The organism is Paenibacillus vietnamensis, assembly GCF_020169515.1.
Classification (GTDB): domain Bacteria; phylum Bacillota; class Bacilli; order Paenibacillales; family Paenibacillaceae; genus Pristimantibacillus; species Pristimantibacillus vietnamensis.
This window is the reverse complement of record NZ_JAHMHW010000014.1, coordinates 57672-115342: the sequence shown is the minus strand read 5'-3', so window position 1 is coordinate 115342 and position 57671 is coordinate 57672. Positions and strand designations below refer to the sequence as shown.

The 57671-nt window shown below is 52.9% G+C and carries 47 protein-coding genes and 1 riboswitch (2 of these 48 cut by a window edge); of the genes, 3 read left to right on the top strand and 44 right to left on the bottom strand.

Features of this window, described 5'->3' with window-relative positions; genetic code table 11:
* The 7 genes from uvrA to ftsE form a co-directional block, all read right to left on the bottom strand.
* A protein-coding gene (uvrA, locus tag KP806_RS21340; protein WP_224725770.1) for an excinuclease ABC subunit UvrA crosses the window boundary here: on the bottom strand, window positions 1–2012 show its 5' portion. 883 nt of this gene lie to the left of the window's left edge; the window shows 2012 of its 2895 coding nt (coding positions 1–2012); its start codon is at window positions 2010–2012; the stop codon falls past the left edge of the window.
* 16 nt (window positions 2013–2028) lie between these two features.
* Entirely contained in the window at window positions 2029–4029 is a 2001-nt protein-coding gene (uvrB, locus tag KP806_RS21335) for an excinuclease ABC subunit UvrB (protein WP_224725769.1), read from the bottom strand.
* Window positions 4030–4247: 218 nt separating this feature from the next.
* A complete protein-coding gene (locus KP806_RS21330) occupies window positions 4248–5543 on the bottom strand; it encodes a PDZ domain-containing protein (RefSeq protein WP_224725768.1) in 1296 nt (431 codons plus the stop codon).
* Window positions 5544–5750: 207 nt separating this feature from the next.
* Window positions 5751–7211 (bottom strand): S41 family peptidase, encoded by a 1461-nt coding sequence (locus KP806_RS21325; RefSeq protein ID WP_224725767.1) that lies wholly within the window; start codon window positions 7209–7211, stop codon window positions 5751–5753.
* Window positions 7212–7395: 184 nt separating this feature from the next.
* Window positions 7396–8655, bottom strand: coding sequence for a murein hydrolase activator EnvC family protein (locus tag KP806_RS21320; protein ID WP_224725766.1), 1260 nt, complete (start codon window positions 8653–8655; stop codon window positions 7396–7398).
* A gap of 12 nt (window positions 8656–8667) precedes the next feature.
* Entirely contained in the window at window positions 8668–9585 is a 918-nt protein-coding gene (gene ftsX / locus KP806_RS21315) for a permease-like cell division protein FtsX (RefSeq protein WP_224725765.1), read from the bottom strand.
* Window positions 9575–10261, bottom strand: a complete 687-nt coding sequence (gene ftsE / locus KP806_RS21310; RefSeq protein ID WP_224725764.1) for a cell division ATP-binding protein FtsE — start codon at window positions 10259–10261, stop codon at window positions 9575–9577. The genes ftsX and ftsE overlap by 11 nt, the downstream gene beginning before the upstream one ends.
* 295 nt (window positions 10262–10556) lie before the next feature.
* On the opposite strand from ftsE, the gene KP806_RS21305 reads away from it, so the two are divergent.
* Window positions 10557–11996, top strand: a complete 1440-nt coding sequence (locus KP806_RS21305) for a VanW family protein (protein WP_224725763.1) — start codon at window positions 10557–10559, stop codon at window positions 11994–11996.
* A gap of 416 nt (window positions 11997–12412) precedes the next feature.
* Here the strand turns inward: KP806_RS21305 and argH are convergent, their stop codons facing one another.
* Genes argH through argC form a run of 7 tightly spaced genes read right to left on the bottom strand, consistent with a single transcriptional unit; the run spans window position 12413 to window position 20497 of the window.
* Complete coding sequence (argH, locus tag KP806_RS21300) at window positions 12413–13828, bottom strand: argininosuccinate lyase (protein ID WP_224725762.1); 1416 nt, start codon at window positions 13826–13828, stop codon at window positions 12413–12415.
* 24 nt (window positions 13829–13852) lie between these two features.
* Window positions 13853–15082, bottom strand: coding sequence for an argininosuccinate synthase (locus tag KP806_RS21295; RefSeq protein WP_224725761.1), 1230 nt, complete (start codon window positions 15080–15082; stop codon window positions 13853–13855).
* 54 nt (window positions 15083–15136) lie between these two features.
* The gene (argF, locus tag KP806_RS21290) at window positions 15137–16096 is read right to left on the bottom strand and encodes an ornithine carbamoyltransferase (RefSeq protein ID WP_224725760.1); all 960 of its coding nucleotides are present in this window, start codon (window positions 16094–16096) and stop codon (window positions 15137–15139) included.
* Between the two features lie 33 nt (window positions 16097–16129).
* Window positions 16130–17329 (bottom strand): acetylornithine transaminase, encoded by a 1200-nt coding sequence (locus tag KP806_RS21285; RefSeq protein ID WP_224725759.1) that lies wholly within the window; start codon window positions 17327–17329, stop codon window positions 16130–16132.
* A gap of 5 nt (window positions 17330–17334) precedes the next feature.
* Window positions 17335–18120 carry an acetylglutamate kinase gene (gene argB / locus KP806_RS21280; RefSeq protein WP_224725780.1) on the bottom strand — a complete coding sequence of 262 codons (786 nt, stop codon included), beginning with the start codon at window positions 18118–18120 and terminating at the stop codon, window positions 17335–17337.
* 42 nt (window positions 18121–18162) lie between these two features.
* Window positions 18163–19404, bottom strand: a complete 1242-nt coding sequence (gene argJ / locus KP806_RS21275) for a bifunctional ornithine acetyltransferase/N-acetylglutamate synthase (RefSeq protein ID WP_224725758.1) — start codon at window positions 19402–19404, stop codon at window positions 18163–18165.
* 43 nt (window positions 19405–19447) lie between these two features.
* Window positions 19448–20497: an N-acetyl-gamma-glutamyl-phosphate reductase gene (argC, locus tag KP806_RS21270; protein WP_224725757.1), complete on the bottom strand. Its 1050-nt coding sequence runs from the start codon at window positions 20495–20497 to the stop codon at window positions 19448–19450.
* 475 nt (window positions 20498–20972) lie between these two features.
* Between argC and KP806_RS21265 the strand changes: the two genes are divergently transcribed.
* A complete protein-coding gene (locus tag KP806_RS21265) occupies window positions 20973–21878 on the top strand; it encodes an Rpn family recombination-promoting nuclease/putative transposase (protein ID WP_224725756.1) in 906 nt (301 codons plus the stop codon).
* Window positions 21879–21945: 67 nt separating this feature from the next.
* Here the strand turns inward: KP806_RS21265 and KP806_RS21260 are convergent, their stop codons facing one another.
* The 22 genes from KP806_RS21260 to KP806_RS21155 form a co-directional block, all read right to left on the bottom strand.
* Window positions 21946–22842 (bottom strand): YitT family protein, encoded by an 897-nt coding sequence (locus KP806_RS21260; RefSeq protein WP_224725755.1) that lies wholly within the window; start codon window positions 22840–22842, stop codon window positions 21946–21948.
* 106 nt (window positions 22843–22948) lie between these two features.
* Window positions 22949–24056 (bottom strand): peptide chain release factor 2 gene (gene prfB / locus KP806_RS21255; RefSeq protein ID WP_224725754.1). Its coding sequence is split into 2 segments (ribosomal slippage): window positions 22949–23983 and window positions 23985–24056, totalling 1107 coding nucleotides; the frame shifts between segments, so codons are not numbered across the junction.
* 122 nt (window positions 24057–24178) lie between these two features.
* A complete protein-coding gene (gene secA / locus KP806_RS21250; protein WP_224725753.1) occupies window positions 24179–26689 on the bottom strand; it encodes a preprotein translocase subunit SecA in 2511 nt (836 codons plus the stop codon).
* A gap of 143 nt (window positions 26690–26832) precedes the next feature.
* Window positions 26833–27381 carry a ribosome hibernation-promoting factor, HPF/YfiA family gene (gene hpf, locus KP806_RS21245; RefSeq protein ID WP_224725752.1) on the bottom strand — a complete coding sequence of 183 codons (549 nt, stop codon included), beginning with the start codon at window positions 27379–27381 and terminating at the stop codon, window positions 26833–26835.
* A 238-nt stretch (window positions 27382–27619) separates the two neighbouring features.
* Window positions 27620–27817 (bottom strand): cold-shock protein, encoded by a 198-nt coding sequence (locus KP806_RS21240; protein ID WP_028608231.1) that lies wholly within the window; start codon window positions 27815–27817, stop codon window positions 27620–27622.
* 248 nt (window positions 27818–28065) lie between these two features.
* Entirely contained in the window at window positions 28066–28404 is a 339-nt protein-coding gene (locus KP806_RS21235) for a hypothetical protein (protein WP_224725751.1), read from the bottom strand.
* Window positions 28364–28792 carry a flagellar export chaperone FliS gene (gene fliS, locus KP806_RS21230; protein ID WP_224725750.1) on the bottom strand — a complete coding sequence of 143 codons (429 nt, stop codon included), beginning with the start codon at window positions 28790–28792 and terminating at the stop codon, window positions 28364–28366. The genes KP806_RS21235 and fliS overlap by 41 nt, the downstream gene beginning before the upstream one ends.
* 11 nt (window positions 28793–28803) lie before the next feature.
* Window positions 28804–30615 (bottom strand): flagellar filament capping protein FliD, encoded by a 1812-nt coding sequence (fliD, locus tag KP806_RS21225; RefSeq protein ID WP_224725749.1) that lies wholly within the window; start codon window positions 30613–30615, stop codon window positions 28804–28806.
* Between the two features lie 27 nt (window positions 30616–30642).
* Window positions 30643–31056: a flagellar protein FlaG gene (locus KP806_RS21220; protein WP_224725748.1), complete on the bottom strand. Its 414-nt coding sequence runs from the start codon at window positions 31054–31056 to the stop codon at window positions 30643–30645.
* Between the two features lie 141 nt (window positions 31057–31197).
* Entirely contained in the window at window positions 31198–36834 is a 5637-nt protein-coding gene (locus tag KP806_RS21215; protein WP_224725747.1) for a fibronectin type III domain-containing protein, read from the bottom strand.
* Window positions 36835–36925: 91 nt separating this feature from the next.
* A riboswitch (cyclic di-GMP riboswitch) is annotated at window positions 36926–37019 on the bottom strand.
* A gap of 109 nt (window positions 37020–37128) precedes the next feature.
* Entirely contained in the window at window positions 37129–38262 is a 1134-nt protein-coding gene (locus KP806_RS21210) for a flagellin N-terminal helical domain-containing protein (RefSeq protein ID WP_224725746.1), read from the bottom strand.
* Between the two features lie 139 nt (window positions 38263–38401).
* Window positions 38402–38626 (bottom strand): carbon storage regulator CsrA, encoded by a 225-nt coding sequence (gene csrA / locus KP806_RS21205; RefSeq protein WP_224725745.1) that lies wholly within the window; start codon window positions 38624–38626, stop codon window positions 38402–38404.
* A 12-nt stretch (window positions 38627–38638) separates the two neighbouring features.
* Entirely contained in the window at window positions 38639–39028 is a 390-nt protein-coding gene (fliW, locus tag KP806_RS21200) for a flagellar assembly protein FliW (protein ID WP_224725744.1), read from the bottom strand.
* A 96-nt stretch (window positions 39029–39124) separates the two neighbouring features.
* Entirely contained in the window at window positions 39125–39691 is a 567-nt protein-coding gene (locus KP806_RS21195) for a DUF6470 family protein (RefSeq protein WP_224725743.1), read from the bottom strand.
* A gap of 11 nt (window positions 39692–39702) precedes the next feature.
* Complete coding sequence (gene flgL, locus KP806_RS21190) at window positions 39703–40662, bottom strand: flagellar hook-associated protein FlgL (RefSeq protein WP_224725742.1); 960 nt, start codon at window positions 40660–40662, stop codon at window positions 39703–39705.
* A gap of 25 nt (window positions 40663–40687) precedes the next feature.
* Window positions 40688–42247, bottom strand: coding sequence for a flagellar hook-associated protein FlgK (gene flgK, locus KP806_RS21185; RefSeq protein ID WP_224725741.1), 1560 nt, complete (start codon window positions 42245–42247; stop codon window positions 40688–40690).
* A 19-nt stretch (window positions 42248–42266) separates the two neighbouring features.
* On the bottom strand, window positions 42267–42773 hold the full coding sequence (locus KP806_RS21180) for a flagellar protein FlgN (protein WP_224725740.1): 507 nt from the start codon (window positions 42771–42773) through the stop codon (window positions 42267–42269).
* A gap of 7 nt (window positions 42774–42780) precedes the next feature.
* The gene (flgM, locus tag KP806_RS21175; RefSeq protein ID WP_224725739.1) at window positions 42781–43047 is read right to left on the bottom strand and encodes a flagellar biosynthesis anti-sigma factor FlgM; all 267 of its coding nucleotides are present in this window, start codon (window positions 43045–43047) and stop codon (window positions 42781–42783) included.
* Between the two features lie 112 nt (window positions 43048–43159).
* Window positions 43160–43576, bottom strand: coding sequence for a TIGR03826 family flagellar region protein (locus tag KP806_RS21170; RefSeq protein ID WP_224725738.1), 417 nt, complete (start codon window positions 43574–43576; stop codon window positions 43160–43162).
* Window positions 43577–43678: 102 nt separating this feature from the next.
* Entirely contained in the window at window positions 43679–44545 is an 867-nt protein-coding gene (locus KP806_RS21165; protein ID WP_224725737.1) for a ComF family protein, read from the bottom strand.
* A complete protein-coding gene (locus KP806_RS21160) occupies window positions 44542–46878 on the bottom strand; it encodes a DEAD/DEAH box helicase (RefSeq protein ID WP_224725736.1) in 2337 nt (778 codons plus the stop codon). Before KP806_RS21160 ends, KP806_RS21165 begins: the two co-directional genes overlap by 4 nt.
* 225 nt (window positions 46879–47103) lie before the next feature.
* Complete coding sequence (locus KP806_RS21155) at window positions 47104–47565, bottom strand: hypothetical protein (protein ID WP_224725735.1); 462 nt, start codon at window positions 47563–47565, stop codon at window positions 47104–47106.
* A gap of 432 nt (window positions 47566–47997) precedes the next feature.
* Between KP806_RS21155 and KP806_RS21150 the strand changes: the two genes are divergently transcribed.
* A complete protein-coding gene (locus KP806_RS21150) occupies window positions 47998–48957 on the top strand; it encodes an LPXTG cell wall anchor domain-containing protein (RefSeq protein WP_224725734.1) in 960 nt (319 codons plus the stop codon).
* Between the two features lie 467 nt (window positions 48958–49424).
* Here KP806_RS21150 and KP806_RS21145 read toward each other — a convergent pair whose 3' ends face one another.
* The 8 genes in view from KP806_RS21145 to KP806_RS21110 are tightly spaced (at most 27 nt apart) and all read right to left on the bottom strand, a layout consistent with a single transcriptional unit that may run on beyond the window.
* Entirely contained in the window at window positions 49425–50282 is an 858-nt protein-coding gene (locus KP806_RS21145; RefSeq protein ID WP_224725733.1) for a sugar phosphate isomerase/epimerase family protein, read from the bottom strand.
* Window positions 50275–51276 (bottom strand): DUF6005 family protein, encoded by a 1002-nt coding sequence (locus KP806_RS21140; RefSeq protein WP_224725732.1) that lies wholly within the window; start codon window positions 51274–51276, stop codon window positions 50275–50277. The genes KP806_RS21145 and KP806_RS21140 overlap by 8 nt, the downstream gene beginning before the upstream one ends.
* Before the next feature lie 27 nt (window positions 51277–51303).
* Complete coding sequence (locus tag KP806_RS21135; protein ID WP_224725731.1) at window positions 51304–51567, bottom strand: phosphopantetheine-binding protein; 264 nt, start codon at window positions 51565–51567, stop codon at window positions 51304–51306.
* Window positions 51564–52832 (bottom strand): AMP-binding protein, encoded by a 1269-nt coding sequence (locus KP806_RS21130; RefSeq protein ID WP_224725730.1) that lies wholly within the window; start codon window positions 52830–52832, stop codon window positions 51564–51566. The genes KP806_RS21135 and KP806_RS21130 overlap by 4 nt, the downstream gene beginning before the upstream one ends.
* Window positions 52829–54769 carry an IucA/IucC family protein gene (locus KP806_RS21125; protein ID WP_224725729.1) on the bottom strand — a complete coding sequence of 647 codons (1941 nt, stop codon included), beginning with the start codon at window positions 54767–54769 and terminating at the stop codon, window positions 52829–52831. The genes KP806_RS21130 and KP806_RS21125 overlap by 4 nt, the downstream gene beginning before the upstream one ends.
* Complete coding sequence (locus tag KP806_RS21120) at window positions 54742–55980, bottom strand: MFS transporter (protein WP_224725728.1); 1239 nt, start codon at window positions 55978–55980, stop codon at window positions 54742–54744. The genes KP806_RS21125 and KP806_RS21120 overlap by 28 nt, the downstream gene beginning before the upstream one ends.
* The gene (locus KP806_RS21115; RefSeq protein WP_224725727.1) at window positions 55977–57320 is read right to left on the bottom strand and encodes a lysine N(6)-hydroxylase/L-ornithine N(5)-oxygenase family protein; all 1344 of its coding nucleotides are present in this window, start codon (window positions 57318–57320) and stop codon (window positions 55977–55979) included. The genes KP806_RS21120 and KP806_RS21115 overlap by 4 nt, the downstream gene beginning before the upstream one ends.
* Window positions 57307–57671, bottom strand: partial view of a GNAT family N-acetyltransferase gene (locus KP806_RS21110; protein WP_318153748.1) — the 3' portion only. It continues 190 nt past the right edge of the window; the window shows 365 of its 555 coding nt (coding positions 191–555); its start codon lies off the right edge, out of view; the stop codon is at window positions 57307–57309. The genes KP806_RS21115 and KP806_RS21110 overlap by 14 nt, the downstream gene beginning before the upstream one ends.

The following is a 57671-nucleotide window of genomic DNA, read 5'->3' as shown; positions in this document are numbered from 1 at the left end:
TACTGCCCGGGACGTGTCTTCGCTTTGTTTAAATCTCTAGCCAGCGTCTTATATAAAATCTCGTTCACGAACGTAGATTTGCCGGAGCCCGAAACGCCCGTTACGGCAGTGAATACGCCTAACGGAATTTTGACGTTAACGTTTCTGAGGTTATTCTCTTTCGCACCGCGCACCTCGAGCCACTTCTCATTCGTCGCACGGCGCTCCAGCGGCACCTCGATAAACTTGCGACCGCTTAAATATTGGCCGGTCAACGATTTCTCGTCGGCCATCACTTCCTTAGGCGTACCTTGGGAAATGACCGTCCCGCCGTGAATGCCCGCGCCCGGACCGATATCGATAATATAATCGGCGGCCAGCATCGTATCCTCGTCATGCTCGACGACGATCAGCGTGTTGCCCAAATTACGCATATGCTCCAGCGTCTGGATCAAGCGGTCGTTATCCCGCTGATGCAGCCCGATGCTTGGCTCGTCCAAAATATATAATACTCCCATCAGGCTGGATCCGATTTGAGTCGCGAGCCGGATCCGCTGCGCCTCGCCGCCGGACAACGTACCCGCTGCACGACTTAAGGTCAGGTATTCCAAACCTACGTTCACCAGAAAGCCAAGCCGGCTGTTAATTTCCTTCATGACCAGATTGGCGATCTTCATTTCTTTCTCGCTAAGATGAAGCGAATCAAAATACCGCTTCGCGTCACCGATCGAAAAGGACGTTACCTGCGCGATATTATGCGAGCCGATCGTTACCGCAAGGCTCTCCTTGCGCAGACGCTGTCCCTTGCAGCCTCCGCACGGCTTGGCGCTCATGTAATTCTCAATATGCTCGCGCATCATATCCGAAGCCGTCTCCCTGTAGCGGCGTTCCAGATTGTGAACGATGCCTTCAAACGGCACATACGCTTCCTTGCGGTGACCGAAGTCGTTCTCGTACAGGAAACGGACCCGTTCGCCGCCCGTTCCGTAAAGCAGCTTCTTCATCTGCTCCGCAGACAGCTCCGATACAGGCACGTTCTTAGGGATGTCGTAATGGTCGCAAACCGCGCCCAAAAATTGCGGATAATAATTCGAGGTGCTGCCCGCCCAAGCGAGAAAAGCACCGTCCTGAATCGATACGTTCGCATCCGGCACAAGCAGGTCCGGGTCAACGATCATCTTCATGCCGAGCCCGTCGCAATCCGGGCAGGCGCCGTATGGGCTGTTAAACGAGAACATCCGCGGCGCCAGCTCTTCAATGCTGAAGCCGCATTCCGGACACGCCAGGTTGGAGCTGAACAGCAGCTCCTCCTGCCCCATCACATCGACAAGCACTCGCCCTTCGGCAAGGTTCAGCGCCGTTTCCAGCGAATCGGCCAGCCTGCTGTGCACATCCGATTTGACGACAATCCGGTCGACAACAACTTCGATGCTGTGCTTCTTATTCTTCTCCAGCTCGATCTTCTCGCTGAGCTCTCTAAGCTCCCCGTTCACGCGAACGCGCACGAAGCCCTGCTTCTGGATATCGGCAAGCAGCTTCGTATGCTCGCCCTTGCGTCCTGAAATAATCGGCGCCAATATTTGCAGCTTGGTTTTCTCCGGATATTCCATTATGCGGTCGACCATCTGCTCGACCGTTTGTGACGAAATCTCGATGCCGTGCTCCGGACAATGCGGCTTGCCGATGCGCGCGAACAAAAGCCGCAAATAGTCGTAAATCTCGGTTACCGTACCTACCGTCGAGCGCGGGTTACGGCTTGTCGTTTTCTGGTCAATGGAAATAGCCGGAGAAAGACCGTCGATCGAATCGACATCCGGCTTCTCCATTTGGCCGAGAAACTGTCGGGCGTAGGCGGACAAAGATTCGACATATCTCCGCTGCCCTTCCGCATAGATGGTATCGAAGGCGAGCGAGGATTTGCCCGATCCGCTCAGCCCCGTAAGCACGACAAACTTATCGCGCGGAATCGTGACGTCTATATTTTTGAGATTATGGGCTCTCGCGCCCTTAATGACGATTTTGTCGCTACCCAATCCGTTCTCCTCCTACTTATCCCAACTCGGCGCGAAGCTCAAGCAATGCATCGCGAAGCTCCGCGGCCCTCTCGAATTGCAGGCTCTTCGCCGCTTCCTTCATTTCGGCTTCCAGCCTTTCGACTAATGCAAGCCGATCCTTCTTGGACATCTTCTCGGCACCCGCACCCGTCAGGTAATCCGCCTTCTGCTCCGCTACCTTGGTTGCCTCTATAACATCGTGAACCTTCTTGCGGATCGTTTGCGGAGTGACGCCGTGTTTCTCGTTATAAGAAATCTGGATCGAACGCCGGCGCTCGGTTTCCTTCATCGCCCTGTCCATGGAATCCGTTACTTTATCGCCGTACATGATGACGCGGCCTTCGCTGTTGCGGGCCGCACGGCCGATCGTCTGGATAAGAGAGCGGTCGGAGCGGAGGAAACCTTCCTTGTCCGCATCGAGTATCGCCACCAAAGACACCTCGGGCAGATCCAGTCCTTCCCGGAGCAGGTTGATGCCGACCAGGACATGGAATACGCCAAGCCGCAAATCCCGCAAAATCGCGAGCCGCTCCAGCGTTTTAATATCGGAATGGAGATATCTGACCTTAATGCCGATTTCCTTCATGTAATCGGTCAGATCCTCCGACATCTTCTTCGTTAATGTCGTCACGAGCACACGTTCGTCTTTGGCGATCCGGTCACGGATTTCATTCAGCAAATCGTCGATCTGGCCTTTTGTCGGCCGCAGGTCGATAATCGGATCGAGCAAGCCGGTCGGCCGGATAATCTGCTCTGTCATTGTATCGCAATGCTCCAGCTCGTAAGGTCCAGGAGTCGCCGAAACGTAAATAAGCTGCTTCGCTTTCTCCTCGAACTCCTCAAAGCGCAGCGGGCGGTTATCCATCGCAGATGGAAGACGGAAGCCGTGATTGACGAGCATTTCCTTCCGCGCGCGGTCGCCGTTGAACATGGCCCTGATTTGCGGCAGGGAAACGTGGGATTCGTCGATCACGATCAGCATATCGTCCGGGAAATAATCGAGCAGCGTATAAGGGGTAGCTCCCCTCTCCCTGAAGGTTAGCGGACCCGAATAGTTCTCGATGCCCGAGCAGAAGCCCATTTCCGCCATCATCTCCAGGTCGTAGCGCGTCCTCTGCTCCAGGCGCTGCGCCTCCAGCAGCTTCCCTACGCCGCGGAGCTCGGCAAGCCTCTCTTCAAGCTCGCGTTCGATATTGACCAGGGCGAGCTTCATCGTGTCCTCATGGGTAACGAAGTGAGAAGCCGGGAAAATGGCGATATGCTCGCGTTCGCCCATAATTTCGCCGGTGAGAACGTCGATTTCGGTAATGCGTTCGATCTCGTCGCCGAACAGCTCGACACGGATTGCCCGCTCGTTGTTCGCGACGGGGAAAATTTCGACAATGTCGCCGCGTACCCGGAACGTACCACGCGTAAAGCTAATATCGTTGCGCTGGTATTGGATGTCGACGAGCTTATGCAAAATCGCGTCACGCGGCTTCTCCATCCCGACACGAAGCGACAGCACGAGGCTGCCGTACTCCGAGGGCGAACCCAAGCCGTAAATGCAGGATACGCTCGCTACGATAATGACGTCCCTGCGTTCGAACAGTGCGCTCGTCGCCGAGTGCCGCAGCTTGTCGATCTCGTCGTTTATGCTGGAATCCTTCTCTATGAAAGTGTCGGTAGAAGGGATATAGGCCTCCGGCTGGTAGTAGTCGTAGTAGCTGACGAAGTATTCCACGGCATTATCGGGGAAAAAAGCTTTAAACTCGCTGCAAAGCTGCGCGGCAAGCGTCTTGTTGTGCGCAATGACAAGCGTCGGCCGGTTCAGCTTCGCCACCGTATTGGCGATCGTGTACGTCTTGCCGGTCCCCGTTGCGCCGAGCAGCGTCTGGTGCCTCTTGCCCGCCAGCACTCCCTCGACCAGCTCCTCGATCGCTTTAGGCTGATCCCCCTGCGGCGTATAATCCGATTGTAATACAAAACCCTTTGAATCCTTCACTATTCCGCTCACGCCAGTCCTCCACCTCCGTCTTTCCGAATCTATATATCAGTATAGTCAACTATAATGGATAGTTATCAGCAAATGCAAAAATAAGAATGTTTGTTCCCGTCTATTATATCGTTATCCCGCGCCGGAAGCAATGCAAAAAAGGGATCCCGGCAAAGCCTTCATGGCCGGGATCCCTCTTTGATAGGAGCAACTATAGTTAGCCGCTGGATTTAACTGATCTAACCCTCAAAACTCTCCGTTTGCGGGCCGCGCCGGCTCGAGGCGCGGGTGCCGCGCAGCAGCTCGAGCAGCGAAGCCGGTCCGGCGGTCGTGTAATAAAGGGCTTGGTCGTCCGGCGCGAGAATAACTCCCAGCTGATGATGCTCGCCCTCAAAGCGCGCGCGCTGCGCAAACTTCAGCTCTCCGTCGTGGTTCAGCACTTCCAGCTTGCAAAAAGCTGAATTTTGCACCAATGCCTCGTACAGCTCTTCTTTCGTTTTGACGCGCAGTCCGTTCACCTTATGCAAAACCTCGCCGGCCATCAGCCCCATAGCGGCTGCCGGCGTCCCCGGCACGATGCCCAAAATTCGCAGTCCCCTTGCATCATGGACATACAACGGCGAACGCGCCTCTTCCTTCGCCCGGCTCCGCCAGATGATCGCCTCATGCAGCAAGAATGAGACGAGCGCCGCAACCGGAAGCAGCGCAGGCTGCCGCCATGCCAGAACAGCAGCCGCAGCGAGGCACAGGCTGTAAAGCACCAGCCCCCGGGCCGCATATTCCGCTTTTACCTTGGGCAGCATGGAACGGGTCATTTCCGTAAAGCCGATAATCATCGGCAGCGCAACGACCGTCCACCCCTGCGACCAATCCGTGCCGAATAACGGCGTCCAAGGCAAAGCCGCCGTAGAGCTTCCTCCACCGGCCGCCGGCACAAGCATCAGCACCGGCACCGGCCAGAACCCCTGCAGCATATAGCCGCCTATAAGCTTGCCTCGCTTGCCCTCCAGAAATAGAGGCGTTGCCAGTTTGTCGCCTTGCCACCTGACTAGCACCGCTTCGGCCAGATGCAGCAGCGCCACCAGCATGAGCAGGCCAGCCGCATCGATAGCTGCAAGCGAGGACGCCAGCGAGCCAATCCAATCCGTTCTTTCGGGCATCGGCGTCCAGCCGATCGCCCATTGCAGCAGCGCGATTACTCCTGCGCTGTAAGCAAAGCATAGATAGCGGATACGCACCAGCATGAGCAGTGCCGCTACCGCCCACAGCCAGAGCACCGACTCCGCGGTCAATGCCGCGCCTACGAACGCTCCGGCCGCCGATACGGCCGCGCCAATCGCAAGGCCGGCAAGCATTGCCCGGAATACCAGCCCCGGCCAATGATGCAGCTTGACGGCGAAAAGCTGCCGCTCCACCCGGATTTGTCTCATGTACTGAAGCACGATAATCAGAACCGCAATATAATAAAAAGGCTGCGAAACCAAACGCAGCGCTGCTTGTCCAAACGTCTCCAGCACGACTGCCGCCGTTTCCAAAGCATCCCCCCCCTTTGCACCAGCTGGATTATATTCCTGAAAATAAGCAAGTCCGCATGGCGCATAACAAGCGCAAACGGCTGGCGCTGCGCTCGAACCGTTAGCTGTATCTTTGCACAGCTCGGTTTTGTGCCGTTCTCTGCGGTAACAAATAAAAAGGCCGGCTCCGACGAGGAGCCAACCTCTTATTAATTCGACATGGCCGCCCTATTTCCTGCCTACGGCCTGAATTGCCGTGTCAAGCTGCGTATCATGCTTCTTGTCTTGAATCCAGGCTATGACCGCTTTTTCCAGCGCTTCGCCGGTCGTTTTATCCATCTGGCCCGTTACCGGAAGGCCATGCCCGGCCTGGAATTTCTTGACGGCCTCCGCGGTTTCGGCGCTGAAGTAGCCGTCTTCGCGCTTCGGCTCGTACCCCAGACCGTGCAGCATGATCTGCATGCTTTTCACCTGCTCGCCGATCATATCCTGCTTCAGCGTTTCGGTTAACGACAGCCGCGCAACGGTATACATATCCGGCGGCAGCACTTCGATATCCGGCTTAATGCCGGTTTCGTGAATCCAATTGCCGTCCGGCGTCAGCCATTTGGCAATCGTCATCTTCACAAGGCTTCCGTCGCCGAGCGTCTTGTTGTAGCTGACCTGAACCGTGCCCTTGCCAAAGGTCGTTTCCCCGATCAGCTTTACGCCGGCCCCTTCCTGCAGCGCACCGGCCAAAATTTCGGAGGCGCTGGCGCTTCCTTTATTCATGAGCACGGCAACCGGGTACGTTTTGCTCTGACCTTCGGACAGCGTCTTTTCCCGATTTCCTTCCCGGTCCTCCACCTGGACGACCGTCGCGCCCTTCGGCAGGAAGCTTTCGGCTATGTCTACGACAACCGGCAGCACGCCGCCCGGATTATTGCGCACATCGATCACGAGCCCCTTCATGCCCTTCTGCTCCAGCGCAGCAAGCTCCTCCTTGAACCGCTCGGCCGTATGCAGCGAGAACTGGCGGATTTCGATAATGCCTGTCCCGTCTTGGCGCAGCGTGCTGTACACTGTTTCCACATCGATATCGTCACGAATCAGAACGAGCTGGATCGGATCCGAAAATCCGGCCCGCTGCACCATGATTTTTGCCTTCGTCCCTTTCGGCCCGCGGATTTTCGCCACGGCGTCCTGAAGATTCAGTCCGTCAAGCTTGACGCCGTTCACCGAAAGCAATACGTCCTTGGCCAGCAGGCCGGAGCGTTCCGCCGGCGAGCCTTTAATCGGGGAGACGACGACAACCCGCCCGTTCTCTAACGTAACTTCCGCCCCGATTCCCGTAAACGACCCTTCGATCGATTCGGAGAAATGAGTTGCGGCATCCCTTTCCATATAGACCGAATAAGGATCCTCCAGCGACTCCATCATGCCGCTGACCGCCCCGTCAACCAGCTCCTCGCGGTCGACCTTCTGATAATATTTGGTCTGGATCAATTCCAGCACCGCGTTAAGCTTCGACAGCTCGTTCTCCTTCAGGCCGAACCGTCCGCCCTCGCCGGCCGCAGCGGCCGTAAGCGCAGGAGCCGCCGCCTGCTCGTCCAGCTTCAGAATCCGGTCCGCCACCGTTAAAGTGACGAGCACGGACGCGATCATCGTGAGCAGAATGAACGCGAATACTGTGCGTCCTTTGAATTGCACCTGTCTACACCACCTTCTCATCTTGCACGGTCTTTGATTGAAGACCACCCTAGTATATGACAACTGGCCTTCAATTATTTGTCTGGGCAGGGTAAATTTGCGCAGGAGGGCGATCCGCTCTGCAAACAAGGCAGCCACGCGGGCTGCCTCGGAATTTATTGATATATGTCGATTCCTATAATATCTATTTCAAATAGCTGCTCGGATTAACCGGCACTTCGTTCTGCCGCACCTCAAAGTGCAAATGCGGTCCGGTCGAGTTGCCCGTGCTGCCGATTTCGGCAATTTTCTCGCCTCTTTTGACGGAATCGCCTTGGCTGACCATAATGCCGCCGTTGCGGATATGCGCGTACAGCGTCCAAAGCCCGTTGCCGTGGTCGATAATGACGCAGTTGCCGTAGCCGCTCATCGTTTGGGCTACAATAACGACGCCGTCTTCGGCCGCATAAATGGACGTGCCTTGCGGCGCGGCGAAGTCGATGCCCGTGTGGGTATGCCTCTGTCCCGTGATCGGATGGATCCGCGTCCCGAAATTGGAAGTGAGCCTGTAGCTGTCTTTAACAGGTATGCCAAGCTTACCGCCGCTGTAAGGGTTCTTTATCCGTTTTTGCTCGGCAAGCAGCTTGGATTCCCTGGAAGCGATCGAAACCAGGAGCTGTTCCTGCTCTGCGTTGATATCCTCGTAATGCTCCGCCATTTCATCGTACTGCGCGATCTTGACGTCGAGCTTTTTCACATTGCTGTTAAGGCTCGCAATCGCGACTTCCTTCTCCTTCTCCTTTTGCACGAGATGGAGCTCGTAATCTTTAATTTCCTCGTACTTGACCTCTACCTCAGCCAACTGCACTTCCTGATCTTTTTTCTTCTGGACGACAAGCTCCTTCTCCTTCTTTTGCTCCTCCAGAATATCGCGGTCCTGCGACAAAATCGACTGCAAAGCATCGAACCGGTCAATAAAATCAGAGAAGCTTGTAGCGCTCATCAATACGTCCATATAGGATACGAAGCCGTTCGTATACATCAGACGCATCCTTGATTGAAGCAGCTTATCACGTTCGACGACACGTTTTTCCGCTTGCTCGAGATCCTTCGTCGTCTGTAGCAGTTCCGCTTCCTTCTTGTCGAGGTCCGCCTGCAGCTTCATTTTGTTCAAAACCGTAGTATCTATTTCATCCATTAGTTTGGCGATTGCAGCTTCTTCTTGCTTGATCAAAACCTGAAGATCCGCCTTCTCGTTAGCGGCATTGTTCATATTTTTCTTCGCATCGGCCGCCATCTGCTGAGCATTGGCCGCTTTTCTCTCCGCCTCGCGCCTCTCCTGCTTTGCCGCTTCGAGCTGCTTCTTAATGTCGGAAAGGCTTGCCGCCTCGCTTCCGGTCGGTTGTACTACAAATACGAACAGCATCGATAAGACAATGAACCATAACCATTTTCTCTTCTGCACCCTATCGTTCACCTACACTTTCAAATACTTTCGTATCGAAATCGTACTGCCCCATACTCCGATCACCGTACCGAGCCCAATAATGAGGCCCGCTGTTTGCCAGCCCGACTCTTGCAGCGTAACAAGCTTTATCATCATCAGCGACAGCTCCATCTGGGTGAACTCGACCAGCTTCGCATATCCGAGAAGAACCAGAACCGTCGTAACAATCGAACTGATAATGCCGATAAGCGCCCCTTCGATAAAAAACGGCCAACGGATAAACGCATTTGTCGCACCGACCAGCTTCATGATGCCGATCTCGCGGCGTCTGGCGAGAATCGTCATTTTGATCGTGTTGGAAATCAGGAACATCGCGGTTACGCCGAGACCGATTACGATGACAAGACCGATGTACCGCAGGGCGTTTGTCACTTTAAACAGCGTTTCTACCGTGCCTTGGCCGTATTTGACTCTCTCGATCGGCTGCTGCTCGTCCGCCTGATTGATTTTGTTGATCTCTTCGACCGCAAGCCCGACAGATTGCGGATTGTATACCTCGACGGTAAACGAATCCGGCAGCGGGTTTTTGTCGTTCTCGTAGCCAGCGAGCAGATCCTTGTTTTCTTCGCCCAGGTTTTTACGCAGCAGCTCAAGTCCTTCCTCCTTCGAGACGAAGGTAACTTTGCTGACCTCGGTAAGGTTGCCGATTTTGTTTTGCAAATCCGTAATCTTCTCCTGCTTGACATTCAGATTAAGAAAAACGCGAATTTGGACCTGGCTTTCGATTTGGTCGGCCATATGGTTGACATTCATGGCAAGCAGCATAAAAACGCCTAAGACGAATAGAGAAATAAAAATCGAGCTCATTGAAGCGAACGACATCCAGCCGTTTCTAATGATGTTTTTAGTGCCTTCGCGGAAATGGCGGAGAATCGTGCTAAGCTTCATAGCCGTACTCCCCTCTAACCTCGTCACGAACGATATTGCCATTCTCGATAGCGATGACACGTTTGCGAATATTGTTCACGATGTCCTTGTTGTGAGTAGCCATAATGATCGTCGCGCCGCGGAAATTAATTTCCTCAAGCAAATTCATGATGCCGGTCGACGTTTCCGGATCCAGATTCCCTGTCGGCTCGTCCGCTACGATAACGGACGGATTGTTTACGATCGCCCGCGCGATCGATACCCTCTGCTGCTCGCCGCCGGACAGCTGGGCAGGGAGGCTCGAATGCTTGTGCTTCAAACCGACGAGCTCGAGCACCTCCATCGTTCTTTTTTTGATGACGCGGCGCGGGGCTTCAATAACTTCCATGGCGAAAGCGACATTTTCGTAAACGGTCAGCTTGGGAAGCAGCCTGAAATCCTGGAAAATAACTCCGATATTTCGACGGACAAACGGGATTTTACGCGGCTTCAGCTTGCCTATGTTAAATCCGTTGACCGAAATTTGCCCTTTTGTCGGGACTTCCTCGCGATATATCAGCTTCATGAAGGTCGATTTCCCCGCTCCCGAGGGGCCGACCAAATAAACGAACTCATTACGATCTATCTTCACGGAGACGCCTCTTAACGCATGTGTGCCGTCTATGTACGTCTTCCAAATGTCTTGCATTTCAATCACATTATCACATCCTGTTAATAGTCAGTTGTATTATTTCGACAGATTGCGTTGAATTCCTTCATAAGGGGCTCGCTTTCTGCATTTTTCACAAATCTCATAATTATTGCCAATGTCGAATCGGTCCTCGATAAGTCGGATGACAAGTAATGAACGCAAGCCGCATATACATTTAGAACTGTCTTGTTCATTCATCGCGAAACGTTGCTGAGCCTTCAAAGGATGGCACAGAACCGAGCTTCGCAAAGTTGCAGCTTACGGTTCGTGCGCAGCTTCAGCCGTTTACGCTTGGAAGGGAGTGATCGCCATTTTAAAAAGAATCCATATCGGCGTAATCGTCATCTCCTCTCTGCTGCTGCTGGCTGCAATAGGCTGGGGGATTGTCTGGAATTACGCGCTGCAAAAAACCGTTCCCGCGGAGGTCACGGCAGGCGGTCTGCCCATTGGGGGCATGCCGGTCAATGATGCCTTAGCGATGCTGGAGCAGATTGAGAATACGCTGCAGGAACGCACGGTTACCGTTCATGCCTCTGCTGCGGCGGGGGACAGCAAGCAGTGGAAGGTACCCGAATTCGGCTATAAAGCCGATTTCTCGGGCGCCCGCACAGCGATCCTTAAATTGAAAGAAGGCAGCACCTGGGACAGGGCCGTATACCGGTACAATTTTGCGAAAAACTACCCTCTCCTGCAGAGCTGGAACCGCGACTCTTTTGACGCCGCCATCCGCAAGCAGTGGAGCTGGCTTGAAAAAAGCGAAACGAAAAACGCGGAACGAATCATCACGGAGCAGGACGAGGTGCGGTACGAGCCGCATGTCGACGCCTACCGTTTGGAGCCGGGCAAGCTGATCGAAGACGTGGAAAAGTGGATCATCGTAAAGGAGGAGCAGCTTCGGACCTCAGTCGAGAGGCATTTTGAAGGGGAGCTGACCGTCGCCGTCATTCATCCCGACGTTACGCTTGAGAAGCTGAAGGCGGAAGGTGTCGAACGGAAAATTATCGAGTTTTCGACGGATTTCAGCACGAACGCGGAAGGCAGAGCTTACAATGTGACCGTTACGGCGGATGCGCTGAACGACTGGCATCTGGCGCCGGACGAAACTTTCGATTACGGGAAGCTGATCGCACGCGCCGAGGAGCTGTATGAGTACCGCGAGGCGCCGGTCATCCTGAACGGCAAGCTTGTTCCAGGCATTGGCGGCGGCATCTGCCAGGTATCCAGCACACTGTATAATGCCGCAGTGCGGGCCGGTCTTGAAATCGTGGAGCGGCGCAACCACTCCCTGCCGGTCGCCTACCTGCCGCTTGGCCAAGATGCCACCTATGCGGGCGGAGCGATTAATTTCCGGTTCAAGAACACGACTGGCAAGCATCTGCTGATACGTACCGAGGTGAAGGACCGAAAGCTGACGGTTAAGCTTTTCGGCACGATGGATGAAAATGTGCAGTATGGCATGGAATCCGTCACCCTGAAGACGGTTCAGCCAGTTGTGCAGGAGAAAGTGAATTCGGAGCTCTCCCCGGGGCAAAAAGTGACCGTCGATAAAGGCAAGCCCGGTTACTTGGTCGATACGTACCGCACTACGATCAAAGACGGCAAAGTCATCGCGCGCGACAAAATATCCCATGACACGTACAGGGCCCAGCCAACGATCGTCGAGGTCGGCCCGATGACCGGCGGTCCGGCGCCAACTCCAGTACCGGAGCCGATCGACCCGATTTTGGAGGATGGGATTTAATCCAATTCCCTATCGGCCTTGGATGACTGAATCCCTGCTTTAGCATCACTCATTTCTACATCTTTCATATTTGAACTTGATACCCTCTTCCTTTACTGCGTCCGCCTGCTTTTACTTCTTTGCTCCACTATCCCTTCGGCTCAGGAAATTCTATTGCGAACACATTCGGGGCTCAGCGCTTGGATTGTTTCCTGAGCTGCGGGGGGAATGAACAAAAGGAATTTTTTGGGACTAGATGCCGGACGTTTCACCTTCACAACTAACATATTTGCATCCAGCCGACGATCGTCAAATTCCAAACAAAAAGCCCAGCTGTCTGCCTGTTTAGGCATCTGCTGGGCTGATGTGCTATTTACCACTAAATTGCCGCGCTATCGGTTATCTGATGCGCTATTGGTTATCTGATGCGCTATTGGTTATCTGCTGCGCTCGAGGTACTCCGCTACCCAAGCCGCTGTCTCTGCCAGTGCCGCGTCGGCGCGGCCGATCGCGTCCTGTACCTGGGATTTGGCCGTACCGCCGTATACGTTGCGGGCGTTAACCACCTGCTCGGGCTGAAGCACTGCATAGATGCGATCGTCGAACAGCGTGGAGAACTGCTTGAATTCTTCCAGCGTAAGGTCCAGCAGGTACTTGTTCTGCTCGATGCAGTACAAGACCGTTTTGCCGATGACTTCATGCGCTTGACGGAATGGGAGTCCCTTGTTGACAAGGAAGTCGGCAATATCCGTCGCATTCGAGAAGTCCTGGTTGACCGCTTGGCGCATCCGGTCCTTGTTCACCTTCATGGTCGCAATCATCGGCGCGAACAATTGCAGCGCGCCTTGCAGCGTCTTCACCGTATCGAACATACCTTCTTTGTCTTCCTGCATGTCCTTGTTGTACGCCAGCGGGAGCGACTTCAGCACCGTGAGCAAGCCGGCGAGATTGCCGTAGACGCGGCCCGTTTTGCCGCGGACGAGCTCCGGAACGTCCGGGTTTTTCTTCTGCGGCATAATGCTGCTGCCCGTGCAGAACGCGTCGTCAAGCTCAACGAAATGGAACTCCGTGCTCGACCACATGATTAGCTCTTCGCTGAGGCGCGACAAATGCATCATGATGATCGAAGCATCCGCAAGAAACTCCAAAATGAAGTCGCGGTCGCTTACCGCATCGAGGCTGTTCTCGTAAACGCGGTCGAATTTGAGCTGGTTCGCCACAAAATGACGGTCAATCGGGAACGTTGTGCCCGCCAAAGCGCCGGCTCCGAGCGGCAATACGTTGATGCGTTTGTAGCTGTCCTGCAAACGCTCGATGTCGCGCCCGAACATGGACACATACGCCATCAGATGGTGCGCAAACAGGATCGGCTGCGCCCGCTGCAGATGCGTGTAGCCCGGCACAATCGTATCGATGTTCGCTTTTGCCTGCTCTACAAGCGCCGCTTGCAGCTTATGGAGCATGTCGACGAATTCGACTACGCGCTTGCGAAGCCACAGGTGCATATCCGTCGCCACCTGGTCGTTGCGGCTGCGTCCTGTGTGCAGCTTGCCGCCGACAGGGCCGACATCGTCGATCAGCGTTTTCTCGATATTCATATGAATGTCTTCGTCGCCGATCGAGAATTCGATATCGTCGCGTTTAATACGCTGAAGGACGCGGTGCAGGCCGTCCTTGATCTTTTCTACGTCGCCAGCAGGCAGAATGCCCTGTTTGCCTAGCATCGTCACGTGCGCAAGACTGCCTTGGATATCCTCTTCGGCCAGCTCTTTGTCGAACATGATCGATGCCGTATATTCCTCTACCAATTGGTCCGTTTTCTTCGTAAACCGACCGCCCCATAATTTACTCACGGTTCTAACACTCCCTTGTCAAGCTTACTTGTTCGTTACTGCGGATGACACCTTCAGGCGCAAAGCGTTCAGGCGGATGAAGCCCGTAGCGTCGCCTTGATCGTAAGCCTGGGAAGGATCGGCTTCCATTGTCGCGATATCAGGATTGTACAGGCTGACAGGGCTTTTCACGCCGGCCCCGATCACATTGCCTTTGTACAGCTTAAGGCGAACGACGCCGCTGACATTCTTTTGCGATTCGGTGACAAGTGCTTGCAAAGCGAGACGCTCTGGCGCGAACCAGAAGCCGTTGTATACGAGCTGGCTGTACTTGGCGATAAGCGAATCGCGAAGGTGCATAACTTCACGGTCCATCGTCAGCGATTCCATCTTGCGGTGCGCCGTGAACAAAATCGTGCCGCCCGGCGTCTCGTATACGCCGCGGCTCTTCATGCCGACGAAGCGGTTTTCTACCATGTCCACTCGTCCGATGCCGTGCTTGCCGCCAAGCTCGTTCAGGGTTTCCATGACTTCCAGCGGGCTAAGCTCCGTTCCGTTGATCGCCGTACAGTTGCCCTCCGTGAAAGTAAGTTCCACGTATTCCGCTTGGTCGGGAGCTCTCTCAGGGGAAACGCTCAGCACGTACATGCTTTCGTTCTCCTCCGAGCTCGGATCGAACCAAGGATCCTCAAGCATGCCGCTTTCGAAGCTGATGTGCAGCAGGTTGCGGTCCGTCGAATAAGGTTTCGCTGCGGATGCCGTTACCGGAATACCGTGCTTCTCGGCGTAGGCGATCATTTCGGCGCGGCCCGGGAACTGCTCGCGGAACGCTTCCAGACGCCAAGGCGCGATAACGGAAATCTCTGGCGCAAGCGCCGCTGCCGTCAGCTCGAAGCGCACCTGGTCGTTGCCTTTGCCCGTAGCGCCGTGAGCGATCGCCGTAGCGCCTTCCGCACGGGCGATATCGACCATGCGCTTAGCGATAAGCGGACGCGCGATGGACGTGCCGAGCAGGTATTGGCCCTCGTACAGCGTGCCGGCCTGGAACATCGGATAGATGAAGTCCTTCGCGAACTCGTCGCGCAGGTCGTCGATATATACTTTCGAAGCGCCGGTCGCGAGCGCTTTTGCCTCGAGGCCGTCCAGCTCGTCCTTCTGTCCGATATCCGCGGTAAAAGCGATAATTTCCGCGTCATATGTTTCTTTCAGCCATTTCAGGATAACCGACGTATCCAGGCCTCCCGAATAGGCCAATACGATTTTTTCTTTTGCCATAATTCTGTATATCTTCCCTTCAAAATGTATTTGCTATTTAATATAACCGTGTCATTAGGACATAATTGCTGCCATGATTGCCTTTTGTGCATGCAGCCGGTTCTCCGCCTGGTCGAAAATAATCGAATGAGCGCCGTCGATGACGCCTTCGCTTACTTCCTCCCCGCGGTGCGCAGGCAAGCAATGCATGAACAGATAGTCCTTCTTCGCATATTTCGCCAAGTCTTCGTTTATCTGGTAAGCGGAAAACGCGATTTCGCGCTCCTTCTGTTCCGCTTCCTGGCCCATGCTCGCCCATACGTCCGTATATACGATATCCGCATCGGCGATCGCTTCCTTCGGATCGCGGCAAATATGAAGACTCGCGCCAGTTTCCGATGCATTGTCCTTAGTCTGCTGGACAATGTTGGCGTCCGGCTCGTAACCCTCCGGCGTAGCAACCGACATATGCATGCCGAGCTTGGCCGCGCCCATCATAAGCGAATGCACGACATTGTTGCCGTCGCCGATGTAGGCGATTTTCAGCCCTTCCAGACGGCCTTTGTGCTCGAGTACGGTCTGGTAATCGGCAAGCGCCTGGCAAGGGTGTGAAAGATCAGTCAGGCCGTTAATGACAGGAATCGTCGCTCCGCGGGCCAGCTCGACTACTTTGCGGTGCTCGAACGTGCGGATCATAATGCCGTCCAGGTAGCGCGACAGCACCTGTGCCGTATCCCAGATCGGCTCTCCGCGGCCGATTTGCAGGTCGCTTCCGCTCAGGAATAGGCCTTGCCCGCCCAGCTGATAGATGCCGACCTCGAAGGATACGCGCGTGCGGGTCGACGATTTTTCGAAAATCATGCCCAGTGTTTTGTTTTTTAGCAGCTGATGGGGCTCTCCCGCCTTTTGCTTCTGCTTCAAGTCAATCGCCAGATCGATCAGGTAGCGGACCTCCTCCGGCTTGAAATCAACCAGCATCAGAAAGTCGCGTCCTTTCAGGCTTAGCGCCAATTCCTCGTTCAATGTCCCTTGCATGGTAAAGCCCTCCTTCGGGTTGAAGCTGTATAATTAAATCGGCTGCTTGGCTGACAATAGCTCCGCCAAAATAGCGACAGCCGTATCGATTTCTTCCTTCGTAACGAGCAGGTTCGGCAGCAGCCGGATCACGTTCGGCCCGGCGGAGATCGCGATCAAGCCGCGCTCCTGTGCTTCGTTCAGTATGCCGGCGATCGGCTCCGCGCACTCTATTCCGACGAGCAAGCCAAGACCGCGTACCTCTTTCACAAAAGAGTTGCCCGCAAGCTTCTCGCGAAGCTGGGCCATCAAATATTCCCCTTGCTCCGCCGCACGAGCCGGCAAGCCTTCGCCGACGATCGTCTCGAGCGTAGCCTTCACGACGGCGGTCGCAATCGGCGTGCCGCCAAATGTAGAGCCGTGACTGCCGGCCGTGAAGCCCTCGCGCAGTTTCTCCTTCGCCGCCATCGCCCCGACCGGAAAGCCGCTTCCGAGACCTTTGGCCATCGTGAAAATATCCGGTTCGATGCCAAAATGCTCATACGCGAACAGCTTGCCCGTACGGCCCATTCCGGTCTGGATTTCATCGGCGATCAGCAGAATGCCCTGCTTCTCGCATAGGGCGGCAACTGCCTGGATATAATCCCGATCGACCGGGAAAATGCCGCCCTCAGCCTGTATCATCTCCAGCATAATGGCAGCCGTCTTGTCGCTTACGGCCGCTTCAAGCGCCGACAGATCGTTCAGCGGAATCGTCTTGAAACCCTCCGGAAGCGGAGCGAAGCCTTCCTTGACCTTCGCTTGGCCGGTAGCCGTCAAGGTAGCCAGCGTCCGACCGTGGAACGATTGCTCGAACGTGATGATTTCGTAGCGGCCGTTGTTCAGCACCTTCTGGTTGTACCGGCGGGCCAGCTTAATTGCCGCTTCATTCGCTTCAGCGCCCGAATTGCAGAAAAATACCGCATCCGCGCAGCTGTTGTCGGTAATGAGCTTAGCCGCTTCCGCCTGATTCGGGATGCGGAACAAGTTAGACACATGCCACAGCTCGTCCAGCTGCTTCACGAGCGCTTCTTTGATTTGCTTTGGCGCGTGGCCGAGATTCGTTACGGCGATTCCGCTCATGAAATCAAGATATTTGTTCCCTTTGTCGTCCCACAGCCAGCTTCCTTCGCCCTTGACCAGTGCCAACGGATACCGTGCATATGTAGGAAAAAGCGATTGTTCGGCGTTCGCCGCCGTTTGCGTCTCGCTCATGGTTATCACACCCGCCCTTCGTTCGTCTGGACAATACGCGTGCCGATGCCGCCTTCGCGGACCGCTCTGGTCAGCACGCCCGGCTCCTCGCCGCTTACGATCACGACCTCGCGCACCCGGCCCTGAATGCACTGGATGGCGGCCCGTACCTTCGGAATCATACCCCCGTAAATTTCGCCGCTCTCGATCATCGCCTCGATGTCTTCGACCGTCACAACAGGAAGCACCCGCTTCTCGCCGTCCACCGTCTTCAAAATGCCCGGAACGTCCGTCACGACGATCATCCGCTCCACGCCGAGATGCGACGCGACCGCGCCGGCGGCCGTATCCGCGTTAATGTTATAACGCTGTCCCGCGGCATCGATACCGATCGGCGCAACGACCGGAATGTACCCCATCTGCATCACGCCTTCGATGATCGCGGCGTTCACATCCGTCACGTCGCCTACGAAGCCGATCTCATCGGCATTCGATACAGGCTTCGCCTGGATCAGCATGCCGTCGACGCCGGACAAACCAAGCGCCTTCGCGCCATTGATTTGGATTTTGCGGACGATCTCCTTATTGATGCGCCCCGCAAGCACCATCTCTACAACGTCCAGCACCGCGTCGTTCGTTACGCGCAGGCCGTTTACGAAGCCCGTTTCGATCCCGAGCTTGCCCAGCGTCTCCGAGATAGCGGGGCCTCCGCCATGCACGATGACCGGACGGACGCCGCCCTGCTGCAGCACCCGCAGCTCATCAAAAAAACTGTCCGGAAGAGCCGCCAGCGTGCTTCCTCCGCATTTCATCACAAACCGCTGTTCCGTCACTGTTCCATACCCTCCAGCACTTTATGTCCGATACGCCGCATTAATGCGGACATAGTCATAGGTCAAATCGCAGCCCCAAGCCGTAGCCTCTCCATTGCCGTTATGCAGATCAACGCTGATGACAACCGTGTCGCCCTTCAAATATTCGAGGGCAATCTCCTCGTCGAATACGACGGGACGGGACTGCTCCAGCGTCAAAATATCGCCGAGGCGAATATCCACCGTCTCCGGATTTACCGGCTGGCCTGCGCGGCCGACCGCCGCAATGATCCGTCCCCAGTTCGCGTCTGCGCCGAACACGGCCGATTTCACAAGCGAAGACCCGATAACCGTCTTCGCGATCGCTTGTGCGGACTCGTCGCTGACCGCGCCCCTCACCTGCACCTCGACCAGCTTCGTTGCGCCTTCTCCGTCGCGAGCAATCGCTTTCGCGAGCACCTCGCACACGTAACGCAGTGCGGCCGCAAACGCCGCCCAGCCCTCGTGCTGCGGCGTCAGCTCGCGGTTGCCCGCCAATCCGCTCGCCATTGCTACGAGCATGTCGTTCGTGCTTGTATCGCCGTCTACTGTGATCATATTAAACGACAGGTCGGTCGCTTCGCGCAGCAGCTGCTGCAGCGGTTCGCTGCCGATCGCGGCATCCGTCGTCACGAAGCCGAGCATCGTCGCCATATTCGGATGAATCATGCCCGAGCCCTTGGCCGCGCCTGCGACGTAAACCTTCTTGCCGTCCAGCTCCAGCTCGACGCAGACCATCTTTTGCACCAAATCCGTCGTGAGGATCGCTTGGCAGAAGTCGTCGGCGCCCGCGCGGTTTCCTTCAAGCCGGGAAGGAAGCTCGTCGATCCCGCCGCGGACTTTGTCCATTTTCAGCAGCTCGCCAATAACGCCTGTCGAAGCTACCGCAACATGGTCGGCATTTACGCCGATGGATTCGGCGAAACGAGCGCGCATCTCATAGGCGTCAGCTTCCCCTTGCTTGCCCGTGCATGCATTGGCGTTGCCGCTGTTCACGAGCACCGCGCGCAGCACGCCGCCCGCTCCGATGCTCTCGCGCGTCACCTGAAGCGGCGCCGCCTGGAACACATTCGTCGTATACACGCCGGCCGCCGAAGCCGGCACCTCGCACACGATCGCGCCCAGATCGTGACGCGTCGTTTTTTTCAGACCGCAATGCAGTCCGCCCGCTTTAAAGCCCTGTGGCGTTGTAATCGAGCCGTCTCCGACGACGGAGAACGCCACTGCCGTATTTTCCAGTCCCATCGTAAAATCGTGTCCCCTTCACGTGTATAAGTATAGGTTAAAATTACGGATAAGCCGGAACAAACTGCAACCCAAGCGTCTCGTCCCAGCCCATCATTAAATTCAAATTTTGTATCGCTTGGCCTGCAGCGCCTTTGACAAGGTTGTCGATGACCGACACGATCGTCACGCGGCCTGTCCGGGCGTCCACCGCGAACCCGATATCGCAATAGTTCGAGCCCCATACTTCCTTCGTCGTCGGCCATTGCCCTTCCGGACGGATTCTCACGAAGCGGCGGCCCTCATAGTAAGAACGGTACAAGTCAATGAAATCCTGCGTTGTCCGTCCGCCCACTACGTTCGCGTACATCGTCGACATAATCCCCCGCGTCATCGGCACAAGATGCGTCGAGAACGTCGTCACGACCGGCTGCCCTGCCGCATCGGAGAGCACCATCTCGATTTCCGGAATATGCTGATGCTGATTAAGCTTATAAGCTTTAAAATTCTCGTTCAGCTCCGAGTAGTGCGTACCGAGCGAAGCGCCGCGGCCGGCCCCTGACACGCCGGATTTCGCATCGATAATAATCGTCGCAGGATCGATCCAGCCTTCTTTGACCGCCGGAACCAAACCAAGCAGCGTAGCCGTAGGATAACAGCCCGGGTTCGACACGAACGGCACGTCCGTCACGCGGTCCCCGTAAATTTCGGCAAGACCGAATACCGCTTTCTGCAGGTACTCCTCGCCGGCTGCCGGCTTTTTATACCACTGCTCATATAAAGCAGGAGATTTCAGTCGGAAGTCTCCCGATAAATCTATGATTTTAAGACCCGCTTCAAGCAGCTGCGGCACAAGCTTGGCCGCTACGCCCGCAGGCGTCGCCAAAAAGACAACGTCCGCTTTCGCTTTAATCGCCGCAGGCTCCACATCGTCCAGCAGCTCCTCGCGAATGCTCGTCAAGTGCGGGTAGCCTTCGGTAATCGGCGTTCCTGCGCTGGATGACGAAATGACCGAGGTCACCTCCGCCAGCGGATGGGAAGCGAGCAATCGGATTAACTCTACTCCGCCGTAGCCGGTAGAGCCGATAATCGCAACTTTCACCTTTGTCGTCATGTTAATCTCTCCCCCAAAACCGGATGCCGCTCTCGTTGGCTCCGCCTGCCTGACAAAACCGCAGCAGCTCCGTCTAATTGCTCTTTCCGCGGGGCGGAAAGGCAGTCCGTTTGTTCAACGATGAGCCTTTATAAGTATCTCACCTGGAAAAAACTTATCATCCATCGCGAAACGAAAGCCGCGCCTCCAGGGACGGCGTATGCCGTTTACGCTTGAACTAATTTATTGTACATCATTCGGCAGTTGATGGAAATAAGCATATGATTCCGTATTATTATACATTCCAATTCATATTAATACAATGAACTTTTAGAGGGAAAATTTGAGCGATTTCTTACTTTTATGCTCCTCAGCGTGCATTCCAGAGGGAATATTTCATCTTGATTCCTAAATCGACTTCACTTCCCTTCCAAGTATATCCTATGTTACACCAAAAGGGAACATTTGTTCTTATTTTTATGACGGGAGTGATGACTTGCCTAATAACGAAGTTCCGGACCGACCGCCGCACACGCCGCACGATGAAGCATTCAAGAAGCTTCTTCAAACCTTTTTTGCAGAATTTCTCGAGCTCTTTTTCCCCGAAGTCAACCGCTTGCTCGATCATACCCGCACGAAGCTGCTGATGCAGGAGCTCCTTGTTGATATCGTTGGTGAAGAAAGGCGAAGTTTGGATCTATTGCTTGAAACCAGGTACAAGTCACTTGATGCATATGTATTGGTTCATCTGGAGGCTCAATCATACAGAGAAACAGACTTTCACGAACGGATGTTTATTTATTTCAGTCGCCTCTTCGAGAGACATCGGAAGGAACACAAGCTCATCATTCCCATCGCTATTTTCACCTCAGACTCGGCCCATGACGAGCAAGACACGCTTTCAATGGAAATCCCCGGTCATTCGATCCTTTACTTTCACTTTCTCAAGCTGGAGCTGCGAAATCAAAACTGGCGGCTTTTTATTGACTCCGATAACCCTGTTGCTGCGGCGCTTTTAGCCAAAATGGGTTATAATGAGGAGGAGAAGCGCGCCGTTAGACTCGAATATTTGCGTATGATTCTTAAGCTGCAAAAGAACTTGGATCAGGCGCGTCTTTCGCTCATTATGTCGGTAGCCGATTTGTATTTTAAGCCTGATAGAGATCAGGATCTTTCCATTTTGCGCGAATTAAGCCTACAATATCCGGAAGATGAGGTGACCATTATGGAGCTGATGCCTGCATGGAAGCGCTGGGGGTATGAAGAGGGTAAGGAACTTGGAAAAGAAGAAGGAAAAGAAGAAATCATCCGTAAGCTTTTAGCTAACGGCTTCCATCCTGACAAGCTTGCAGAAATGCTTGATCTCCCGCCTCAAGAAATTCAAAAAATCGCCAAATCATAAAATGATCCTACGGATACAAGCCAACATGCGATCTGTGTTGCTTGTATCCTTTTTTCCTCCGTCCCCTTCAACTCTCCAGCTTAAACCCCTGCCCAAGCACCTCGGCCGTATTGCTGATAATGACAAACGCCCCAGGATCGATCGACCGCACCAACTGCTTCAGCTTTGAAACCTCGTTTTGCCCGACGACCACCATCAGCACCGTCCGGCCTGCGCCCGTATACCCGCCGTGGCCGTCCAGCCGAGTCAAGCCTCGGTCCAAATCGTGCAAAATGGCTGCCGCCACTTCTTCAGAATGATCGCTTATAATAAATGCTACCTTTGAAAGCTGCAGCCCGTTCTGCACGAAGTCGATCGTTTTGCTCGTTACGAACAGACCGATCAGCGCATAAAGTGCCACCTCCGGCGAGATAATCAGCCCCGCAGCCGCAATCACACAGCCGTCAAAACATACAACCGCCAGACTAAGCGGAAGCCCCGTATACCTGTGCAAAATTTGCGCCGCCAAATCGACGCCCCCCGTCGAGCCGCCGCCGCGGAACACCAAGCCGAGACCGAGCCCTACCCCGATTCCGCCATAAATGGCGGCGAGCAGCGGGTTGTCCGTCGGCGAAGCTACGTGTGCTGTCAGCAGCACGAATAACGGCAGCAAAATCGAACCAAGCGCCGTTTTTAACGCAAAGCGCCTGCCGAGCAGCCACACCCCCGCGACGAACAACGGAATGTTGATCGCCCACTGCGTAACCGCCGGCATCACTCCCGCAAGCCGCTGGACCAAAATCGACACGCCCGACACCCCGCCGGAAGCGATGCCGTTCGGCACCAGGAACATATTAAAGCTGACGGCCACGATTACCGAGCCGAGCAGCAGCTGAACGACGCTCCACACCGACTGCGTCCTCGGGCTCAGCGGCCTCCCTCCTTTTCTTCTTTTGGCAGTGGAGCCAGTACCGGTATCCGCCATGCCGTTCATCCCCCTAGTCTCATTTGCCGCAAAAAAGAAGAGTCCCACACTTCTTCAGTGTTGGAACTCTTCGCCAAAGCTATGCATGTTCTAACGATATCATGCTTTATTCATGTCGAATCTGGCTGCGCAGATAACCGTCGATAAAAGCGTCCAAATCGCCGTCCATGACCGCACCGACATTGCCCGTCTCGACGGATGTGCGGTGGTCCTTCACCATGCTGTACGGGTGAAACACATAGGAACGGATCTGGCTCCCCCAGGCGATATCCGATTGCTCGCCGCGGATTTCCGCCAGCTCCTTCATTTGCTCCTCGATGCGCCGTTCATACAGCTTGGAGCGAAGCATATTCATCGCCCGTTCGCGGTTCTGGATTTGCGACCGCTCCTGCTGGCAGGCTACGACGATGCCTGTCGGGATATGCGTTATCCGGATGGCCGACTCCGTCTTATTGACGTGCTGGCCGCCCGCGCCGCTGGCGCGGTACGTATCGATTTTCAAATCCTCACTTCGGATCTCGATCTCGATGCTGTCATCGATTTCGGGCACCACGTCGACGGAAGCAAAAGACGTATGGCGACGCCCGGCCGAATCGAACGGCGAGATGCGCACCAGCCGGTGCACGCCTTTCTCCGCCTTCAAGTAACCGTAAGCGTTGTACCCTTTGATAAGCATCGTTACGCTCTTAATGCCCGCTTCATCCCCAGGCTGATAGTCCAGCAGCTCCACCTTGAAGCCGCGCTTCTCCGCCCAGCGCGTGTACATCCGGTACAGCATAAGCCCCCAGTCCTGGGACTCCGTGCCGCCCGCACCCGGATGCAGCTCGAAAATCGCATTCAGCTTGTCGTAAGGCTGATTCAGCAGCAGCTGAAGCTCAAACTCGCTTACTTTGCTTACCAAGGCCTGCACGCCTTCCACGACCTCGGCTTCCAGCGATTCGTCGCTTTCTTCCTCCGCCAGCTCCAGCATCATCTGCAGGTCTTCCAGATCGGCGTTCAGCCGGCCGTACTGCTCGACGACCGATTTGACCGCGTTGAGCTCGGAAATGATGCTCTGCGCTTTGTCGTTATCGTCCCAAAAGTCGGGCATCGTCATTTTTTCCTCGAAGTTCGCGATCATCTCTTGCTTAATATCTAAGTCAAAGAGACCCCCTGAGCTCTTGGAGACGCCCCGCCATTTCACGCAGGTCTTGCTTCACCGTTATATCTATCATAGCGTACGCTTCACCTCAAAATCATTTTTCCCTATCGTATGCTTAGGCGGCTAAAAGTGTGGCCGGCGCAGCCCGAATCCCTCATTCCCTGACTACGCTCGCTCGCCGCTCTCCTAAAGCTTTTACTGCGCACCGTGGCACTGCTTGTACTTTTTGCCGCTGCCGCATGGACAAGCGTCATTCCGCCCTACCATATCTTTGCGCTTGGCCGGGCGCTTCTCGGACGATTCTCCGCCGCCGCTGGTCGTCGACGTCTGGCCTTTCGCCACCTCTTGACGCTCCAGATTGCTCTCTACGCGGGCTTTCATAATATATTTCGCGACTTCCTCCTGAATGCTCTCGATCATTTCCTTGAACATTTCGAAGCCTTCGAACTGGTACTCGCGGAGCGGATCCGTACCGCCGTAAGCGCGCAAGTGAATGCCTTGGCGCAGCTGGTCCATCGCGTCGATGTGATCCATCCATTTGCTGTCTACAGCGCGAAGCACAACGACCTTCTCAAACTCGCGCATCGTTTCCGGCCCAAGCGCCGCTTCGCGCTCATCGTAGCTTGCGGAAACTTCATTGTAGATATATTCGATCATTTCGTCTTTCTCTTTACCCCACAGCTCGTCCTTCGAGAGCGCACCTTCCTCCAGGAAGTTGGCGTGAGCGTAATCGACGATTGCCTGAAGATCCCACTCCTCCGGAATGTCCTCCGAGCAATGAGCTTCGACGATCCGTTCGATGACCGGCTTGATCATATCCATAACCTCTTGACGGATATTCTCCGAGCCTAGTATTTCGCGGCGCTGCTTGTAAATAACCTCACGCTGCTGGTTCATCACATCGTCATACTGAAGAACGACTTTCCGGATATCGAAGTTGTTGCCCTCTACGCGCTTTTGCGCGGATTCGATCGCTCTGGAAATCATGCGGCTTTCGATCGGCTGATCCTCATCCAAACCGAGACGGTCCATCATGCCCATAATATTCTCGGAACCGAAACGGCGCATCAACTCGTCTTCAAGCGACAAGTAGAACTGCGACGAGCCCGGGTCGCCTTGACGGCCGGCACGTCCGCGCAGCTGATTATCGATCCGGCGGCTTTCATGGCGCTCCGTACCGATAATATGCAGGCCGCCCAGTTCCGCAACTGTCTCACCCAGCAAAATATCCGTACCGCGTCCGGCCATGTTCGTCGCGATCGTCACCGCACCGGCTTGTCCCGCGCGGGATATAATTTCCGCTTCCTCCGCATGGAACTTCGCATTCAGTACCTTATGTGCGACGCCTTTGCGTTTCAGCAGCTCCGACAGCTTCTCGGAATTTTCGATCGAGATCGTACCGACCAGCACCGGTTGATTATTCGCGTGGCGTTTGACAATCTCCTCGACTACCGCATTAAATTTGCCCTTCTCGGTTTTGTATACCACGTCAGCGATATCCTTACGGATCATCGCACGGTTCGTAGGCACCTGAATAACGTCCAGACCGTAAATCCGTTTGAATTCCTCTTCCTCGGTTTTCGCCGTACCGGTCATGCCGGACAGCTTGCGGTACATCCGGAAATAGTTCTGGAACGTAATCGTCGCGAGCGTCATGCTCTCGTTCTGAACCTTCAGTTGCTCCTTCGCCTCGATCGCCTGGTGCAAGCCGTCGCTGTAACGGCGGCCTTGCATGAGACGGCCCGTAAATTCATCGACGATGACAACCTCGTCGTCCTGGACGACGTAATCGACGTCGCGCTTCATAATAACGTTCGCCTTGAGCGCCTGCTGAATATGGTGGTTAAGCAGCACGTTCGCATGGTCGAACAGATTCTCGATATGGAATGCTTTTTCAGCTTTCTCCACGCCGGACTCCGTCAGCATAACGCTGCGAAGCTTGATATCGATCGTGTAGTCTTCCTCTTCGTTCAACCGGCCGACAAACCGGTCAGCTGCAAAATACAGCTCCGTCGATTTCGCAGCCTGGCCGGAAATAATAAGCGGCGTACGCGCTTCGTCGACCAGAATCGAGTCCACCTCGTCAATGATGGAGTAATAGAGAGGGCGCTGAACCATTTGTTCCTTGTACAGCACCATATTGTCGCGTAAGTAGTCAAAGCCGAACTCGTTGTTCGTTCCGTACGTAATGTCGCAGGCGTAAGCCGCTTGCTTCTCGTCATGCGACAGGCCGTGCAGGTTGCAGCCTACCGACATGCCGAGGAAGTTGTACAGCTTGCCCATAATCTCGCTGTCGCGCTGAGCCAGGTAGCCGTTCACCGTAATGACGTGAACGCCTTTGCCGAGCAGCGCATTCAGATAAGTCGGGAGCGTAGCGACGAGCGTCTTACCTTCACCGGTTCTCATCTCCGCGATTTTGCCTTCGTGCAGCACCATGCCGCCCATCAGCTGAACGTCAAAATGACGCATGCCAAGCGTCCGCTTCGAAGCTTCTCTTACTGTTGCAAAAGCTTCCGGGAGCAGCTTGTCCAGCGTCTCGCCTTTTTCGATTCTCGCTTTGAATTCTTCGGTTTTGGCGCAAAGCGCTTCATCCGACAGACTTGTAAAATTAGATTCCATTGCATTTATCTCATCTACCGTCCGTTGGAGCCGTTTTACTTCGCGCTCGTTTTGGTCACCGAATATCTTTTTCACTATTCCGAGCATAAGTTTCCCCTTTCGTAATGACGCCTCAATTCCTTAAATTGTATCAGTTTGTCGACCTTGCCGCAACGAGGGTTGCTGGAAATAAAAAAGCCTCTCTCCCCTTAAGGAGAAAAGGCTCTTCATGAATTAAGTAATGAGTGCGTTTAGCCTTGCTCGATTAATCCGTACTTCCCGTCGCTCCGTTTATAGACAACGCTTACTTCTTTGCTGTCGACATTAGAGAACACGAAGAAGTTATGTCCAACCATATTCATCTGTAAAATCGCTTCCTCCACGTCCATCGGCTTCAAAGCGAAGCGTTTGGTCCGAACCAGCTCCAGGTCCTCTTCTTCCTGCTCGAGAACGCCGACTGCCGAGCCTTCTTCCTTGAACAAAGCGCGTACCCCGCTGCCCTGTCGGAACTTGCGATTTACTTTCGTCTTATGTTTGCGTATTTGCCGTTCGAGTTTGTCCACAACAAGATCAATTGAAGCGTACATATCCTCGCTCTTCTCCTCGGCCCGAAGCATGACGCCGGTGAGAGGAATCGTAACCTCGACGGTATGTTTACCTTTGGTTACGGATAAGGTAACGGTGATTTCGGAGGCGATTGGTTCTTCAAAAAACTTTTCCAATCGGCTGAGTTTCTTTTCGGTGTACTCTCTCAAAGCATCAGTAACTTGAAAGCGTTGACCTCGAATGTTGTAATTCATGGGGAACTCCTCCTTTACATGCCCTTATTATAACATATGCACAGGCGCGGAGTAAAATTGTTTTTAGTTTATTTCGAATTTTCAGATAAAAAAATTTTAAGATTCGTAGAGTTTCGGCAGCGCTTCCAATATTACGACAGCATGCCTGCCACAGAACAGAAAAAAGCCCCGGATGAACCGGAGCTTGTGTAGGTCACTTTGTAAGTTGATCCCTATAGTTTGGCTGATCAGCCAATAATTACAGTTTTACAACGTTAGCAGCTTGTGGGCCACGAGCGCCTTCAACGATATCGAATTCAACCGATTGGCCTTCTTCGAGCGTTTTGAAACCTTCGGTTTGGATTGCGGAGAAGTGAACAAATACGTCGCCGCCTTGCTCAGTCTCGATAAATCCATAACCCTTCTCTGCGTTGAACCATTTTACTTTACCTTGCATCTGCAAACATTCCCTTCATCTTCAAATACTGTGAGGCATCTCAATGTATAACCCACAAATTGACTATAACACCCACTTCACGGAATTGTCAAACTATTTCTTGTAAGCGAATTCATATTAGACAGGACAAGGGTTTTCGGTTGGCGGATCGTGTCGAAATGTCGGATTAATTATTTGTAAAAGGTACCTTTTCGACAAAAGGAAAAGCCGCCCTTGGGCGGCTATACATGCTGCATCAAAATTGCGGATTATCGCTTGGTATCGAAGAACAAGCTTTCGTCTCCGTATGGGCCGGAATCGTACATCGCTTTTGTTCTTTTGGACCTGCTGAGCTTGTTCAGCTCCCGGTTCGCTTCATCGCGCAGATTCATCATTCTGCCGGTGATGACGCGATCCATTTGGATCATGCTGGCCACGAGCTCCCGATTCTGATGAGCCGATGCTGAATCTGGAGTGAACTGCTTAAGCCGCACGAAGATCCGTCCCCTCTCCTCCATGTAGGCTTCGATCTCCTCCATCCCGCATCCGTCCAGGTTCCGGACCAGCTCAGACGACAGTTGAACGAGTCGCTGCAAATGCTGCTGCATTAGGTTGCCCTGCCAGTAGATTGGATTGTTTTGCCGTTTGAATCCAGGTTTCTTTAAGATCGATCAGATAGCCAAGCACTTCCTCGGCTGACTCCACGTCCTTCTTCATATTGGCTTCAATCAAGCGCAGATTAAAATATTCATAGAGTCTGATCAAGTTTTCGGATATGGGGGAGGAACGATCTATCGTAATAATGAATTCGCTGATAATGTTCTGAACTTTGAGCAAGTTCGTATTCGCATCGGCGTAATTCTGTTCTTTAATCGCTTCAATTCCTCTGCGGCAAAAACGAATGGCGCCGTCGTACAGCATAATAAGCAATTGAGCCGGCGAAGCGGTCTGAACCGTCGTTTCCAAATACTTATTTCTTTGCTGCTGCAGTTGCATGTGTTAGCCTCCTAGGAGCTGAATTGTTGGTACAGCCAGTCGCTTTGGGAATTCATTTGGCTGATATATTTTTCCATTGCGGTGAATTGCTTGTAGTAGCGGTTTTCCAGGTCCAGAAGTCTCGCTTCGAGTCGGGACATTTGCTCGGTTATCTGCTTGTTTTCTTTGCCCATCAAAAATTGCGTATCTACAGAAGTGGTTGTTCCTGCTTTATCGGTAATTTGCTTAAACAAAGCGGAGGCTTTGTCGTACAAACGGGTAGCAATGCCGTCATTGGAATCGCTGGCGCCGTCCGTCGTAAATAGCGCCATTACTTCTTCGGGGTTATCCGTTAGAGCTTTTTTCAGCTTGGTTTCGTCGATGTACAGCTTTCCGCGGTCCGAATAGGATCCTGTAATGCCTCCCCCGCTTATATTACTGTTGGAAATCCCGATTTCAGCCAAGCTCTTCAGTTGTCCTGCAGGCAGTCCATTCACCGAGTCAGATAAGGCGCGGCGCAGAGAATTAAGGCCATTCGATAACAAATTATCATTGGTCAGCATCCCGCTTCTCGCGCGTTCTTCCCACTTTTTGATCTCGTCTTCGTCCATTTCTTCTCGCTGAGCATCGGTCAACGGTTGGAAATCCCTGTAGCGCTTCTCCGACAATTCTTTGTTGACTTCATCAATGAGCGAATTGTATTTTTCGACAAATGTTTTAATCGTCTCAACAATTTTATCGGTATCCTGCGTGACCCCAATATCGACAGTGCTGCCGCCCTCTTGCTTGGCTGTAAAAGTCATCCCTACAATCGTGAATGTATTGGATTCGTATTCCGCCTCAATTCCGTTGAAGAAGACCTTTGCATTTGTGCCTGCGACGCTGGTAGTCGAATTACTCAAAGGCGTGAGGCCGGTATCAATACCTAACGCTTCCACAACTGAAGAATCAGGCTGATCATCCGAAAAAGCAAGCGCTTTGGAATCACGATTATAGAAGGATAGTTTTCCGCTGCTGTTTAGTGACACATCAAGCCCATCATCACTTAATTCATCATTTATTTGATCGACTAATTCCTGGACAGTCGTTGTGTTCGTGACATCAAAATTGTATGCTGCACCATCGTAGGTAACCGTGAACTGTGCAGTGCCGACGAGACTTCCGTTTACTAATGAATTTTTAGACAAAGCTCCATTCGTGCCTAAAGTACCCTGATTCACCTCTGGGGCAAGGATATCATTCATATTTTGACCGTTTGTTAATTCTAGTTCGATGATCGAAGACTCCCCTGTTTTGGAGGAGGTGAAAAACAGCCGATCCATCGTAGAATCGTAAGTGGCTTTGACACCCGTAGAAGCGGTTTGTTGATTGATTGCCGAAACCAATTGGTCAATGGTATCGGTTGTTTTGATATCGATCGTTTTGGCGCCCTTATCTCCCGTAATTTGGAGCTGTGTATCGCTGTCTAATCCCAAATAACCAACTGTCTTCGAACCGCCGGCAGCGCCTCTCAAATCTCCGGAAGTTAAAGATGCGGACTTAGCTAATTTATCGATCTGGATCGTATATTGACCTTCACTAGCCGATGCAGAGCTTGTTACAGAGACAATGCTTTCTTGTGATGATGATACCTTCTTCGTTAAATAACCTGATTGCAGCTTCATATCGAAAGCGGCATTTCGAAACTCCAGAATCTTGTTATTCAATGTCCGGTAATCATCGCGTTTCCACTCTAACAGTTGTTTTTTCTGTGCCAGCTTATCCAGCGGGATTCGCTGTGCATCCATCATTTGTTTTACAAGAGCATCGGTATCCATTCCCGAAGCCAAACCGCCAATTCTCATGCTTTGCACTCCTCTCTATTATAGTAGCTATCTTTTTTCATCTATTAAAATGCCGGCCATTTCCCACAGCTTGGCTACAAAATCGAGTGATTTTTCAGGAGGAATTTCTCGTATGATTTCCCCCGACTCGCTATCGAGCACCTTGACCGCAATCAGTTTTGTTTTCTCGTGGATGGAGAACTCCAAATTGGTAGCTTTCCCTTGCATAGCCTTAATTGCTCGTTCAATTGCTTTTACTAGCTGCTCATCGCTTACTGAATAATTTTCGCCGCTTAATTCAGCTTTTTTGAGATCATCTATGTTGGTGAATGAAGAAACTGATCTGTTTGAAGGGGTTGTAGGAACAAAAGCCGGATCAACTGCCGTTTCCTCAGATTTACTAACCGGAATAGGGCGGTCTGCAGGACCGCTCATGCCTGCAGTCGATGCGTTAATGTTCATACCAATCAATCCTCCAAATTTTATTTATTATATATATCGGCCAAGGTATATGGATTAATTAGCTATTTTAAAAGAATTGCTGGTAATCCTATAGATCTCATGAAAAGAGATCCTAGAAGGTCTAGGATCTCTTTATCATTTTTATTTCTGTACTTTGACTGTAGTTTGGCCAATAATCAGCTGCCCGTTAACATAACCGCGGAACTCCAAAGTTACGCTTGGATTCGTCCAGTTAAAATCGGAACGTTCAAATTTGAACTGACCATTTTTAGCTTGATTATAGTATCCGTTATTGCTGTTTAGAGCTTTCACACCGTTAAGCTGTACGGTTTCAAGATCAATACTTGAACCGGCGTACTCGTTCGGGATTTCAACTCGCACGGTAAATACACCATTATTTCCTTTAATAACATTTGGTGTCACTTCTATTTTTGCCGGAATATATACCACGAATTGTTTTTGAATCGTTGAGGTTAAACCTGCAGCATTGGTTGCCTTAACGGATACCGTGTACATACCCGGTTTGTCGAGTTTGATTTCAGTACCATTCGTCAACGCTAAGGTTCCATTCGGGCCAGTAATTGTCATACTTTCAGATCCGATACCCGACAGGTTATCTTTAGCCTCATAATTCAATTGAATTGTCGTATCCAACATGAATTCTTTATTTAAGCTCATTGCGATGACCGGCGCAGTTCGGTCGATTTTTACGTCTACAGTTTGCATCTGCTCCATATTACTCGCTTGGTCTACCGAGTAGTAGGAAATCCGGTTAACTCCCTCTTGCTCCACTGTTATTTCCGTACCCTCCACAAACTCGGCTCCGTTTAATGAGTAAAGAGTCTTCGCCAACCCGCTTTGTTCATCTGCAGAGGAGAGATTAACAGTAACGGTTTTGTTCGACCACATTGCCGGTGCGTCGGACGTTGTTACGGGAGCTGTACGGTCAATCTTTACTTCCACCTTCTGTACCTGCTCCGTGTTGCCCGCTTGGTCCACCGAGTAGAAGGAAATTTCATTGATTCCTTCTTGCGTTACTGTCACGCTGCTTCCTTCCAGATATTCAGCTCCATTTACAGAGTACAGTGTTTTAGCTACACCGCTCTTTGCATCTGCAGCATTCAGCTTAACCTCTACGTCCTCTTTCACCCATGTAGATAATGCATTAGCCGTTGTCACTGGAGCAGTACGGTCAATCTTTACTTCCATCTTCTGTACCTGCTCCGTGTTGCCCGCTTTGTCCACCGAGTAGTAGGAAACTTCATTAATTCCTTCTTGCGTCACTGTCACGCTGTTTCCTTCCATATATTCGGATCCGTTCACCGAGTACAGAGTTTTCGCTACACCGCTCAGAGCATCCGTCGCCGATAAGCTTAATGTCGCTGTGTCGGACCATTCGTTGACTTCACTTGAAGTCGTTACCGGTGCCGTCTTATCTACTTTTACGTATGAAGTTTTGATCTCTTCCTTATTACCCACACGGTCTACCGAGTAATAAGTGACTTTATTTATGCCTTCTTGAGTGACTGTAAAAGTGGCTCCCTCAACCATTTCCTGATCGTTTACAGAGTAATAACTTTTCGCTACACCAGTCTCGTTGTCAGTAGCCGATAAAGCAACAACCGCATCCTGATTTACCCATCCAACCGGAATGTCTGCCGATGTAATCGGTGGTTCCGTATCTACAATTAACTTTGCCTCAACTTCATTAGACGGGGTTGATTCGCCAAACGAATTACTGTACGAGGTTACGTAGTAGTAATGGTTCGCATAGGATAAGTCGGAAACTGTATAGGACAAGTTATTCAGATTTTTCACAAGCAGTACCGGTTTACCATCGATGATCTCGTACACGTTATACCCGTTGGCGTAGGTGATAAAGTTCCACACAATCCGTGCGCTCGTATCGCTCAACAATGTTAAGCTTGCAACCGGAGCTTGCATCTCCGGATATATGATTTCTTGCGTTATCCGATTGGATGATACCGATTCACCAAAGCGATTACTAGAAGCAGTCAATTCATACTCATGGGTGGATTCCGACAAATTATATACTTTAGTTGTCAGCGCCGTCCCATTATAGATGAGTTGACGTGTGGCACCTGTAACTTTGTAGAGACGATACTCATTCGCCCATGGAACCGCCTGCCAAGTGAACGTCATGTTATTTGCGTTAAAAACGGTTGCCGCAAGCACAGGAGGCTGTACCACCGGCCATTCCAACGTAAATGCCACTCCTCCGAATGCCGGAGATTCCCCGAATCGATCGCTAAAGGAATAGACCTCATATTTGTAATCATCCTGCACCATGTTCGTAAACGTAACCGATGTACCAGTCTGTGTCTTAACCAGTACCCTTCCGTTATCCGTAACCTGATACACTTTATAAGCTGTAGCGTAAGTAACGCCGCCCCACCTTAAAGTAAAGTCATTACCATTCGTGATGCTTTGTGTAACATTACCAGGCGCTTGCATCGTTGGATGCGTCAAATGAAAGTTGACCGGACTGCCTTCTGCCGATTCGCCGAAACGATTGCTATAGGCATGAGCGATGTATTGGTAATCATCCTCCGGCATATTCAGGTATTTGATGCTGGTTGCGGCCTGTGTTTTTATCAGCACTTTTTGCCCGTCAATGATCTGGTAAAGGTTATATGCAGTAGCGTAAGTGGAAGTATCCCATTTCAATGTAAGGTCATTTCCGTTTGTAATGGTGGATGTCAAAGTACCAGGGGCTTGCATGACAGGAAACGCAAGCTCGAATGATACTTTTGCCCCTTCCGGTGATTCGCCAAAACGTGTGCTTCCTGAATGGATCACAAATTGATAATTGCCTTCAGGCATATTCGTAAACGTAGTGGTCAAGGAAGTAGACTTGGCTTTAAACACCTTTTGCCCGTCGACCACTTGATACACATTGTAGTAAGATGCATAGTCGACGCTTCCCCACTGCAGCTTGATATCATTGCCGTTTGATATGCTTTGCGTCACCTGTTCCGGAGCCTCCATCACCCACTGTTCAAGGTTAAAAGACAGAGAGCTTCCCTCCGGTGACTCACCGAAACGGCTGTTTATCGAATGTACAATATAGGTATGCTCACCGGATGGAACGTTGCTGAAAGTGACGGTGAGGCCGGATACCGTATTTTTCAAAACTTTTTCTCCATTAATAAGCTCATACACCTTATAACTAGTCGCATATTGAGCCGCGGTCCAGCTTAACACAATATCGTTGCCGTTTTGAACCTTGTATGCAAGGCTGCCCGGAGCAGCCATGGTCGGTAAAACGACACTTATTTGAACTTCCGCTCCTTCCGGAGATTCGCCAAAATACGTGGAAACGGAATGAACCTCGTAGAAATAATCGCCTGCAGGCATATTGCTGTACGTTGCAGTCAGGCCGGTTACGGTGCTTTTTAAGACCTTTTGTCCATCAATAACTTGATAAACTTTATAACTCGTTGCATAGGGTACAGCAGTCCAGTTCAATACGATATCGTTTACGTTTGCCAATCTGTAAGTCAGGCTTTCAGGAGCATCCATCGTTTGGCCGTTAAGCGTGAATGTCAGCTCGGTTCCATCTGACGACTCTCCAAAACGGGATGAATAAGTGTGAACCGTATACGTATACTCTCCGGGCTGCATGCCGGTAAAAGATACCGTAGTACCGGTTACCGTTTTTTTCAGTACCTTTTGTCCGTTAACGATCTGATACACTCTATAGTTTGTTGCATAGTCAGCCGCTGCCCAATTTAATGAAAAATCAGTAGCATTTTTAATGGATTGGATTACATTTTGCGGCGGCAGTATGGTCGGGTGAGTCAATGTAAAGGAAAGTTCACCGCCTTCCGGTGATTCACCGTAACGGGTTGAATTAGAATGAACTTCATAGCTATACTCTCCCGCCGGCATGTTCGCAAATGTTACGCTTGTACCGGTTACAGTGCTTTTCAATACAGGCTGTCCGTTAACCTTTTGATAGATTTTATAGTTCGTAGCATTTGCGGCAGCATCCCATGTTAATAAAATATCGTTACCGTTTTGAACCTTGTATGCAAGATTAACGGGCGCATCCATAATAACGGCTTCCATCGTAAAGGAAACTCGGCTGCCTTCCTGGGATTCACCGTAACGTGTGGAAGTCGAATAAACCTCGTAGATGTAATCCCCTGCAGGCAGGTTGGTGTACGTTACCGTCAACCCGGTAACGGTGCTTTTCAATATTTTTTGGCCATCGGCAATTTGATAGACCTTATAACCCGTTGCATTCGGCGCTGCTTCCCAGGTTAATACGGCATCATTCACATTTTGAATCTTGTAAGCTGCGTTGCCGGGGGCAGCCATGACAACAGCATCTACCGTCAAAGTGACTTTGCTGCCTTCTGCCGACTCACCGAAACGATTGCTATACGAGTAAACTTCATACGTATAGTCCCCTGCCGGCACGTTCGTATAGGTCACTGTTGTTCCGGTCACGGTGCTTTTTAATACTTTTTGACCATCTATTATTTGATAGACCTTATAGGAATTTGCATTTGAAGCCGTACTCCATGATAAAACAATATCCGTAAGGTTCTGGATTTTGTATATAAAATTGCTTGGCGCACTCATCGTTACAGCATCTACTGTGAGAACAACCTGGCTGCCTTCCGCTGACTCTCCAAAGAGGTCGCTAAAAGAATACACTTCATAAATGTACTCTCCGGCAGGCTGGTTCGTATAGGTCACCGTTGTACCGGTCTGGGTGCTTATTAAAACCTTTTGACCGTCCACAATTTGATAGATTTTATATGAGTTCGCGTAGGGAACACTTCCCCACGTCAGAACAACGTCATTCACATTTTGAAATTTGTATGTAAGGTTGCTAGGCGCGTCCATGGTTACCTTACTGACAACTGCGGTAACCTGGCTGCCTTCTGTTGATTCTCCAAAACGGTCACTGTATGAATGAATTTCGTAAAAATATTCTCCATCCGTTAAGCCGCTGTATTTAACAGTCGTTGTTGTTACCGTGCTCTTCAAAACCTTTTGTCCATCGACAAGCTGGTAGACCTTGTAGTTTGTCGCATAGTTTACAGCATTCCATTTTAATGTAACGTCCGTTGCGTTCGTAACCGTAAATGTTGCTCCGCTTGGTGCCGACATAGCCGGATGATCTACCGCAACTTGTACAGATGTTGAGAGCGGGGATTCTCCATATTTGGAGTTGGAAGCGGACACTGCATATGTAAATGTCCCTTCTGGTGCATTGTTCATCGTATATGTTCTTTTGGTTCCGGATTGAAGTAAAATCTGTTGTTCGCCTTCTACAATTTGATATAAATTGTATTCTTGAGCGTACAAAGAGGTGCCCCAGTTTAAGACAATGTTATTGCCGTTCTGAATCGTGTACGTCAAGGTAGCCGGTGCAGCCATGTCGGGGTAAACGACATCTACTTTAATTGGAGCGCCAGGACCTGATTCGCCGTCTGCGCCTAAAGTCGAAACGACATAACTATACGACCCCTCAGGGAGATCATTCATGGTGTACGATGCGGTTGAAGTTGTCCCTGCCAATAGAATCTGTCCATCAACAATGCTGTACACATTATAACCGCTTGCTCCAAATACAGGACTCCAGGAGAGTTTGACATTTTCCGGAGCCAGAAATTGCGAAGTTACATTACTTGGCGGCAGCATACTGTTTGTTTCAGCCATTGCGCTCGCTGCAGGAAAAAGAAGCTGAAGCACTAGCATTAACGTTAATAGAGCGGACAATTTGTTACTGCGTTTGGGCATGATTTTGATCCTTTCATTCTAGTTTAGTAGGATATTAACCAATAAAAAAAGAACCTCAAAACAAGGTTCATAGGAATGGTCTATGACTCCTTGTGGCAACCGGCTGCCATCCATCGAACTAGTTCCAATGGTTCAGGCCCTTAGCTTTGCGTCTTACGGTTTCCCGTAATTTGCCTTTTTCACTTGGTTAATTGTTCTTATTAGCAGTTTATGTCTAAAATATCATCAAGCCAAATCGTTTAAATAACAAAAGAGACCCTAGGAGGTCTAGAGTCTCTTTTCGGTTTGCTAAGATTAACGCAGCAATTGCAGAACGCCTTGTGGCTGTTGATTCGCTTGAGCAAGCATCGCTTGCGAAGCTTGAGCGAGAATAGAGTTTTTAGTTTGCTCCATCATTTCCTTCGCCATATCTACGTCGCGAATACGGGATTCAGCGGCAGTCAGGTTTTCGGAAGAAGTGTTCAAGTTATTAATAGTATGCTCCAAACGGTTTTGATAAGCACCAAGTTTCGAACGTTCACGAGATACTGTATCAATAGCAGTTTGAATTGTATCCATAGCTGTTCTTGCGTTAGCTGCAGATGTAACATCAATTGAAGCAGTATTTAAAGAACCAGCAGTGCTATCAATTTTAGCAATTGTAACGCCTAGTCTTTGAGATACATCATTCTCGGAACCAATTTGGATATTCTTCGCTGCATCCGCAGTTGTAATTACAGTACCTGCACCGCCACCACCGTTGTTAGCAGCTGCTAATCCCGCAGCAGTCCATGTTCCATTTACTGTAATTTTCACGCCTAGTTTATCAAAATTCAATGTACCTGCTGTTCCATCAACCGCCGCGATTTCCTGTATATTACCATTTCCGTCATCCAATGCTACCGTACCCGCACCACCACTACCTACCGCAATTGTGTATGTAGTAGATGCATCAGTGCCTCCAATATCTATGGAAACAACTCCATCACTCCCAGCTTCCAAACCAGATGTCGCATCTAGTTGAACACCAAATGTTCCGTCTAAAAGAGTTTCTCCATTAAACTTTGTCGAAGTTGAAATACGGTCGATCTCAGAGTTTAATTGTGTGATCTCGTCAGCAATCGAATTTCTGTCATTCGTGGACAATGTTTCATTTGCAGCTTGTGTCGCAAGCTCATTCATACGTTGAAGAATAGAATGTGTTTCGTTCAATGCACCCTCAGCAGTTTGAATCAACGAGATGCCATCTTGAGCGTTACGGGATGCTTGATCCAGACCACGGATCTGCCCACGCATTTTTTCAGAGATTGCAAGACCAGCCGCATCGTCGCCAGCGCGGTTGATGCGAAGACCAGAAGACAATTTCTCGATGGATTTAGATTGATTTGCTGTGTTTACACCCAACTGACGGTGAGTGTTTAGAGCACCAATGTTGTGATTAATACGCATGGATATTTCCTCCCTGAAATGTCGAATTTCCGCATCCTTGCGGAAGCTTGCGAAAGTAGGTCGGCCGCCCTATCTTCCGTGCTACTATATATATCGGCGGGAGAAATTGATTTTTAATAGTAAATTTATTTTTAGAACACTATTTTTTAAAAAGTTTTGATACCTCGTCGATCGATATCCTTTTAGCTGCAGCTGCCCGATTCTCTTCCTGAATGATACTGTAGATCTCTTTTCTATGAATCTCAACCTCTCTAGGAGCCCGAATGCCTAATTTGACATTATCCCCTTCCACGCCGAGCACAATAATCTCAATATTTCCTCCAATCATGATGGATTCATTCGTTTTACGTGATAGGACTAACATAGCTTTACCTCCTTATGCAGGAATGAGCGGAGCTCGCGAGCTGTAGTTTTCATCGTGAAGGATAATCTGTTTGCCTAATCTTTCGCGTACATTGAATACAAGAGGGGCCATTAAATTTATTGTCGCAAGTTCAGGATCAGTCGGAACGGTAATGACGGACCAAACTTCAATATCTGCTTCCGATTGGATTGATAATTCTTGTTTAGCCGAATCCGATAAATCCCATTCATAATCCGGGTATATAAAAAACGGATTTGCTAAAAAAAGTGTAATGTCGTCTTCTTTAGACTTCATAATTTTCAAGGGTATTTCTCCATCTAAGTCCAATAACTCAAATTGATGTAAATGCTCGAATCCTGGAATTCCGTTTTCAAAATAAAAAACTTGGGATTCATTATTCAATATTAAAACCTCCAGTTATGTATCTCAGTAAAAAATAAAACTATAGACTCGGTCCCTGTTAGAACGACTCGTCTATAGTCTCCTCTATAAAACATATCAGATCAATTCATTAATTTGCGGCGGTATAATTTCCAGCTTTGGATATTGGCTCATGTAGATTTCAAGCTTTCCACGTTCATAGTGGTGGATAGGTTTGTTCACTTGCACATTCAGTTCGACCCGTCCCGGGGTCGTCTCAATCGTGAGTTCGCTAGGCGTATATGTTATATCCACATTATCAAATGAAGCTGCGCCACGAAAATCATATTCCGAATAGGTTCTCTGCCAATCTCCTGCCATTTCCGCAATTGGATTTCCTCCCCGATGAATTGCCGCCATCCGATTGCCTTGTTCCACTATACGTTCAAGTCCGCGAAGAGCCATGTCAGAAGCCATGGAATAAATTGTGCTCATGGTTTTCAAGTTGTCCCCAAGTGCCAATGCGTCCCAAGCCCGATCCTGATTAATTTCGAGTTGGGCTCTCGTAGTGTTCATATGCTGGACTGGCTCGATCTGTTCCATCTCTAGCTTTGCCTGGGGCTGCTCCAGCTCCTGCCTGCCGTTATCTGCATCGATATGGATTTTCCCATACTGCTGCCGGATTTGGATCTGAGGAATTTGCATAGTGCTATCCCCTATCTAAGGAAGTCAACCAAGCTCGGTCGAATCAACTGAGAGCCAACCGATAGAGAGGCTTGATAGACGTTCTCCTCCATCTTCATATTTGTAATGACCTTGGCCATATCCGCATCCTCTGTCTTAGACTGGAGGGTCTGAAGATTAATATCCAAATCGCTAAGTCGGTTTTGAATCAGCTCTACTCGATTCATTCGCGCACCGACTTCTGACCTCATGGTCAACATTTTATTCATCCGTGTGTCAAATTGTCCAATCAAAGCAGAAATACCATCGTGATCTCCGGTAGCCAACATATCATGAGCACGACGCAACAATTGAAAGACATTATCGCTTGTCGTATCTGTATCATTAGCCACGGCTTCTCCAAACACTTCGTTACCCGTCACATTAACTGCCATGCTCATGTTAGCTGAAAGCTCATATTTAACTGATCCAGTGTCAGTCGAAAGATGATATGCCTTATAAATGGGCGGTGTTGCAAGAGGATCTGCGGTATCTTCAAGCGTCAAAGTTGAATATGGTTTTTCTGTGGTATTTTCACCATTAAATACTTGTTGACCGTTAAATCTTGTATTGCCAATTTCTATCATTTGATTGTACAGCTGAGACATTTCAATTTTAATTGCATTCATATCAGTTTGATCCAATGTTCCATTAGCCCCTTTAACCAGCAACTCCCGAGCTCGCTGCATAATATCGCCTGCTTGACCAATCGTTGTATCTGTATATTGAAGAAACGATATCGCAGAGTTGACATTCTCCGTATATTGGGTGGTTGAGCTAAGCTCGCTTCTGTAACGAAGAGCAAAGGTGATGCCAATTGGATCGTCAGAGGGTTTGTTTATGATTTTCCCTGTAGAAAGCTGATTTTGCAGCGTATTCATTCGGCCGAGATTGTTTGTTAAATTCCGCATAAGCTGCGTATTCAGCATGGACTGTGTTACACGCAAAGACATGGAAGGTCACCCCTGCTTCTATAAATTAGAGGCCGACGCGGCCCATACCGTTTATTACTTTATCCAAAATTTCGTCAATCATCGTCATGTTGCGGGCAGCAGCGTTGTAGGCATGCTGGAATTTGATCATGTTGGACATCTCTTCGTCCAGTGAAACGCCGCTGACCGATTGTCTGCGTGAATCGACCTGCTCCACGATAATTTGCTGGTTCGCTTGCATCCGGGTCGCTTCCGCCGTTTGGACGCCTAGCTGACCAACAACCGAGCGGAAATAGGCATCAATCGTATTCTTACTCTCGCCGGTACCAGCATCGAAGTCGATACGGGTGTCCCGCATTTGGGAGAACAGCACAGCTAAAGAGTTGTTGCCGGTAATGACCGTCTCTGAGCCGTCGGCATTAATCGCAACCCGCATCGAGCTCGCAATGAGATTGGAATTAGCGACAATATCCGGATTCAGGGTAATGTTCGATGCCGTCAAACCTGCCGTGCCGCCGGAGCCGTCCGTAAAAAACGGAAGTCCCGGATCGTCACCGGCAAGATTATAGCCAAGCTGATGCAAACCATTGAGGCCTTTGACAGTCACGGTCGTATCCTCGGCAAGCGTCCGATTAGGCCCCGTGTACGTTACACCGTTCAACACCGTGCCTTCCGGGAGAACGGAGCCTTTTGGAAGGGTAACCTCAAACTCGCCGTTTGCCATCGTTTGGACCATTTTGTCGAGCTCGTTGATGTAGCCCTCCACAAAATGATCTCTGGAATGGATCGTTCCGTAAATCGCCCCGCTGTTAAGATTGCCGGAATTAAACGCCGCCGTAATCGAAGCCATATCTACGGTCCCAGCAGTCTGATTCTCGACCAGTTCAACGTTGCCCATCGTAATTCTGTAGCCGTTAGCCTGATCCTCTACACGAATGTTAACGAGTCCTGACAGCTGGTCAGTTAGCAGGTCGCGCTGGTCCCTCAGATCGTTGGCGCTGTCGCCGAGCCCTTCCACCCTGCGGATTTCGCCGTTCAGCTGAGCGATGCTCGCCGTCAGAGAGTTCACCGTATTGATGTTGATCTCGACATTCTCCGTCAAATCCGCCTTTAGATCGCTAAGCTGCTTGGCCGTATAGTTAAACGCATCTACCATCGCCAGCGTTTGTTCCATGACGACTTTGCGGCCGTCGGCGTTTTCGGGGTTTTTGCTGAGATCAGACCATGAATTCCAAAAATTCGAGATAACCGTTCGAAGCCCCGTTTCGCTCGGCTCATTTACGATCCCTTCGAGCTTGGTCAGCGTATCCAGCTGAACGGTGAAATTGCCATGCGATTTATATTCATTGCGGAATTGGTTATCCAGAAACTTCTCTCTAACGCGAGTAATCGAGCTGGCTTCGACACCGGTCCCCAGCTGGCCGGCCGCGACCGATTTGGAGTAGCCGACCGCATCGATCGGCCTGGAAGCCGTCATGTTCACCACCTGGCGCGAATATCCAGCCGTGTTGGCGTTTGCAATGTTGTGCCCGGTTGTATTCAAAGCGGATTGCGTCGTGAACAAGCTCCGCCGAGCCGTCTCTAATCCGTGAAATGTGGATGCCATCGTCGTATGCCCTCTTTCCTCACGTTCTTATGTTAAAACGGCCGTTCCGCTGCTGGGCCATACCTTGTACCGCCCTGTGATAGGTAACGTCCTCTTCCTCGGGACCGAGCAGTAAATCCTGCGTAAAATGCAAATATTCGAGCGTCATTTTGACTAATTGCTGATTGAATTCGTTAATATCCTGAAGCTCGGTAATGACGGCGTTCAGCTCTTTCCACATTCGCTGAAGCTGCTGCTTCTCTTCCGCCTGAAAAACCATCTGGATCAGCTTCTCCATCTTGAAAGAGCGCTGCTGGCCCGTCACCTTATGGGAGAGCATATACTTCCCCACAAGAAAAGCACGCTGCTGTTCAAGCTCCAATAACCGCTCGAGAATCTTCTTCTCTTTGTTCGAGATAAACGATATCGTCTCCACCTGATTATGCCGGATGGCTTCCGTCTTGGCTTTCCCGTACTCGACCAGCTGCCTGTGCTCATCCGTCAGCTCTTGCAGCACCGATAAAATTTGCTGAATATATTCGTTCATGAGTGGGCTACTCCTTCAGGTAAGGAAGCAGCTTCTCGGCGATTTTGCCGGCCTCCACATGATAAGTGCCGGATGCCACCTGCTGCTTGAGTTTCTCAATCTGCTTACTTCTCTCCGTGCCTTGCGTCTGGCTCGAGTTCAGCATTTCCTTGGCGGCAGCCGAAATTTGGACCTCGTCCTTCTGGCGTGGTTTGTTCGATTGGCTCAGCCTGGCTTCGTGCTGCTTCTGATACGGGTTGTGCGCGCCGATCCGGTTCGTTTCATTTATTTTCACAGTTGATCACCTCGTTATTTGACCGTAACTAAAAAAGCCGATTACCTTTACAAGTATTATCGGCTTCGGTTAAGGGATATGTTATAGACTCGGGAAGATTAGCTTCTTTTCATTATTTTCCTTTGTAGCGGTCTAATCCTTTGTATGCAGCTGCTTGGGTTTGAATTCGGCTGCGTGCATCCTTGTTGGCGAGGTCCTCAAACATCTGTTTCTTGTCCTTCTCCAATCGGGTGCGGCAAAGATCACAAATATGGTGCTCGCGGATTAAGGTGCCGCAGGATTCGCAAGGGTAAGACATGTTGGGCGCATTTACGAGAGAAATCCGGCCTTCGCGGATGAATTTTGTAATTTGCTTGATCGATACGCCGGTGGCCTCGGAAACGTCGGTTATAATCGCACCTTTAAATTCACGCAAATAGTTGGCGCAAAGCTCGTATTCCTTATCTATTTCCCGTAGACAATTCGGGCATACGTCTCTAAAGTTTTTGGCAAACAGCCTTCCGCAGCGAGGACAATTATCCAGGTTCATCGCGCTTAGCCCCCTTCGTTCGTCGAAATCATGCTATTAGTTTAATCGAAAGCTGTCATTTTTTCACTATTATTCTACTAATACAATTCGCAGAGAGATTTCCTATGACCTCGCCCAGGTCAGAATGTAGACTTCTATCGGAATGCCGGCGTTCAAAAGAAGCGTCTGAGAACACGCTTCAGCCGTGCTTCCCGTCGTGTAAATATCATCAATGAGCAAAATGCGGGGAGGGCGGGCTAGATGCTCTTGGAGCTTCGCCGCTTCATTAGGATTAACAATAAAAAGCTGCCTCGTATCCCGGAGCCGCTCTGCGCGGGTTTTGAAGCTTTGCTTTTCGGTGTGTCGGTCACGGACCAGCAGGTGCAGGAGAGGAATACCATATTGATTCGCAAGCTGTGAAGCGAGCTGCTCCGCCTGATTAAAGCCGCGGTCAGCCGCCCGCTGTTCGCTGATGGGGACATAGGTGACGGCGGACCAATGGTCGGCGAAAATCAACTTGTTGGGTCGGCCGTTTCGGCTCGGCCGATTTGACAATGGTGCCGATATCTCGGCGGTCAGAGCCTCGAAAACGGGCTGCAGCATGCCGCCGAGCAATGGAGCCAGCCGCTCGTTGCCGCGGTATTTGTACTGCGCGAGGACGCCGCGCATCATCTCGTTGTAGTGCACCGCGCTGCGGTTGCACACGAAGGATGGATGCGGACGGCGGATGCAGTCGTCGCATGGAATGCCGCGCCCGCATTTTGCGCAGCGGATGCGGGCGATCCACGGAATTGCGGAGAGGCACGCTCCGCAAACGGATTTCCGAAGCTGGGGCGGCAGCTTCGAATGGTTTTGGGCGGCCGCGCTGCGGGCGCTCTGCTGCGGCTTGCCGCAGAGCAGGCATGCGGCAGAGCCCGGGGCGAGCAGCTGCGCGGACGCGGTGAAGGCGGACAGGAGCCGCCGGAGCCAGGCTTCAGGGGATCTGCTCATCGCGGCGAGCCTCCTTGGCCTTTAGGGTGCAGAAAGCCTTGCTTGCGCGCCATCTTGTTCATCGTGCGGATATGCCGCACGGCGGCGGTCTGCGGACGATTGCGCTCGCGGCTGCAAAAATATACCCGCCCAAACGGATCATCCCCGGAACGCCCCGCCCGTCCGGCCATTTGAACCAACGAAGCTTCGTCAAACAGCTTTCCGTCCGCATCGAGAATATAGACGTCGCTCATCGGAATCGTAACTCCCCTTTCGAGAATAGTAGTTGTAACCAGTACGCGAATTTCTCTGGAACGGAAACGATGTACCTTGTCCGAACGTTCCGCATCCTGCGAGGACGTTGCCGCAACGTCCGAATGCCGGAGCACAGCCCTCAACAGCTCGGCCATCGGTTCGGTTTGCGCAATTCGCTGCACAAAAACAAATAACTGCGCTCCGCGTTCGAGAGACTGCCGTAAGGCAGCCAGCAGCTTGCCGGGAAGCTTGCGCCGCTTCAGCATTTGATGCACGGCAGGCGTTTGGATCCATGCGGGAACAGGGAGCGGATGCCTGTGATAGCGGACCGGCACTCTGGCATGCGGCAGCCTGCCGTGCCGGGCATCTCGCTGCAGCTCGCTTGGCGGCGTAGCGGACAGAAGCAACCGTGGTGCACCGGGAGCACAGCTTTTGTCTGCAGCAAAATGAAGGATCGGATCGCCATGATAGGGGTAGGCATCGATCTCGTCGACAATCACAAGGTCAAATCCTTGATAAAACCGCAATAACTGATGCGTCGTAGCAAGCGTAATATCGCCGTTCTCCCATCTCTGCTCGCTGCCTCCATATAGCGTAACGACCGCAGCCTTCGGAAAAGCTCTCCGAATCCGCGGATCGAGCTCGGTAACCACATCTCGGCGCGGCGTCGCGATCAGCGCTCTGCCTCCTCGCAGCAGCACCGATTCTACAAGCGGAAAAATCATCTCCGTTTTCCCAGCGCCCGTCACCGCCCACAGCAAAAAATTGCGGATCTCCGCCTTGCTCCCGTCGGCAGATGGATGCTGACCAGGCTTCGCCTCGACCTCGCTGGCAGACAAATGCTTCCCAAGTTTCACATCGTTGCCTTCGGCAGATAAACGTTGTCCGGGTTTTGCCAGCCCCTTTTCCACAAAGCGGAGCGCCTTGCCTGCCGCGGCCGTCTGAGCCGGACTTAGCTTCCACGCAGCCAGGCGCCTTTCTATGGGCGCCAATGACCGACCGCCCATACCCACGCCCACCGCTCGCTGTCCCGTCACCAGCAGCTCGCATTCCCGACTCCGCCCCATGCCAATGCATGCCGTGCAATAGGCGCATACCCGCCCGCACGCCGCGCATGCCGTGCGGGCCAGCAGCGCCTCGCCGCTCCCGCAGCGCAGACACCTGCGCTCGCGCCTGCGGCGCCCCCGGGCGTCCGCCCGCCTGCCATAGGCGGCGACCGATCCGCCCAGGCGCACGCGCCCGAGCAGCGCTGCAAGCTGGAGCATGGCGCTCCAGCTTGCGCCCGCCGCCGGGACGCCGGCGCCCAAGAGCAGGTCGTGCGCTTCGCCGCGCAGCAGCGCACGTCCCTCAAGAGCATCGGCGGCGCGCTTCGCCCCCGCCGCCAGCTCCCCGAGCCGGGCATCGCTGAACGCTCGCCCGCCCTCTCTTTGCTCGCTCCCAGCCCCAGCTCGCTCCGCCCCTCCATGCTCACCGCCCACTTTCGCTCTCCTACATCCTACTTCTCCCGCCAGCTCTGCTCCCTCACGCCTAACTCCATCCTTCACTCGCTCAGCATACCCGCCAAACTCCCCCTCCCACCGCTCCACTAACTCCAACACCATCTCCACATCCCGCCTGTCATGGTTTACCTTTCCCCTGCCCCCAAACCAACGGCTCCACCAGCTCACTTCCCGCTGACCACTCCCACCGCGCTCCGCAGCCTCCCGCTTCGCCGCCTCTACGCAAGCTTGCAAACGCAGCAGCACCTCTCTTTCCTTCTCTCTTTCCTTCTCTCTTTCCCCTTTCATTTTCATTTCCCGTTCTATTTCCCATTCTCCCTCCCTTTTCTCATTTCGTAACAGTACCGCCTTCCTCCCCAATCCACTCCCCCTACTCCTCCTCTCCCCACCCGCTTTCTCCCAAATCTCCACCGCCCTGCAAGCATCCCCCAGAGGCAGTGCCTCCCGCCAAAGCCATCCCATTCTGGCTTTACTTGCATTCAACCTCCCAGCCGAACCGAACCGCCCTTCCAGCCAAAAATGCTTGTCCACTAACGGATCGATCGTCATGCGAGCCTGCCAGAGGCCTTCCACTTCAACAGCATAAAAAAATCCCTTCATTAATATATCCGCCTCTCTTCTGTTGTCTTCTTGAATTCGCTCATGTAATACCGCCCTTCATCTTCCAAATCCCGAGCCAATCGTTCCCAAAGATCCCTCCTCATCAGTCAGCCTCGTCATTTGCACCCTAACCTTCTTTTACCCACACAAAAAAAGCACACCCAAGGCGCCCCAAGCGCCTAAAGTGTGCTTCACTTTTAACTATTCAACTAGCTCCAGTATATCCTAGAACGGCATTTTCGACAAATCCGCCGGATTTTGCAAATCGATCAGCACCGCATGATCCGCCTGGGATACGACGCCCTCCGCCTCCAGCATCCAGAGCAGCTGCGTGCCGTCCGTTTTTTTCGGCTGGGAACGTTTCTCGTCCTTCTTCCCGGATACCGAAGCCTCTTCTTTGGCATGCAGCTTCAAATCGTTGCCGCCCCTGGCCAGCCGGTCGACGATCGACCTTGATTCCTCGGTCAAGCCCTGATCGACAATCGTTACCTTAACCTCCGTCCCCATCCACCGCGAAAAAGAAAACATCGAACGCACATACCATTCTAACCGATGCTGATTTTCATCCGCTACCAGCACGTAATGCTTGCCGGTCCGGTCGTTATCTTTTCGAAACCGATAAGCAAGATGCACCGACAATGCACACAAGACATAGATGCCGATAACCAGTAACAAAATCCCCCACATGGCGGCCACCTCCTCTTTGTGACACTATATGCCATGGAGAGCCCAGTGGTTCCGCCGGGTAAGGACAAGTCGACAAAATGTGCTATTTTTCCTACCTCTCACCCATATGCAATCGCTGTCATAGGTCCAAAAGCCGACAAAGAAACACTCTTGAACAAATCCCAGGATATGCTATCATTTAAATGCTATTCCACGCATATGTACTATATGTACATTATAGGAAGCGGGGGGATATGGTCACTATACATAGGGAGGCGATGAGGTATTTTTTTGAAGCGGACACTTAGGTTGTATGGGACCAGCAGTGTGACCGGCCTCTTAGACCCTACAACCTGACTAAAAGGAGAGTGAATGATGAGATATGTGAAAAAACCATTGTCCTTCAGCCTGGCCATCCTAATTTTTCTTTCATTATTGTTGAGCTCGCTGGTTATGGCCGCGGGGAATGATGATGAGGATCCCGTAGAGGAAACGCAGACTGCCGCCTGCTCCAGTTACTCCAATGACCGTGACTTCATTAAAATGCTGGGCAAAATCGAAAATCACGTCAATGTCCATCACGGCATCGTCGACAATAAGGACGGTACCGCAACGGCCTATTTCAAAACAACACAGGACTGTGTCCGAGTCAGCTTCTCTTCCTATGCATACCCGGACGGTACGATTCCAGACAGCAACGGAAGGCCCTTTGAAGTCCAAACTCACTTTGACGGCAAATCGATCGGATTCCCAACAGCCGGCAACCACGAGGTTACCATTAACGTTCCGAAATGCGCTCCCTTCCAAGTGGACGTATACAGCGGAGAGTTATTACTGACGATCGGCACAGGCGGTCATGCAGGAGCTTACGTTTATGCCCTGGTCAACCAGCAAGGCAACCAGAACGACTGCGCAACTCCTACACCTACAACTCCACCGACGGAATCGCCGACTCCTACACCTACGAATCCACCTACAGAATCACCAACTCCTACACCTACAACTCCGCCGACAGAATCACCAACTCCTACACCTACGAATCCACCGACAGAATCGCCAACTCCTACACCTACGAATCCGCCGACAGAATCGCCAACTCCTACACCTACGAATCCGCCGACAGAACCGCCAACCTCTACACCTACGACTCCACCTAGCGATACACCAACCCTATCACCGGAGCCGACAACAATCATTGAAGTTGATGAGGAAGAGATCCCTCGGGGTGGTGGTGACGATGACGGTGGGACGCCAGGAGGCGTTACCGAAAATACGGACGAAACCGTGCCAATCGACAAGCTTCCGAAAACCGGAGATACTAATCCGATGCCGTACTACTTTATCGGGTCGTTCGTTATAACGGCCGGACTGTTAACCTTGCGAAGCAGCCTGAAACGGCGGAATCAATCCTGATTCCATAGCAGCTGAACTCGTAGCAACTATCCCCATTATGCAAAAAAGGGCTATCTCAAATGGTCATAAAACGACCGGAGAGATGGCCCAGTTTTTGTGGCTTGCTGGAGTCAGGCCGTTCTTTGTAACGGACAAAAAAGATACCTAGACCCCATATTGTGCGATTCCTTCATTCTGACGGTCACCACGACGCTTTAAAGGCATGCTCACCTAGAAAGCAAACCGTCCGTCCGCCCTAAAAGACTTCCCTGTCCGTCAGCCGCCGACACTTGCTGCTTTGTCATTCTAAGCAGTGTTTATGTCCGTTACTTTACCTGAGCTTCTCTGCAACAGCCCGCAGCCCTGCCCTCCGCATTGCATTATCGCAATAATCCGCACCCTTACCCTCCAACGCCATTGCAATCCCGCAGCCTTGCCCCGTTGCAGGCTTCCCGGCATTGCTCCGTTGCAATGCTCTCCCGCAAAAGCTATTTTACTTCCTGCGTTACCCGGTTCAGCCGGTGGCGCAGCCAACCGATTTCCCCCTTCAGCGTCTGCAGCGGATCGGCGCCGAACCACTCCAGGGAGGCGAACTTGCCCGTCCTCCCGATCCGGTCGATAATCCTGCGGTAATCGACCGCACCGTCCGTCAGAGGAACCATCCCCTGCCGGCTGCCGCTCGCGGCATAGACCTGGTGGGGCTGAAACACGCTGCAATGGGCGAGAGAGATGACATTTTTTAGATGAAAATGCTCCACCCACGGCTCCAGTTTCTCGTAGCTTTCGAGCGGGTCATCCCCCGCTTCCCATAAATGAAGGAAATCCATATTCAGCTTAACCGCTTCGTGATCGACCTCCGTCATCAGCCGGAGAGCGGCCGCAAGGCTGTCGGCCAGCGTCCCCGGATGCGTCTCCACGAGCAGCTCGACGCCGCGGGCCAGGCACAGGTCGCCAAGGACGCGCAGCTGCCACACCGTCGTCTCAAACTCTCCTTCGCCCGCCTCCTTGCTGCCGCGCATGCCCGCAAAAGTACGGAGCTTGCCCGCTCCGAGCCAGCGCGCATACGTCAGCAGCTCCTCGCAGCGGGTAATCGTATCGGGAAAGTTGACCCCGCTTCCCACGTCCAAATAATCGCTGACCATCGACACGGCAAGACCAGCATCCGCCGGCATGCGCAGTCTGCCGTTCTTATGCTGCTCATACAAATTGCGGGCGTGAATGCCCCACACCTCCATGCCGTCGAAAGCATGCAGCCGGGCGAAATCGATCAGCTGGTCGAAGGAAATGAGCATATGGCGGAAGGAAATGGTGCACAGCGAACACTGCAAAAAACGGGAATCAGGCATCGATCAACCGCTCCTCCCGCGTTCCGGCATACCGGGCGGACCACAGTACAAGCTCCCGCTCCAATTCGAGCTTGATCCCTCGTTCGATCGCCTCCGCCTTATCCAGCGTGTCCAGCAGCGAAGGAAGCAGATCGGCTCGTCCGGTCAGCGATATTTTGACGGCGGTAAACTGCACGGTGTTGAAGGCCTGCACCAAATCGCGGATTTGCTGCGCCCAGTGCTCATAATTGTCCCGCGGCAGCTCCAGCTCGTCATGGAAAAACATCAGCGCATAATCGTACCCGTATTTCCGGATCACAATGACGTGCAGCTGCTTGAGCGCTTCCGCGAGCTGAGGCAGCCTCTCCGGCTGAGCGGCCATACGGACGGCGAGCTTGCGCAGGCCCGCGACGAGCTCGTTTTTTTCCGGGTCATGCCTGTCGTAAAAATACGCAGCCACCGCTTCCGGCGCCGGTGCCCGAACGGAATCCGCTTCGATATAAAAGCCGTCCGGATACCGGTTTTGGACGAACGCCTGAAGCACTTGCTCCCGGCTGACGATCCCTTCCCATTTCATGTCCGCGTCGAGCATGTACCATTCGTCCGACCGGCCGGTCGCATAGACCAGCACATAATGGGGGAACGGACTCAGATTATACTTGTTTTCCCGCTCCGGCATGAACGACATGTCGATCTGCACGACGACGTGCCGGTGCTTTGGAGCATTTTCGACAAGCTCTGCCAATCTATCCGCATTGGCGGCCGGGTCCCTCGCCGGGTCATGCCACTGAACCGTCCGGATGCCGAACAGCCGCTCGTACCAATCCATCGGCACGCCATGACCGGCCTCTTCGGCATAATACGACAAGCCCGAGTCCGTTACAGAAAAGTCCGAGTCCCACACATGGAAATAAAAAGGGCGGTAATCGACGTCGCTATGCCTTTTGATCACCTCGCACAGGCAGCTTACTACGCAGTGAACTTTAATCCGCTGTTCCTTCCACCCGAACATCATTTCCCCACCTCCTGAATTGCTCATGTTCTATACGGGACCGACCGGGGCAAGCCCCTCCATAAAGTCGAGCAGCGAGCCGACCGTGCCGAACACCCGCGGGTCGACCTCCTCCTCCGGTATGCGGAGCCCGAATTCCGCCTCGATCCACACCAGCAGCTGCAGCATCATCAGCGAATCGATGCGAAGGTCCTCGTTCAGCCTGTGCGATTCCTCAAGCGGCGGCAAACCCGCCAGCTGCAGCTTCGTTTCCATGAGCGTTCTAAGCTCCGATATTTTATCAACTCTACTCATTGGCTCAGGTTCGCCTCCTCCAGCAGTTTGCGGCTGATTTTGCCCGTTGCGGTTCTCGGCAGCTTGTCCACGCATTCGACCTTGGCCGGCACCTTGTAGGGAGGCAGCTTCGCCAGGCACCATGCGCGGACCTCGTCCGGCGTCACCTTTCCGTCGACTGCGACCATGCAGCAAACGATCTCTCCCATTACCGGATGCCGCCCCCGGTAGACGACGCATTCGCGGATGCCTTCGAGCGCGGAAATGATATTTTCCACCTCGGCAGGGTACACCTTGAGGCCGGCTACGTTGATGACATCGTCCACTCTGGCCAGCAGCTTCAGCTCGCCTGACTCCATGTATCCGAGATCCCCGGTTCGGATCATGCTGCCACCGGTTTCAATAACAATTTCCTTCGGCGAATCGTGAGCCGTTCCGGCTTCCAAGATTCGAATATGGCCAAGCGGCCTGCCGATATCTCCGCTCGCCTGCAGGTATCCGTTGATGCTGATGCAGCCCGCTTCAGAACAGCCGTACTGCTGCAGTACACGGTCCGCGAGCTTCGTCAGGTTGTCCAAAAGTCCTTGAGGCATCGGAGCACCCGAGCTCATCAGACGGTTAAACCGGAAGCCGGATGCCAGCGATGTCAGCACATGCAGCGTCAGCGGCACGCCGTACACGATATGATTCGGCGTATCCCGCAGCAGCGCCAGCGTAAGCTTCGGATTCGTGTAAGTTGCGATATGCGGAACCGCCTTCCGTTCCATGGCGGACAGCACGCCGGCGATCAAGCCGTAGGCATGGCTGACCGGCGAGATGACGACCGGCGTAACCCCTGCGTCAAGGCCGATCGCCTCGTTATAGGCTGCAATTTCCTCGGCTGCGGACGACCAAGATCGGCTGATCAGCTTTGGCTTGCCGGACGTGCCGGAGCTGAACAAGCAGAGCGAAGCTGCCTCTCCGGTCACATAAGCTTGCTCCGCGAGCGGCCAATAGCCGCCCTCAGCCGCATGAAAGACGAGGCCTTTGCAGCCTGCCTCCTGGGCCAGAGCTTTGGCCGTCTCGAGCGGCGTTTCGCCATGAAGCAGCAGCACCGATGCCCCCGCTTCCCGCAAATACAGCACCAAAGCGATCAGCTCGGCCGCGTCCGACATGACGACCGCGATCCGGCTTCCCGTCTGCCCGGCCTCCCGAAAAGGCGCGATGCCGCTATATTTTTTCCAAGCCGTATCCAGCTCCTGCTGCCCGTAAAACGTCTGATTGACGGCAAACAGCTTATTGTTCACAAGCGGATCTCCTCTCTGCTCTTAAGCGTTCGGTTCGGATGGAAGGCCGACAAAGGATTGGGCACCTCATGCGACAAACCTTTTGTCTGTGCGGCCAGCCGTTTGTAGGTCAGCTGCTCCACCCGGGTCGTCGGGGCGAACAAATCCAAAGCTTCAAACCGTGCTTTCCATTGTCCGTTCCTTTCTTGATGACTATGTATGCATTCGGACGTTAACCGCCAAAACCGTTCTTCCTCAAAGCCGTACTTGTCCTCCAGCAGCATCGCGAGCTCTCCGAGATTAACGAACAGCAGCGCCCCCAATGTCAAATAACGCAGCGGGTGGACGCTTTCGGCCTCGAAATTTGCCCGCTCCTCCTGAAGCTCGTAAAGCTCGTGAACAAGCGGCAAATCCGGACACAGCTCCGGCTGCCCGAGAAAAGAACGGCAGTACAGCACATCCTCGTGAAAATCCTTGAGTGCCAGCCGCTCGGGCAGCCCGTTCCGGTGCACCATCACCATATTTTGAGCGTGGGCTTCCAAAGCGACGCCGTGAACGGCGGCCATATGGGCAACGGGCAGCACGCATTTCTCTAATAGCCGGCTCAGCCAAGGCTCGATGCCATAGGTCTGCAGCCATGGATCGATAAACGGCGTGCCGTCCAGCTCTTCGGCAAACAAAGCGTAGAACGGTGTCGTTTCCTCGCTCTGCCGCAAATAACGATGCACGCTCTCCCGCCAAATGCAGCCTGCCGCCGCATACAGCGGGTGCTTGGCGGGGACGGGCTTGTGCCCCGAGCCTGCTTTACTGCCGTCTGACGGATGCGGATGGTGGTGCTGGCTTAACGGTTTCTCCTGTCTTTCGCGATGTACAGGCGGATCATACGTCACAGCCGCCGCTTCGCGCAGCAGAATCAGCCCCGCCTCCTCCTTCAAATAAGGGTCCCCGTCCACCAAAGCCTGCAGCCAGGCGGACAGCACCGGCGCCGTGACTGTATAGTGCGGCAGCAGCTGCCGGGAGCTCGACGTGTTGAGCAAATTCATCGACAGCTTCATATACGCCTTGCGCGGCTCCGTCCGGTTGGCCAGCGTGCGGATCGACTGCTGGGCGCGATAAACGTCAGTCGCGGCCCCGAGCATGACGATGCGCTTCAAGCGCAGCTCCTCGGCGCATGCCGGTGCGATCGCCCGGCGCCATTGCCAGGGATGCACGGGCAGCAGCAAGTAATCGGCCGGGTCGCATCCCTCGCCCCGCAAAACATCGTGCAGCGCCTGCACGCCTTCGGCGCCAAGCTCCCCGGACATATAGCCATCCAGCGTCATGTCCGGCAGCACGGCCGCCCGACTGTCCTCCTTATGGACGGCCAGCCACAAAGGCGTCAAGTCCCGGGCAAATTCCGGGCCGTAGGCGAGATGGTCGGCATGATCGAATCCGATCCGCGATTTGTAGCTCGGGTGGTAGCGGTGGCCGTCCATGACGGCCGATTCCAGCTCATCCCCGCCAAGCCCCCGAAGAACAGCACCGTTCTGAGCGCGAGCATATTGGGCGACGGCATCCTTCAAAAAGGTCTGCTCCAGCTCCTCCGCAAACGCGGCCAGCTTGGCCGGATCGGCGCCCGGGACATTCAGCGCCTCCCAGACGAACTGCCGGAGCGAAGAAGCCTCCGCCTCACTCTCATCATCTATTCGTATAATCGGGAAGTCAGCGAGTAACCGGATTCTTCCAAAGGTCAGCCTCCTGCGGCCGATGCACCGGTAGATAACCCTGCGGCCTTCGGCATCCCTTCCTTGCAGACTGAATATCGTATTTTGTCCATCCGTTTCCGTCTGCGGCGTCACGATGCCCTCATATAGGACCGATTCGGCCAGCTGCCGGAAAATTCTCCGGCGCACCCGCAGGCCGGCCTCCGATTGCATAGCGCGGGCGGCCATCAAATCTTGCTGCCAGACAGGTTCCATTTTGTTGCCTCCTTCGGCGCTTTGTAGATGTGGGACCATTTGAACAACAGGCCGTTAACCAGGCACAGCATGGAGGCGGCCAGCAGAGGCGCACCAAGTCCGGCCCGGATAGACAGGAATGAGGCGATCAGCGGAGACAGCAGCTCTCCCGCCGTCTGGAACGATACCATAACGCTGAACACCAGCGCCGCCTTCGCTCCTTGTTCCTTTTCGAACAAAATGACGTCAAGCACTGCCATCGTAATGGCCAGAAACATGCCGTACAGCATCCGCCCGATGATCAGGCCGGCAACGCCGTCCGTCAAAGCCTGCAGCATTAAACCCGCTGCCATCGCTCCGACGCCCGACAGGTAGACCGTATGCAGCCGGCCAGGCCTGCATATCCGTCCAAGGACGGGCAGAAGCAGCAAAGCAAAAGCGTGAGGCAGCAGATATAACAGCCCCGCAATATCCGTAGTCAGCCGGAAGGCCTCCTCTGCGTAAGGAGTGAAAAACGGCCGGACGATCTGGTTTGCTACCGTCAACGAGAAAAACAGCATGCCCAGCGTAAGGACATAACGACTCAGCAATGGTTTGCCGAGCGTGCTCTTCGGCTGCGCAGGCTCTCCTCCGGGCTCCAGCCCGGACTTCCAGCCCCGGAGCACCGCGATGCATACAAGCAGCTGTACGACGTCCGCTGCCGCTGCCCCGTAAAACAGCGTTAAAGGCTTCTCCATTGTGAGCATATGGGCTCCGGCGAGCGACGCCAGCAGGATGGCGGTATGGTGCACGGCATGGAATTTGGCCGCCGAGCCCGCCCGGCCGCCTTGATCGCCCAGCTCCATGACGATCGGATAGATGAGCATGTAGCTGCTTTTGAACAGCAGCAGCAGCACCGTCAGTACGATAAACTCCGTCGCGCTGCCCGCCGAAGCCAGCAAAGCCGTCGCGAGCGCCGTGCCGGCCTGCCCGGCCAGCAGCAGACGCTTCGCCTCCGCCTTACGGGCGAGCCAGCCCCAGACCGGGGAGCAAAGCACGACGGTCAACCGGCAAACAAACAAATAAAAGCCGGTATAGCTGTAATCCTCGATCCCAAACACCTGGCTGAAAAACTGCGTGTAATACGGCGAAAGCAGCATTTCCGTGAACAGGCCAAGAAAGACGCAGCCCAGAAGAGCAGCCTGCATGCGGCCTTTGGACCGCAGCGCCGGGGTTCCGCCAGCCTGTATCATAGGCCTGCTCCGAACTGCTGAAAGATGTTCTTTTCCCTGACCGGATACACCTCGCGGCCCGCAAGCCGGTTAATAATGACGCTGTTCCGGTGGGCGCCGAGGCCGAGATCGGGAGCGCCGACGCCATGCGTATGCAGCTCGCCGTTCTGAATATAAATGCGGTTGTTCCCGCCGGTACGCAGCTTCAGCTCGTAATCTCCGGTAATGTCATATCGCCCCTTGGCATCCCTTTGGATGTAAGGCTCGAGCGCACTTAGGCAAGCCGGTTCAGCCTGCTCGTAGCCGGTCGCCAAAATAACGATATCGCTGTCATGCTCAAACGCGGCATCCTGCTGCAGCTGCCGGCATTGCAGACGGAACTCTTCGCCCCCGTCCCCGGTCGGGATTAGCCGCTCCACTTCCGTGCAGGCCATCAGCCGCACGCGTAGGTTTTCCGCCCCGCCAGCTCCGGCATCGTACAAGGCGTCGTAAATATCGGCAATCGTCCGCGCGCTGATCCCTTTGTACAGCAGGTTTTGCCCGGCACGAATTTCGTCCTTGCTCTCCTGCGGCAGCCCGTAGAAGTAGCGCGTATAATCGGGTGAAAAATGCTCGAGTCCCAGCTTCGAATATTCCATCGGAAAAAATCCCGCCGACCGCGTAAACCAGTCCAGCCGATAGCCGTGCTCCTGCTGTGATTTCAGCAGATCCAGCGCAATTTCCGCCGCGCTCTGCCCGGAGCCGACCACCGTCACCGAGCGGGCCTTCAGGCAGCGTTCCCTGTTCGGCAAATAATCGGCCGAGTGGAACACATTGGCCCCGACCGGCGTTCTGAGCCGTTCGGGAATACGCGGACGGCTGCCGACGCCGAGCACCAGATGACGGCTGTAACACCGGAGCGTTCGCCCTGTCCCCGGCTCCCGTGCTTCTACCGCGAACCGCGCTCCAGTGCGGTCTTCCTCCAGCCGTACGTCGGCTGCCTCCCAGCCGAAGCGGCAGGAGGCCAGCCTTTCGGCCGCCCACTGGCAGTAATGGTTGTACTCGCTCCGCGGAATATGAAACTTTTCCAAAAAGTAAAAATGATAAAGCCTGCCATGCTCGTGCAAATAGTTTAAAAAGCTGAGCGGATGCGTCGGGTCGGCCATCGTCACCAGATCCGCAAAAAACGGTACCTGAAGCGTCGTACCCTCGATCATCATCCCGGCATGCCAGTCGAACCGCGGCTTGCGTTCGAGAAAAACAGCTTCCATCTCCGGAACGCGTTCCAGCAGTGCGGCAAGCCCCAGATTAAACGGGCCGATCCCGACTCCCAGCACGTCAAGCGTTTCCGGGACACCGGCAGCGGCGTCATACTTCGACATTCGTCTTCTCCCTCTCTCTATCCAATGCTTCAAACGTTTCTCGCTCGCACAGCATCAAGGCCGCCGTCTTGTCCGGCAAATGAACCTCGCGCTGAAAGCGGAAGCCGCATTTTTCGAAAATATGGCGCATCTTCGCATTCCGGATATCCGGCTCTGCAACAATCCGTCTCGTTTCCTCATGCAGGAACTGTACTCGCATCAGCGCCATCAGCAGCGGCTGCGCATAGCCCTGCCCAAGATACTCCGGCGGACCGATCAGCAGATGAACCCCCTGGTCCCCTTCCTCCACGTCGTAATAGCGGCCGATAATGTCCGATTCCGACCAATACGATTCGAAATAGCTCATGGGGA

Excerpts from the sequence above, each read along its gene's own strand:
- argB (WP_224725780.1), bottom strand. The coding sequence starts at position 18,120 with ATGAAATGCGGAGGAAGCACGCTGGCGGCTCTTCCGGACAGTTTTTTT.
- KP806_RS21165 (WP_224725737.1), bottom strand. The coding sequence starts at position 44,545 with ATGAGCAGATCCCCTGAAGCCTGGCTCCGGCGGCTCCTGTCCGCCTTC.
- secA (WP_224725753.1), bottom strand. The coding sequence starts at position 26,689 with ATGCTCGGAATAGTGAAAAAGATATTCGGTGACCAAAACGAGCGCGAA.
- KP806_RS21170 (WP_224725738.1), bottom strand. The coding sequence starts at position 43,576 with ATGAACCTGGATAATTGTCCTCGCTGCGGAAGGCTGTTTGCCAAAAAC.
- KP806_RS21150 (WP_224725734.1), top strand. The coding sequence starts at position 47,998 with ATGGCCGCGGGGAATGATGATGAGGATCCCGTAGAGGAAACGCAGACT.
- KP806_RS21180 (WP_224725740.1), bottom strand. The coding sequence starts at position 42,773 with ATGAACGAATATATTCAGCAAATTTTATCGGTGCTGCAAGAGCTGACG.
- hpf (WP_224725752.1), bottom strand. The coding sequence starts at position 27,381 with ATGAATTACAACATTCGAGGTCAACGCTTTCAAGTTACTGATGCTTTG.
- KP806_RS21115 (WP_224725727.1), bottom strand. The coding sequence starts at position 57,320 with ATGTCGAAGTATGACGCCGCTGCCGGTGTCCCGGAAACGCTTGACGTG.
- KP806_RS21160 (WP_224725736.1), bottom strand. The coding sequence starts at position 46,878 with ATGAAGGGATTTTTTTATGCTGTTGAAGTGGAAGGCCTCTGGCAGGCT.
- KP806_RS21145 (WP_224725733.1), bottom strand. The coding sequence starts at position 50,282 with ATGCCTGATTCCCGTTTTTTGCAGTGTTCGCTGTGCACCATTTCCTTC.
- csrA (WP_224725745.1), bottom strand. The coding sequence starts at position 38,626 with ATGTTAGTCCTATCACGTAAAACGAATGAATCCATCATGATTGGAGGA.
- KP806_RS21120 (WP_224725728.1), bottom strand. The coding sequence starts at position 55,980 with ATGATACAGGCTGGCGGAACCCCGGCGCTGCGGTCCAAAGGCCGCATG.
- KP806_RS21215 (WP_224725747.1), bottom strand. The coding sequence starts at position 36,834 with ATGCCCAAACGCAGTAACAAATTGTCCGCTCTATTAACGTTAATGCTA.
- fliS (WP_224725750.1), bottom strand. The coding sequence starts at position 28,792 with ATGCAACTGCAGCAGCAAAGAAATAAGTATTTGGAAACGACGGTTCAG.
- KP806_RS21260 (WP_224725755.1), bottom strand. The coding sequence starts at position 22,842 with ATGGCGGATACCGGTACTGGCTCCACTGCCAAAAGAAGAAAAGGAGGG.
- KP806_RS21140 (WP_224725732.1), bottom strand. The coding sequence starts at position 51,276 with ATGATGTTCGGGTGGAAGGAACAGCGGATTAAAGTTCACTGCGTAGTA.
- KP806_RS21220 (WP_224725748.1), bottom strand. The coding sequence starts at position 31,056 with ATGAACATTAACGCATCGACTGCAGGCATGAGCGGTCCTGCAGACCGC.
- flgL (WP_224725742.1), bottom strand. The coding sequence starts at position 40,662 with ATGTCTTTGCGTGTAACACAGTCCATGCTGAATACGCAGCTTATGCGG.
- argJ (WP_224725758.1), bottom strand. The coding sequence starts at position 19,404 with ATGGGACTGGAAAATACGGCAGTGGCGTTCTCCGTCGTCGGAGACGGC.
- argF (WP_224725760.1), bottom strand. The coding sequence starts at position 16,096 with ATGCAAGGGACATTGAACGAGGAATTGGCGCTAAGCCTGAAAGGACGC.
- KP806_RS21295 (WP_224725761.1), bottom strand. The coding sequence starts at position 15,082 with ATGGCAAAAGAAAAAATCGTATTGGCCTATTCGGGAGGCCTGGATACG.
- KP806_RS21125 (WP_224725729.1), bottom strand. The coding sequence starts at position 54,769 with ATGGAACCTGTCTGGCAGCAAGATTTGATGGCCGCCCGCGCTATGCAA.
- KP806_RS21240 (WP_028608231.1), bottom strand. The coding sequence starts at position 27,817 with ATGCAAGGTAAAGTAAAATGGTTCAACGCAGAGAAGGGTTATGGATTT.
- KP806_RS21210 (WP_224725746.1), bottom strand. The coding sequence starts at position 38,262 with ATGCGTATTAATCACAACATTGGTGCTCTAAACACTCACCGTCAGTTG.
- argC (WP_224725757.1), bottom strand. The coding sequence starts at position 20,497 with ATGACGACAAAGGTGAAAGTTGCGATTATCGGCTCTACCGGCTACGGC.
- KP806_RS21155 (WP_224725735.1), bottom strand. The coding sequence starts at position 47,565 with ATGTGGGGGATTTTGTTACTGGTTATCGGCATCTATGTCTTGTGTGCA.
- KP806_RS21195 (WP_224725743.1), bottom strand. The coding sequence starts at position 39,691 with ATGCAAATTCCTCAGATCCAAATCCGGCAGCAGTATGGGAAAATCCAT.
- KP806_RS21235 (WP_224725751.1), bottom strand. The coding sequence starts at position 28,404 with ATGCAGCAGCATTTGCAGCGACTCGTTCAACTGTCGTCTGAGCTGGTC.
- KP806_RS21135 (WP_224725731.1), bottom strand. The coding sequence starts at position 51,567 with ATGAGTAGAGTTGATAAAATATCGGAGCTTAGAACGCTCATGGAAACG.
- ftsX (WP_224725765.1), bottom strand. The coding sequence starts at position 9,585 with ATGAAGCTTAGCACGATTCTCCGCCATTTCCGCGAAGGCACTAAAAAC.
- fliD (WP_224725749.1), bottom strand. The coding sequence starts at position 30,615 with ATGAGAATTGGCGGTTTGGCTTCGGGAATGGATACCGATGCTCTTGTA.
- KP806_RS21285 (WP_224725759.1), bottom strand. The coding sequence starts at position 17,329 with ATGAGCGAGACGCAAACGGCGGCGAACGCCGAACAATCGCTTTTTCCT.
- flgK (WP_224725741.1), bottom strand. The coding sequence starts at position 42,247 with ATGGCATCCACATTTCACGGATTAGAGACGGCTCGGCGGAGCTTGTTC.